50 protein-coding genes (1 of these 50 running past the window's edge) are annotated in these 57485 nt (G+C 59.5%); 28 read left to right on the forward strand and 22 right to left on the reverse strand.

The genetic code is table 11. The features are described 5' to 3' along the window. Positions 1-2205: aconitate hydratase AcnA (gene acnA / locus B3Y70_RS10300; RefSeq protein ID WP_288589744.1), on the forward strand; the 2205-nt coding region annotated here is incomplete at its 5' end. Between the two features lie 105 nt (positions 2206-2310). Here acnA and B3Y70_RS10305 read toward each other — a convergent pair. Further along, positions 2311-3501 (reverse strand): GAF domain-containing protein, encoded by a 1191-nt coding sequence (locus B3Y70_RS10305; protein ID WP_273031677.1) that lies wholly within the window; start codon positions 3499-3501, stop codon positions 2311-2313. A 362-nt stretch (positions 3502-3863) separates the two neighbouring features. Between B3Y70_RS10305 and B3Y70_RS10310 the strand changes: the two genes are divergently transcribed. From B3Y70_RS10310 to B3Y70_RS10325, 4 genes are all read left to right on the forward strand, one after another. Continuing rightward, positions 3864-4184 carry a DUF2288 domain-containing protein gene (locus B3Y70_RS10310; protein WP_011787074.1) on the forward strand — a complete coding sequence of 107 codons (321 nt, stop codon included), beginning with the start codon at positions 3864-3866 and terminating at the stop codon, positions 4182-4184. A gap of 61 nt (positions 4185-4245) precedes the next feature. Then, complete coding sequence (locus B3Y70_RS10315; protein WP_014422918.1) at positions 4246-5154, forward strand: lysine exporter LysO family protein; 909 nt, start codon at positions 4246-4248, stop codon at positions 5152-5154. A gap of 108 nt (positions 5155-5262) precedes the next feature. Further along, positions 5263-6219 (forward strand): ABC transporter substrate-binding protein, encoded by a 957-nt coding sequence (locus tag B3Y70_RS10320; RefSeq protein ID WP_286894631.1) that lies wholly within the window; start codon positions 5263-5265, stop codon positions 6217-6219. Further along, on the forward strand, positions 6216-8495 hold the full coding sequence (locus B3Y70_RS10325; RefSeq protein ID WP_288589745.1) for a diguanylate cyclase domain-containing protein: 2280 nt from the start codon (positions 6216-6218) through the stop codon (positions 8493-8495). The genes B3Y70_RS10320 and B3Y70_RS10325 overlap by 4 nt, the downstream gene beginning before the upstream one ends. Here the strand turns inward: B3Y70_RS10325 and B3Y70_RS10330 are convergent. From B3Y70_RS10330 to B3Y70_RS10340, 3 genes are all read right to left on the reverse strand, one after another. Next, positions 8477-10084 carry a Na/Pi cotransporter family protein gene (locus B3Y70_RS10330; protein WP_288589747.1) on the reverse strand — a complete coding sequence of 536 codons (1608 nt, stop codon included), beginning with the start codon at positions 10082-10084 and terminating at the stop codon, positions 8477-8479. The two genes, B3Y70_RS10325 and B3Y70_RS10330, sit on opposite strands and share 19 nt — an antisense overlap. 69 nt (positions 10085-10153) lie before the next feature. Continuing rightward, entirely contained in the window at positions 10154-11362 is a 1209-nt protein-coding gene (locus tag B3Y70_RS10335) for an HD-GYP domain-containing protein (RefSeq protein ID WP_273031685.1), read from the reverse strand. Then, positions 11359-12168 carry a TatD family hydrolase gene (locus tag B3Y70_RS10340; protein WP_222562211.1) on the reverse strand — a complete coding sequence of 270 codons (810 nt, stop codon included), beginning with the start codon at positions 12166-12168 and terminating at the stop codon, positions 11359-11361. The genes B3Y70_RS10335 and B3Y70_RS10340 overlap by 4 nt, the downstream gene beginning before the upstream one ends. Positions 12169-12287: 119 nt before the next feature. Here B3Y70_RS10340 and B3Y70_RS10345 point away from each other — a divergent pair, with 119 nt between their 5' ends. Both B3Y70_RS10345 and B3Y70_RS10350 read left to right on the forward strand, forming a co-directional pair. Next, complete coding sequence (locus B3Y70_RS10345) at positions 12288-13118, forward strand: polyphosphate kinase 2 family protein (RefSeq protein ID WP_288589750.1); 831 nt, start codon at positions 12288-12290, stop codon at positions 13116-13118. A gap of 10 nt (positions 13119-13128) precedes the next feature. Next, entirely contained in the window at positions 13129-14400 is a 1272-nt protein-coding gene (locus B3Y70_RS10350; protein ID WP_278350990.1) for a D-amino acid dehydrogenase, read from the forward strand. A gap of 2 nt (positions 14401-14402) precedes the next feature. Here the strand turns inward: B3Y70_RS10350 and B3Y70_RS10355 are convergent, their stop codons facing one another. Continuing rightward, positions 14403-15083 (reverse strand): tRNA/rRNA methyltransferase, encoded by a 681-nt coding sequence (locus tag B3Y70_RS10355; protein WP_288589752.1) that lies wholly within the window; start codon positions 15081-15083, stop codon positions 14403-14405. On the opposite strand from B3Y70_RS10355, the gene B3Y70_RS10360 reads away from it, so the two are divergent. Next, positions 15082-16326: a methyltransferase gene (locus B3Y70_RS10360; protein WP_288589754.1), complete on the forward strand. Its 1245-nt coding sequence runs from the start codon at positions 15082-15084 to the stop codon at positions 16324-16326. The two genes, B3Y70_RS10355 and B3Y70_RS10360, sit on opposite strands and share 2 nt — an antisense overlap. A 76-nt stretch (positions 16327-16402) precedes the next feature. On the opposite strand, the gene B3Y70_RS10365 is transcribed toward B3Y70_RS10360, so the two are convergent. Further along, positions 16403-17608, reverse strand: a complete 1206-nt coding sequence (locus tag B3Y70_RS10365; RefSeq protein ID WP_288589756.1) for an OmpA family protein — start codon at positions 17606-17608, stop codon at positions 16403-16405. A 168-nt stretch (positions 17609-17776) separates the two neighbouring features. Next, entirely contained in the window at positions 17777-20101 is a 2325-nt protein-coding gene (locus B3Y70_RS10370; RefSeq protein WP_286894638.1) for an ATP-dependent helicase, read from the reverse strand. Positions 20102-20158: 57 nt separating this feature from the next. Between B3Y70_RS10370 and B3Y70_RS10375 the strand changes: the two genes are divergently transcribed. Both B3Y70_RS10375 and B3Y70_RS10380 read left to right on the forward strand, forming a co-directional pair. Then, complete coding sequence (locus B3Y70_RS10375; protein ID WP_288589757.1) at positions 20159-22300, forward strand: tRNA(Met) cytidine acetyltransferase TmcA; 2142 nt, start codon at positions 20159-20161, stop codon at positions 22298-22300. A 69-nt stretch (positions 22301-22369) separates the two neighbouring features. Further along, on the forward strand, positions 22370-22957 hold the full coding sequence (locus B3Y70_RS10380; protein WP_113879103.1) for an ankyrin repeat domain-containing protein: 588 nt from the start codon (positions 22370-22372) through the stop codon (positions 22955-22957). Position 22958: 1 nt separating this feature from the next. Here B3Y70_RS10380 and B3Y70_RS10385 read toward each other — a convergent pair whose 3' ends face one another. Continuing rightward, the gene (locus B3Y70_RS10385; RefSeq protein WP_288589758.1) at positions 22959-24068 is read right to left on the reverse strand and encodes an enoyl-CoA hydratase/isomerase family protein; all 1110 of its coding nucleotides are present in this window, start codon (positions 24066-24068) and stop codon (positions 22959-22961) included. A 214-nt stretch (positions 24069-24282) separates the two neighbouring features. Here B3Y70_RS10385 and B3Y70_RS10390 point away from each other — a divergent pair, with 214 nt between their 5' ends. Next, entirely contained in the window at positions 24283-24621 is a 339-nt protein-coding gene (locus B3Y70_RS10390; protein WP_206853750.1) for a c-type cytochrome, read from the forward strand. Positions 24622-24647: 26 nt separating this feature from the next. Here the strand turns inward: B3Y70_RS10390 and ppnN are convergent, their stop codons facing one another. Next, complete coding sequence (gene ppnN / locus B3Y70_RS10395; protein WP_011787057.1) at positions 24648-26030, reverse strand: nucleotide 5'-monophosphate nucleosidase PpnN; 1383 nt, start codon at positions 26028-26030, stop codon at positions 24648-24650. A gap of 121 nt (positions 26031-26151) precedes the next feature. Between ppnN and thiI the strand changes: the two genes are divergently transcribed. Next, positions 26152-27606, forward strand: a complete 1455-nt coding sequence (thiI, locus tag B3Y70_RS10400; protein ID WP_023012098.1) for a tRNA uracil 4-sulfurtransferase ThiI — start codon at positions 26152-26154, stop codon at positions 27604-27606. On the opposite strand, the gene B3Y70_RS10405 is transcribed toward thiI, so the two are convergent. Then, complete coding sequence (locus tag B3Y70_RS10405) at positions 27607-28620, reverse strand: histone deacetylase family protein (protein ID WP_199452845.1); 1014 nt, start codon at positions 28618-28620, stop codon at positions 27607-27609. A 205-nt stretch (positions 28621-28825) separates the two neighbouring features. Between B3Y70_RS10405 and B3Y70_RS10410 the strand changes: the two genes are divergently transcribed. Next, positions 28826-30274 carry an NAD-dependent succinate-semialdehyde dehydrogenase gene (locus tag B3Y70_RS10410; protein ID WP_199452847.1) on the forward strand — a complete coding sequence of 483 codons (1449 nt, stop codon included), beginning with the start codon at positions 28826-28828 and terminating at the stop codon, positions 30272-30274. 68 nt (positions 30275-30342) lie between these two features. Here the strand turns inward: B3Y70_RS10410 and B3Y70_RS10415 are convergent, their stop codons facing one another. The 3 genes from B3Y70_RS10415 to B3Y70_RS10425 are packed head-to-tail and all read right to left on the reverse strand — an operon-like array spanning position 30343 to position 33583. Continuing rightward, the gene (locus tag B3Y70_RS10415) at positions 30343-30756 is read right to left on the reverse strand and encodes a substrate-binding domain-containing protein (protein ID WP_011787053.1); all 414 of its coding nucleotides are present in this window, start codon (positions 30754-30756) and stop codon (positions 30343-30345) included. Positions 30757-30765: 9 nt separating this feature from the next. Further along, positions 30766-31977 (reverse strand): hypothetical protein, encoded by a 1212-nt coding sequence (locus B3Y70_RS10420; protein ID WP_273031709.1) that lies wholly within the window; start codon positions 31975-31977, stop codon positions 30766-30768. A 28-nt stretch (positions 31978-32005) separates the two neighbouring features. Next, positions 32006-33583, reverse strand: a complete 1578-nt coding sequence (locus tag B3Y70_RS10425; protein WP_273031711.1) for a methyl-accepting chemotaxis protein — start codon at positions 33581-33583, stop codon at positions 32006-32008. Between the two features lie 286 nt (positions 33584-33869). On the opposite strand from B3Y70_RS10425, the gene uvrD reads away from it, so the two are divergent. Further along, positions 33870-36035, forward strand: coding sequence for a DNA helicase II (uvrD, locus tag B3Y70_RS10430; RefSeq protein WP_022993223.1), 2166 nt, complete (start codon positions 33870-33872; stop codon positions 36033-36035). 184 nt (positions 36036-36219) lie between these two features. Here uvrD and B3Y70_RS10435 read toward each other — a convergent pair whose 3' ends face one another. The 3 genes from B3Y70_RS10435 to arsH all read right to left on the reverse strand — a co-directional run bounded on the left by B3Y70_RS10435 (position 36220) and on the right by arsH (position 38938). After that, complete coding sequence (locus B3Y70_RS10435) at positions 36220-37017, reverse strand: undecaprenyl-diphosphate phosphatase (protein WP_023012092.1); 798 nt, start codon at positions 37015-37017, stop codon at positions 36220-36222. A gap of 124 nt (positions 37018-37141) precedes the next feature. After that, entirely contained in the window at positions 37142-38212 is a 1071-nt protein-coding gene (arsB, locus tag B3Y70_RS10440; RefSeq protein ID WP_228224180.1) for an ACR3 family arsenite efflux transporter, read from the reverse strand. A 9-nt stretch (positions 38213-38221) separates the two neighbouring features. Beyond that, positions 38222-38938 carry an arsenical resistance protein ArsH gene (gene arsH / locus B3Y70_RS10445; RefSeq protein WP_022993221.1) on the reverse strand — a complete coding sequence of 239 codons (717 nt, stop codon included), beginning with the start codon at positions 38936-38938 and terminating at the stop codon, positions 38222-38224. Positions 38939-39028: 90 nt separating this feature from the next. On the opposite strand from arsH, the gene B3Y70_RS10450 reads away from it, so the two are divergent. The 8 genes from B3Y70_RS10450 to B3Y70_RS10485 all read left to right on the forward strand — a co-directional run bounded on the left by B3Y70_RS10450 (position 39029) and on the right by B3Y70_RS10485 (position 46098). After that, positions 39029-39385, forward strand: coding sequence for a metalloregulator ArsR/SmtB family transcription factor (locus B3Y70_RS10450; protein WP_022993220.1), 357 nt, complete (start codon positions 39029-39031; stop codon positions 39383-39385). A 45-nt stretch (positions 39386-39430) separates the two neighbouring features. Next, complete coding sequence (locus B3Y70_RS10455; protein ID WP_278351003.1) at positions 39431-40435, forward strand: ArsJ-associated glyceraldehyde-3-phosphate dehydrogenase; 1005 nt, start codon at positions 39431-39433, stop codon at positions 40433-40435. Position 40436: 1 nt separating this feature from the next. Beyond that, positions 40437-41648 (forward strand): organoarsenical effux MFS transporter ArsJ, encoded by a 1212-nt coding sequence (gene arsJ / locus B3Y70_RS10460; protein WP_288589762.1) that lies wholly within the window; start codon positions 40437-40439, stop codon positions 41646-41648. Next, complete coding sequence (locus tag B3Y70_RS10465) at positions 41641-42312, forward strand: SDR family oxidoreductase (RefSeq protein ID WP_278351005.1); 672 nt, start codon at positions 41641-41643, stop codon at positions 42310-42312. Before arsJ ends, B3Y70_RS10465 begins: the two co-directional genes overlap by 8 nt. A gap of 7 nt (positions 42313-42319) precedes the next feature. Beyond that, entirely contained in the window at positions 42320-42928 is a 609-nt protein-coding gene (locus B3Y70_RS10470; RefSeq protein WP_286896573.1) for an ABC transporter ATP-binding protein, read from the forward strand. Then, a complete protein-coding gene (locus tag B3Y70_RS10475; RefSeq protein WP_286896575.1) occupies positions 42915-43712 on the forward strand; it encodes an ABC transporter permease in 798 nt (265 codons plus the stop codon). Before B3Y70_RS10470 ends, B3Y70_RS10475 begins: the two co-directional genes overlap by 14 nt. A 78-nt stretch (positions 43713-43790) precedes the next feature. Then, complete coding sequence (locus B3Y70_RS10480) at positions 43791-44966, forward strand: MFS transporter (RefSeq protein WP_272999112.1); 1176 nt, start codon at positions 43791-43793, stop codon at positions 44964-44966. A gap of 40 nt (positions 44967-45006) precedes the next feature. Then, positions 45007-46098 carry a tRNA-queuosine alpha-mannosyltransferase domain-containing protein gene (locus B3Y70_RS10485; RefSeq protein WP_272999113.1) on the forward strand — a complete coding sequence of 364 codons (1092 nt, stop codon included), beginning with the start codon at positions 45007-45009 and terminating at the stop codon, positions 46096-46098. On the opposite strand, the gene B3Y70_RS10490 is transcribed toward B3Y70_RS10485, so the two are convergent. Continuing rightward, positions 46095-46499 carry an acyl-CoA thioesterase gene (locus B3Y70_RS10490; protein ID WP_011787037.1) on the reverse strand — a complete coding sequence of 135 codons (405 nt, stop codon included), beginning with the start codon at positions 46497-46499 and terminating at the stop codon, positions 46095-46097. The two genes, B3Y70_RS10485 and B3Y70_RS10490, sit on opposite strands and share 4 nt — an antisense overlap. A gap of 192 nt (positions 46500-46691) precedes the next feature. Here B3Y70_RS10490 and B3Y70_RS10495 point away from each other — a divergent pair, with 192 nt between their 5' ends. The 6 genes from B3Y70_RS10495 (at position 46692) to B3Y70_RS10520 (ending at position 53310) form a co-directional block, all read left to right on the forward strand. Next, positions 46692-47744 carry a substrate-binding domain-containing protein gene (locus tag B3Y70_RS10495; RefSeq protein ID WP_153740276.1) on the forward strand — a complete coding sequence of 351 codons (1053 nt, stop codon included), beginning with the start codon at positions 46692-46694 and terminating at the stop codon, positions 47742-47744. A 141-nt stretch (positions 47745-47885) separates the two neighbouring features. Continuing rightward, positions 47886-49274, forward strand: coding sequence for a phosphate ABC transporter permease subunit PstC (gene pstC / locus B3Y70_RS10500; protein ID WP_011787035.1), 1389 nt, complete (start codon positions 47886-47888; stop codon positions 49272-49274). Next, on the forward strand, positions 49267-50541 hold the full coding sequence (gene pstA / locus B3Y70_RS10505) for a phosphate ABC transporter permease PstA (RefSeq protein WP_113879120.1): 1275 nt from the start codon (positions 49267-49269) through the stop codon (positions 50539-50541). The genes pstC and pstA overlap by 8 nt, the downstream gene beginning before the upstream one ends. A gap of 11 nt (positions 50542-50552) precedes the next feature. Continuing rightward, positions 50553-51440, forward strand: a complete 888-nt coding sequence (pstB, locus tag B3Y70_RS10510) for a phosphate ABC transporter ATP-binding protein PstB (protein ID WP_023009471.1) — start codon at positions 50553-50555, stop codon at positions 51438-51440. 31 nt (positions 51441-51471) lie between these two features. Then, entirely contained in the window at positions 51472-52194 is a 723-nt protein-coding gene (gene phoU, locus B3Y70_RS10515; protein WP_011787032.1) for a phosphate signaling complex protein PhoU, read from the forward strand. A 93-nt stretch (positions 52195-52287) separates the two neighbouring features. Beyond that, positions 52288-53310: a CNNM domain-containing protein gene (locus B3Y70_RS10520; RefSeq protein WP_011787031.1), complete on the forward strand. Its 1023-nt coding sequence runs from the start codon at positions 52288-52290 to the stop codon at positions 53308-53310. 64 nt (positions 53311-53374) lie between these two features. Here B3Y70_RS10520 and B3Y70_RS10525 read toward each other — a convergent pair whose 3' ends face one another. From B3Y70_RS10525 to mnmH, 5 genes are all read right to left on the reverse strand, one after another. Beyond that, positions 53375-53740 carry a histidine triad nucleotide-binding protein gene (locus B3Y70_RS10525; protein ID WP_011787030.1) on the reverse strand — a complete coding sequence of 122 codons (366 nt, stop codon included), beginning with the start codon at positions 53738-53740 and terminating at the stop codon, positions 53375-53377. A gap of 36 nt (positions 53741-53776) precedes the next feature. After that, complete coding sequence (locus tag B3Y70_RS10530; RefSeq protein ID WP_273031736.1) at positions 53777-55072, reverse strand: FAD-dependent monooxygenase; 1296 nt, start codon at positions 55070-55072, stop codon at positions 53777-53779. Positions 55073-55149: 77 nt separating this feature from the next. After that, a complete protein-coding gene (locus B3Y70_RS10535; protein ID WP_113879125.1) occupies positions 55150-55707 on the reverse strand; it encodes an aminoacyl-tRNA deacylase in 558 nt (185 codons plus the stop codon). A gap of 161 nt (positions 55708-55868) precedes the next feature. Then, entirely contained in the window at positions 55869-56702 is an 834-nt protein-coding gene (locus B3Y70_RS10540; protein WP_011787027.1) for a mechanosensitive ion channel family protein, read from the reverse strand. 133 nt (positions 56703-56835) lie between these two features. Then, a protein-coding gene (mnmH, locus tag B3Y70_RS10545) for a tRNA 2-selenouridine(34) synthase MnmH (protein ID WP_273031742.1) crosses the window boundary here: on the reverse strand, positions 56836-57485 show its 3' portion. 454 nt of this gene lie beyond the right edge of the window; only the last 650 of its 1104 coding nucleotides appear in the window; its start codon lies beyond the right edge, outside the window; the stop codon is at positions 56836-56838.

Below are 57485 nucleotides of genomic sequence, written 5' to 3' on the forward strand. Positions count from 1 at the left end.
CAGGTGAATCTGGAATATCTGGGCAAAACGGTGTGGCAGAAGGAGGTGGACGGTAAAACCATCGCCTACCCGGACACGCTGGTGGGCACAGATTCCCACACCACCATGATCAACGGCCTGGGCATACTCGGCTGGGGTGTGGGCGGCATCGAAGCGGAAGCCGCCATGCTCGGCCAGCCGGTCTCCATGCTGATTCCGGAGGTGATCGGTTTCAAGATCACCGGCAAGCTGCGGGAAGGTATCACAGCCACCGATCTGGTGCTGACCGTCACCGAAATGCTGCGCAAGAAGGGCGTGGTGGGCAAGTTTGTGGAATTTTACGGTGATGGCCTGAAAGACATGCCGGTGGCTGACCGTGCCACCATCGCCAATATGGCGCCGGAGTACGGGGCGACCTGTGGTTTCTTCCCGGTGGACGAACAGACCATCAACTACATGCGCCTGACCGGGCGGGATGAAGCGCTGCTGGAGCTGGTTGAAAACTACGCCAAAGCCCAGGGATTGTGGCGGGAACCGGGTCACGAGCCGGTGTACACCGACACCCTGGAACTGGACATGGGCGATGTCGAGGCCAGCCTGGCCGGCCCGAAGCGGCCCCAGGACCGGGTAGCCCTGAAGAACATGAAGGCTTCCTTCGAGTTGCTGATGGAGACTGCTGAAGGCCCGGCGAAAACCCAGGAAGGCAAGCTGGAATCAGAAGGCGGCCAGACCGCAGTGGGGGTGGATAACAGCTACGAACACCCGGCCAGTCAGCCGCTGGAAATGAACGGCGAAAAGTGCCGGCTGGATCCGGGTGCCGTGGTGATTGCTGCCATTACCTCCTGCACCAATACCTCCAACCCGAGCGTGATGATGGCCGCCGGCCTGATCGCCCGGAAGGCGGTGGAGAAGGGCCTGAGCACCAAGCCCTGGGTGAAAACTTCTCTGGCGCCGGGCTCAAAGGTGGTCACCGACTACCTGAAAGTGGCCGGCTTGCAGGACGACCTGGACAAGCTCGGTTTCAACCTGGTGGGTTACGGCTGCACCACCTGCATCGGTAACTCCGGCCCATTGCCGGATGCCGTGGAAAAGGCCATTACCGATGGTGACATTACTGTAGCCTCGGTGCTGTCCGGCAACCGTAACTTTGAAGGCCGGGTGCATCCGCTGGTGAAAACCAACTGGCTGGCTTCGCCGCCCCTGGTGGTGGCCTATGCCCTGGCGGGCAACGTAAGGCTGGATCTGACCAAAGACCCGCTGGGTACCGACAAAGACGGCAACCCGGTGTACCTGAACGACCTCTGGCCCAGCCAGGCCGAAATTGCCGAAGCGGTCGAGAAGGTGAAAACCGACATGTTCCGCAAGGAATACGGTGAGGTGTTCGAGGGCGACGACATCTGGAAGTCCATCAAGGTGCCGGAGAGCAAGGTGTACGAGTGGAGCGATAAATCCACCTACATCCAGCATCCGCCCTTCTTCGAAGGCATGGGCGAGCAGCCCGAGTCTATCGAGAACATCAGGGATGCCAACATCCTGGCCCTGCTGGGGGATTCGGTGACCACCGACCATATCTCCCCGGCCGGTTCCTTCAAGCCCGATACCCCTGCCGGAAGATACCTGCAGGAGCATGGTGTGGAGCCGAAAGACTTCAACTCCTACGGCTCCCGCCGGGGCAACCACGAGGTGATGATGCGCGGCACCTTTGCCAACGTGCGCATCCGCAACGAGATGCTCGACGGCGTGGAAGGTGGCTTCACCAAATTCGTGCCCACCGGGGAGCAAATGGCCATCTACGATGCCGCCATGAAGTACCAGGAGCAGGGCACGCCATTGGTGGTGATTGCCGGTAAGGAGTACGGCACCGGCTCCAGCCGGGACTGGGCCGCCAAGGGTACCCGCCTGCTGGGCGTGAAAGCCGTGGTGGCGGAATCCTACGAGCGGATCCACCGTTCCAACCTGATCGGCATGGGCGTGATGCCCCTGCAGTTCCCGGAGGGCGTGGATCGCAAGAGCCTGAAACTCACCGGTGAGGAAACCATCAGCATCGAAGGCCTGTCCGGCGAGATCAAGCCGGGCCAGACCCTGAAGATGACGGTGAAGTACAAGGACGGCTCCACCGAGAGCTGTGAACTCAAATCACGGATTGATACCGCCAACGAGGCGGTGTACTTCCAGCATGGCGGTATCCTGCACTATGTGGTGCGGGAGATGTTGAAGAGCGCCTGAAAAAACACACCGGGCCGGTGCGTTCAGTGCCGGCCCTTTCCGTTTCTACTCTTAACAAACCTGAAATTGCTCTGCTCATATACCCTGATCAAAGGTTGCCGCGTTTCAGCTTTCCTTATCCAGTAACTCATTGACTAATTTTCGTATCTGATTGGTGTCTCGCCTGGCACTCTTAAGCAAGTTGTAGGTCTTGTCAGGTAAACCGTTGATTGCGCCCCCGAGGATCTGGTCCAGAGAGCGGGAAATGGAGTCCAGCGGGGCTTGAAGTTCATTACTGACTGTTGAGATGAACCGGCTTTTCATCTGTTCGGATTGATGGCGCTCAAGAATGGTTGCCACCCATCGAGCCAGCAGGGTCACAAACATTTTTTCACTTTCGGTAAACGCCGGCCTGTGCGGCTGTTCGGAAGAAAAGTTCAGGGTGCCAACAATCCTGTCGTCCAGCCAGATGGGTGCCGCTAGGTAGCTCTCCAGGCCGAAGGCCTGATAACAGGGATGGTTGCGATAGCGGGAGCGGGCTGTGTGGCTGATGGCCAGTACTTCACCTTGTTCCAGCGCCATGGAACAGTAGGTGTGGTCAAGTGGCAGCGACAGACCATCATGCAGAGTACTCGGCCTGCGTTCATGGTGCCAGCGGATGGTATAGGTCTGGTCGGTGATGTCGCTGACAATGGCGGTATCCGTACCGAGAAATCGATTGGCGGTTTCCAGTGCCCGTTGCACGCGCCTGGATTCATCATCGTCGTTGTCCAGGGCGATCTCGTTAAGGATGTTGAGTGCCCGGGCACGTTCGCCGTAATAGCTGCCGAGTTCCTGATACTGAAACTCCCGCTCCACCATGTCGGCTAGATCCCGCAGGTTGTGCCGGTCCTGATCGGAGAACGTTCGGGGCTTGCGATCAATCAGGCACAGGGTGCCCAGCCGGTTGCCGAAACGGTCTTCCAGTGGTGCACCGGCATAGAAACGGATGCTGGGCTCGCCGGTGACTAATGGATTATCCGAAAAACGTTCGTCGTTCTGGGCGTTTTCCACTACAAATGCGTCTGGCCCCAGAATGGCATGGCCGCAAAAAGAGATGTTGCGGGCGGTTTCCCTCACTCCCAGACCATAGCAGGATTTGAACCATTGCCGATCCTTATCCACCAGCGAAACCAGCGCAACAGGCACCTCAAACAGGTGTGACGCTATGCGGGTTATCCGGTCGAAACGTTCTTCGGGGGGCGTATCCAGCAATTGGGTGGCTTCCAGCGCTGACAGTCTACGGTCTTCATACGGTGGTAGTTCAGGGATTTTCATGGCGTTGCTTGCTCCGATGAATCTGGGTTGCAAACAGGCAGCTCGACCCAGAAATGAGCACCGTCTCTGTAACAGTAGCCGGCCACATCATTCATAAGGGTGGTCGGTTCAGCACTGAGTACTGCAATTGCAGCGAAGTGACCACCAAAAGACAGAGTGTTCAAGCCTGATTCCGTGGATTATGGAAGCGATGGCACAAACATGCTGTGCTATCAACGAGCATAGTGGAATTGATACCAGCGTGAAAATGATATAACGCAGTGCATTGCTGAGAAACCTGGAGGGTTAACTGAAGCGGGTGCGGATATTCCGGATTTAGGGTAGGCTGGCGCCCCGAAAATGAACTGATCACCGAGGTTGTCATGTCATCTCCCCAGTCGCCGGAAGAAATCAAGGCCAAACTCAACCTGGAGACCTCCCGCATTCACTGGCATGAGCTGCAAACCTATTATGCCCGGGGCCAGGTGGTGCGAGTGGCGCCAGAGCTGGACCTCCTGAATGTGGCGGCCCAGTTGGCGGCGGACAACAAGGCGCAGTTTGAGCACTGGATGTCCGGTGGGCAGGTGGGCGAGGTGGCGCCTGACCTCGCGCGCGCCTGGTACGACCGCAATGCGGAACTCTGGGCAGTCGTCATTGCCCCTTGGGTGCTGGTACAGGACCGTTCTGGTGAGCGTCTTCACTGAACGCCCCCGGTTTTCTCCCTAGCTGTCCTGCTCTTTATCCCTGTATTCGTTCGAGGTTTTCATGCTGACCGGTGCGCTCCTGATCCTGGCCCCGTTATTTCTGGGCTTTGCCATTGCCCTCTCCAATCGTCAGTTGATGACCGTGATTCACTATTCGGTGGAGGGCCTGGTGTATTTCATCCTGGCCCTGCTGGGATTGGGGCTGGGACAGATGGAAGGGTTGCTGGGCCAACTGGGTACCATGGCTGCCCAGGTAGCGGGGCTTGTGCTGGTCTTGCTGGTGGCGAACATGGCGGGCCTGTGGCTGTTTCACCGTTGGCAGCCAATGCACACGGAGGCGGCTGAAACCGGTTCCAGGCCCGGTTATGGCCGCCTGTTTCTGGCAGGCCTCAAACCGCTTTTGTCCGTGCTTATCGGTGCTCTGCTCGGGTATTTCCTGTTCCCGGATTTGCCGATGGTGGACGACGTGGCCACCTGGGCGCTGATGTTGTTGCTGTTCCTTATAGGGCTTCAGTTACGCAATGCCGGCCTGTCATTGCGCAAACTGCTGATGAACCGCCAGGGGCTGGGGATTGCACTGGCCCTGGTGGTTAGCTCCCTGGTGGCGGGGCTGGCTCTGGTGCCGGTACTGGATATTCCCTGGCATCAGTCTTTGGCCCTGGCCTCCGGGTTTGGCTGGTATTCACTCTCAGGCATTGTCATTGGTGATGCCCTGGGACCCGCCTGGGGCGGTGTCGCTTTCCTGAACGATGTGCTGCGGGAAATTATTGCTCTGGCCCTGATACCGTTGGTGATCCATGCCCGGCCAGCCATGGCCATCGGCTACGGCGGAGCCACCGCCATGGATTTCACACTGCCGGTCATCCGTAGTAGTGGTGGTCTGGCCTGTGTGCCGGTGGCCATTGCCTCCGGCTTTCTGCTGTCCTTCCTTTCGCCGGTGCTGATGGGGGTTTTTCTGTCGCTGGGATAGGTTGATTTTGCTCAATTTGACCCGGTGCAATGCTTTGGTCAGATTTACGGTTATAGTGGCTACGGATTAGTATGCAAAGACTACCCACCTCTGTCCCGGAGCTTCTGGATGCACCGCCGTCACTTTCTGCACCTGACGATAGCTGCCGCTGTTGCTGCGGGAATGAGTGGTTGCTCCCGGTCTGACCCCCTGAGAACCGGTATCCACCCCTGGATTGGTTACGAACCCCTGTACCTCGCAGAAGAATTTGGTTGGCTGCCGGCAACGGTGCAACTGGTAAAAGGCCAGGCAGCCAGTGATTCCATTAGTGGACTGATTTCTGGCAACCTGGACGCCGCGGCCCTGACCCTGGATGAAACCCTGAGAGTTCTTGCCGCAGGTGTACCGGTGAAGGCTGTGGCCGTTACCAATGTCTCCGTGGGCGCGGACGTGCTGCTGGTTCGGCCCGAAATCACCGGTCTTTCGGGGTTGAGGGGCCGGCGGGTGGCCGTGGAACTCGGTGGCGTGTCCGGCATCCTGCTGTTCTCGGTGCTGGAACGCGCGGGCCTGACCAGCAACGACATATCGGTGGTGGATTTACCGGTCAACGAACATATCCGGGCCTGGCAGCGTGGTGATATCGATGCTTCCATCAGCTACGAACCGGAGGCCTCCCGGCTGGTGGCCGAAGGTGCGGTACGTCTGTTTGACAGCAGCCAACTGCCGGAAACCATCTTCGATCTGCTGGTGGTCACTGATGCTGCGGCCAGTCGGCAGCCGGCTGCGGTACGGGATCTGGTGAAAGGACATTTTCTTGGCCTGCAGCATCTGGTTCGCAACATGCACGATGCGGTCTATCGGGTAGCCACACGCCAGGAGGTGTCACCGGATATGGTGCGCCAGTCCCTGGCAAACGTGATGTTGCCGGAACTCTCGGCCAATCACCGGTACCTCACGCACAACGGTCGGCTGGAAGTGGTGGCGAAGACTCTGGAAAATATCATGGTTCGTGAGGGGCTGATGGATAAGCCTCTGCGCTATGAGCACCTGACCGATCCGGCTTTCCTGCCACGGAGCCTGCCATGATAAAGGCTTTGCTTTCCCACTGCCTGGTTTGGCTGTTGCTGGTTGCTGCCAGCGTGCCTGCACCGGTGGCAGCCGGGGACTCGGTAACGCTCGGCGTTTTTGCCTACCGGCCAGATAATGTGATCAATGAACGTTATCAGCCCCTGGCCGACTACCTGACCCTGGAAACCGGCATGCCGGTGAACCTGAGGGTATTCAATCAGGATGATATGAACCGGGCGCTGGCGGCCAACCAGATCGATTTCTTCCTCACCAATCCCAGTCATTTTCTGGTGATTCGCAGCGAACGCAGCCTGACCGGTGCGCTAGCAACCCTGCGCCGGGCCTGGCACGGCGAAACCACGGGCAGTATTGGGGGTGTGATCATTACCCGTGCCGAACGGGAGGATATCAACCGCCTGCAAGACCTTGAGAAAAAAAGTATTGCCACGCCAGGGCTGACGTATCTGGGAGGCTATCAGGCCCAGGCGCTGGAGCTGGTCAATGCGGGTGTGGATGTCCGGCGCCACAACCGGATGGTGTTTCTGGGCAATCACGACCGGGTAATCCGCTCGGTGCTGTCGGGCGATACCGATGTCGGATTCATCCGTACCGGTATCTATGAAGAACTGCTGAGCGAGAACCCCAACCTTGCCGGCGAGCTGAAAATCATCAATCCGCAGCAGCTTCGAGGCTATCCGTTTGTGCTGTCCACCCGGCTGTACCCGGAGTGGCCTCTGGTTTCTCTGCCCCATGTTGATAGCCGGACGGTGCGCCGGGTAGCGTCGGCTCTGTTTGCTCTGGAGCCAGAGCATGCCGCGGCGCAGGCGGCTGGTCTGGCGGGGTTTTCACCGCCAGCGGACTATCAGTCGGTCGAGATGCTGACTCGAACCCTGCGTATGCCGCCCTACGATCAGGTGCCGAGGGTAACCTGGGTCGACATACTCCACCAATACCGCAACTGGGTGATTACCGTTGCTGTATTGTTCGTACTGCTGGTGATCACCAGTCTCTGGCTTGGCCGCAAGAAGAAACAACTGGCTTCTGAAGAGCGTCGGCTGCGTTCACTGATTGCCAGCTGGCCCCAGCCGATGCTGATGATCCGCAATGGCGAGCTGGTGGATTGCAATCGGGCCGCAGTGGATCTGGTGGGCTACACGTCAGAAGCGTCGCTGCTGGGCAAATCCCTGGCGGCCTTCTCGCCCCATAGCCAGCCGGATGGAACTCCGTCGTCACAGAAGTCCGAGGCGCTTTTTGCCCGGGTGACGGCCGGAGAGGTGTCCCAGACAGAATGGTTGTTTGTACGCTCGGACGGGGCCCGGGTGTGGGTGGCCATGACCCTGGCTCCGGTTTATGAACACGACAGTGACATCCCTTCGGTACTTTGTTCCTGGCACGACATCACCCGCCGAAAGCAGGCCGAGGAACAGCAACGGTTGGCGCTGAGGGTGTTCAAGAATGCCCGCGAAGCCATATTCATTACGGATGCCCACGGCGTGGTGATGGATATCAACGAAGCCTATACCCAGATTACCGGGCGGGATCACAAGTCTGCCATTGGCAGTTTGCCGCCCATGCCGGTGGATGAGGGCAGTGCCATACTGGTGGCCGCCAGCAGGCATGGAGTGTGGAGCGGAGAGTTTGCAGCCCGGCACCAGGACGGCCAGGCCATTGTCTTGAACCTGAGTCTGAGCAGTGTGCTGGACGAGCAGGGCGAACTGTCTCACTTTGTGGGTGTCTTCAGTGACATCACAAGGCAGAAAGAGATCGAGAAGCAGCTCAGGATCATGGCGCACTACGACGCCCTGACCAATCTGCCGAACCGGGTACTGTTCTCGGATCGTCTGCACCAGTCCATGGCCCAGGCCCGCCGGCAGAATTACCGGTTGGCGGTGATCTACATCGATCTGGATCAGTTCAAGCCGGTAAACGATGCCTTTGGCCACGATGCCGGAGATGGCTTGCTGGTGGAGGTGGCCCGGCGCATGCGCTCGACTCTCCGGGAGGAGGACAGTCTGGCACGATTGGGCGGCGACGAGTTTGCCGCCATCATCGTCAATGTGCCGGACGCGGCGACCCTGAATGTTCTGCTTTCACGGTTGCTAACGGTGATTGCCGAACCGGTGTGGGTGGCCAATCACAATGTCGAAGTGTCCGCGAGCATGGGTTACACCCTGTACCCGCAAGGTGAGGAGATTGACGGTGATCAGCTGCTTCGCCAGGCAGACCAGGCCATGTATCGGGCCAAGCGCGAAGGCAAGAACCGCTACTGCTGTTTTCAGGATACCGATGCCTGATCATGGCTGTGGTTGAGTAACCCCACACCATCCTGCCAATACAGTGCCTTGCTCCACTGATCGGTGAGCCGGCGCACAGCGCTGAGTTCGTCCAGAACCTGGTCACCCAGGCTGGAACTGAACTCCCGCCGGATCATCTTCTGCAGGGTGGCGGCTTTAAGCTGATGGTAGACTGTTTCGGCTTCCTGGAACTGCTCCGGCGCTGGCGCTTCTGACGCCACCAACACCCGAATAACCTCGAAATAACGGTTGAAAACCGGCTCCAGTGTTTCGAAATCCGTGCGGCGTGCCAGCGCCCGGAGCCTGACCAGATGCAGGGTCAGCTCAGTGGCTTCCGCCAGGTAACGGCAGGTGCGAATGCTCAGCGTCAGCGCATCCACCACCGACGGGTGCATTTTCTCGGCTCTCAGGCGCCCGATATAGTCGTTAATGGCTAGGTTCAGATTACGCACGGCATCGGCCTTCGGGCGGACATCGGATTCCTCCAGGCTTTCCCGATCCAGGCATACCCGCAGCAAACCCCGGCTGTGACCAATCAACCGCTTCATTTCCTGATCCACGGCGCCGATGGCCAGTTCCGGTGTCGTCACCAGAGTGTCATCGAGATATCGGGGTTCGGCGTTGTCCTCTTCCTTGCTGCGAAACAGCCGGCCGAGAAAACGGGCGAACGGTTGGGTGAAGGGCAGCATGATGGCGGCACCCAGAACGTTGAACAGCGTATGGAATAAGGCCAGCGAAACCGCCGGGTTGGCTTCCAGGTCCAACAGGTTGGTCAGGGTATTCACCAGCCAGAGCATGGCCGGCAGCACCAGCAGGGCGATGACGCCGGTGACCAGGTTGAACAGGATATGCCCGGTGGCCAGCCGGCGGGCGTTTGCCGTGGCTTTCAGGGCCGACAGCGCGGCGGTCGACGTTGAGCCCAGATTGGCCCCAATCACGGCCGCGGCGGCATTGTCGAGCGGGATCAGGCCGCCAGCTGCAGCGGTGAGTACGATGGCCAGGGCGGCGCTGGAGGACTGGGTAAGAACCGTGGCCAGCAGGCCAATCAGCATGAAGGCCGGCAGGCCATAATCGGCGTTGATCAGGTGGCCGTTCTGGAAGCCGAGAGCCGAGGATTCGAGCGCGGTTTTGAGAATCGACAACCCCAGGAAAAACAAGGCAAAGCCTGCCAGAGCTTCCCCCAGAAACTGGTTTCTCGGGTTGCGGCTGACCAGTTTGAAGCCCACCCCGGTGGCCAGCAGTGGCAGCGCCATGGCTTCGATCTTGAAGCCGAAGCCAATCAGGCTGACCAGCCAGCCGGTCATGGTGGTGCCGATGTTGGAGCCGAAAACGACGCCCAGGGACTGGGCCAGGGTCATCAGGCCAGCATTCACAAAGCCAATCGTTGCAACGGTAACCGCGCCGGAATGCTGCACGATACCGGTAATGACAAAGCCGGCAAACAGACCGCGTAGCGGAGTTCTGGTCCAGTGTCCCAGCATATGGCGAAGATGATGGCCGGCGGCGTTTTTCAGACCATTGGTCATCATCTCCATAGCCAGGAGAAACAGGGCGAGACCGCCCAGAACCTGGAAAACCGATGACAGCATGATGGAGTATCTTTGTTATGGATGGGGCTTTACCACTAGCCTAGCAGAGCCCGGGCGGGTTTCAGAGCTTCAGATCAGAAACTTCCGGATATCGAGCTTGTAGTCTTCCGGGTCGACTGCCCTGACAATCCGGTCCTGATTGCCAGGCCGTGACAGATCAATGGTTTCCACGGTAATCGGCAGCCGGAAGCGGGTGTGGTACATCACCCGCACTACGGGCAACCGCTGGTCGGCGTCGTTGGTTTCCACCACCACGCCCAGCCGCCCGCTCTCCAGCAGTACCAGTGAACCGACCGGGTACAGGCCAATGCAGCGGATAAACTGTTTCACCAGCGTCGGATCCAGGTGATCCCCGGACCATTCCAGCAGTTTTTTCAGGCCCTGGGTCGGCGTCATGCCTTTATGGTAGACGCGGTCAGAGGTGATGGCGTCGTAGACATCGGTTATGGCCACCATGCGCCCGTATTCGGTAATTTCTTCCCCTTTGAGGCCTTCTGGATAGCCGCTGCCATCGAGTTTTTCGTGGTGCTGGGCTGCCGTGATGACCGCGATTTCGCCAATGCCCTCGGTGCTGGCAAGAATATCCCGGGAGTGGCGGGCATGCAGTTTCATCACCTCGAATTCTTCCGCTGTCAGCCGGCCGGGTTTATGCAGAATCTCATCGGGGGTGAGGATTTTGCCCAGATCATGCAGCAGCGCACCGACAATGGTCTGGTGCAGGATGTCGGCTGCCAGTTTCCGATAACTGCCGAACAGCGACATCAGTACGCTCAGGTTGACCGAATGCTCCAGCAGGTAGTTGTCCTTCTCCCGGATCCGGCCAAGGCAGCTCAGCGCATTGGCATTTCGCAGCACTGAATTCTGTAATTCGTCAGCTAACTGATGGATGGGGGCCACATCGATTGCGCCACCGATCTTGACGTTATTCATGAAATTGCCCACCAGGTTCTGGGCCTGGCTGTGCACCCGCTGGGCAATGACAATTTCTTCTGCCAACGGTGCCTTGGGGGCATACCCCGGTTTCAGGGCTCCGGCATTCTGCAGGGCCGTTTCATTGCGCCGGTCCACCGCCGCCGCCGGCTCGGAATCCTGACAGTCGGCGCCCCGGCTGACATCAATGTAGACATACTGCACACCCATCCTGCGGATTTTCTCAATGGTCTCTTCCCGCTTGATCACCCCTTTCTTGCGCTGGGTGTTATGGGGGATCCAGTCGTTGTTGAGGTCGGTAATGTACATACCGACCTTCAGGGCAGAGATGGGAATGCGTTTGATCATTGGTGGGGGAAAAACGTCCGCAGGCTGTTTTGATAGGTCTGGCTCAATACCTGGTCCAGGGGTAAATCCTTTACTTCGGCAATTTTTTCGGCCACGAACGGCAGGTAAAACGGTGCGTTTTCACGGCCGCGATAGGGCACAGGCGTCAGGAACGGGGCATCAGTTTCCAGCAGGATCTGCTCGATGGGCGTCATGCGCACAATGTCCCGCACGTTCTCTGCCTTGTTGAAGGTGGTGATGCCGTTGAAGCCCAGGCACCAGCCCTGGTCGATGGCGTATTGTGCCAGCCCGGGTCCGGAGGTGAAGCTGTGAATAACACCCCGGCGCTCCAGCGAATGCTCGAACTCTTTGAGAATCGCGATGGTGTCGTCATCGGCGTCGCGGCTGTGAATTACCACCGGGCGGTCGCTGTCGCAGGCAATCTGCAGTTGCCGGCGAAACACGTCCCGCTGCACGGCGCGATCGGCATTGTCGTAGAAATAGTCCAACCCGATCTCGCCCACGGCCACGATCTTGTCGTCGGTGGCATGCTGGCGAATTTCCGCCTCCACCTCATCGGTATAGGTTTCCGCTTCATGGGGATGAATGCCCTGGGTACCAAACACCCAGTCAGCCGAACCAGCCAGCTCGCGCACTGCCGCCAGGTTCTCTGGTGACACCGCAATGGTGATCACCTTTTCGATGTTGACCCGCTGGCTTTGCTCCAGAGTATCGGACAACGGCCGGTCTTTCAGGTAGTCCAGATGGCAGTGGGTTTCGATGATCGGATGATCAAATACGGGAATCTCACGACGTTTCTTGCTCATGCCGGGGTACTAGACTCCATCAGGGTCGGTGTATGGATGCTATTCTGAGAAGCGAATCACACAAGTTTATCACTTTGTACGATTACTGACCTGCATCGTGGCGATAGGGAGTTTCCTTGATGAAGTATACGGCGTTTGCCCGTTCCTGGTTCCTGAATCCCGACAAGCCGGCTCTCGAAGGCTATCCCTCCCTGTACGAGGGCGAAGACAAGCTGCCTGCGCTTGAAGCCAGTCTGGAGGACATCGGAGAGTACCAGAGGCGGTTGTGGGCGAATCGTAAGCGGGCATTGCTGGTGGTCATCCATGGCCCGGACACCAGCGGCAAGGACAGCCTGATCCGGACGCTGGCCACCTATGCTGACCCTGCCGGCTTTCATGCCTGGTCATTCGGGCGACCCAATGAAACGGAAGCAGCGCATGATTTTCTCTGGCGGGTGACGCCCTATCTCCCCGCCTACGGCCAGATGGTGGCCTTCAACCGTAGTCATCATGAGGCCGTGATCGGGGAGCGGGTATGGCCCGTGCGTGATGCCGACACCTATCACTGGCCGGCCCGGTTCGAGGCGATACGACATTTTGAGCGTCACCTGGTCAGCGAAGGCACCTGTGTCGTAAAAATCTGGCTCAATCTCTCCGAGGATGAGCATAAACAGCGATTGCTCAAACGTCTGGACAAGCCCAGGAAGCGCTGGAAGTTTGACCGCTCGGACATCGAGGGCTGGAAACAGCGCACCCGTTATCAGGCCTTCGCCGAGGAAGCCCTGGCTCAGACCCACACCGAGGAAGCCCCCTGGTTCATTGTGCCCGGCGACCGCAAGCCCGAGGCCCGGGCTATCGTGGCGTCACTGCTGGCCGGGGTGCTGAAACAGCTTGCGCCGGACTACCCGGCCGAACATCCGGATGTACTGGAAGACTATCGTCAGCTGCTGGCAGCGAATGGTGTCAGCTAATGGAGGAATTATGCACATCGCAGTGGTAGGGGGTGGCGTGGTGGGTGTTACCACCGCCAGGGAACTGATTCGCCGGGGGCACCAGGTGACCCTGCTGGAGCGACACGACCTTGCGGGTAATGAGACCAGTAAAGGCAACGCCGCCCAGCGGTCTTACGGTGTGGTTTACCCCTGGGCTGATCCCTCCATGGTCTTCAAGGCACTGCCCTGGCTGTTCAAAACCGACGGCCCGCTCAAGCTGCGGGTGCCGCCTTCGGTAGAAGCCATCAAATTTATGTTTGCCACCCTGCGCTACGCCTGGAGCCCGGGCCTGTTTGGCCTGAATAAGCGGGCGATGCTGCGCCTGGGTATCCACAGTCGGGAGCGCTTTTTGGCTCTGGAACAGGAGCATGACCTGAGCTTTGATGGCGACCACAAGGGCCTGCTGCACCTGGCCAGCAGCCCTGAGGCCATGGATGATTATCGTAAGATTCACGACCTGTTGAATGAGCTGGGCATCGCCTCGCAGCTGCTCACGCCCGAGCAGGTGCGCGCCGCGGAGCCAGGTATGACCGGAGACGGGCCTCTCTATGGTGCTATCAGCTATGACACAGACGGCACCGGCGATTGCCACCTGTTTTCCCGGGCACTGGCGCAGGTGTGTGAACAGCAAGGTGCAAGTTTTCACTATGGTGTCGAGGTTGAGCGGCTGTTGTTTGATGACGAGAAGGTGAACGGGATCGAGTATCGAACCCGCGGCGGCGAGTTAGCCACTCTGGAAGCGGATGCGGTGGTGGTTTGTGCCGGATGCTGGTCACCGCAGCTGGTTCGGCCCCTGGGGCTGGAGCTACCGATCTATCCGATCAAGGGTTACAGCCTGACAGTGCCCCTCAGCGACCCGGACAAGGCCCCGGCCAGCACGATCCACGACGATAACCTGAAAGTAGTGTCGACCCGACTGGGCAACCGGCTCCGGGCCACGGGCTTTGTTGAGCTGGCGGACTTCAATCGCGACATTCCGGAGGCGCGCATCGCCACTATCAAGAAATCCGTGCGTTCACGCTTTCCCGGCTGTGCGGATCTTGAGGCTGCCGAAACCTGGACCGGTTTCCGCCCCATGACCCCGGATGGCCCGGCCATCATTGGCCGCGGGCCACGCCGGAATCTGTTCCTGAATACTGGCCACGGCACCTTCGGCTGGACCCTGTCGGCGGGCAGCGCCTCGGTGATTGCCCAGGTCATCGACGGTGAGGAGCCGGCGGTGCCGCTGGATGCGTTCCGGCCCGGAAGGTTCCAGGAGTAAGCTCAGAGTTTGCGTTCGAGGTTGCCGCACAGAGTGTGCACAAAGCCGACGTCCCGTTCGGAGAGCATGGGCAGGCGCTGGAACACCCATTGCGACAGCTTGCTGTCGGCCGGTGCCTCCAGCGCCGGTAACAGTGTTTCCAGGCGTTGCCGCAAGGCGCCCAGGCGGGCGTCTGAGGCGACCTCCGGCGTGTTGTCACTCTGGCGCGCCAGTCCGGACAGCTCCCAGGCATACAGCATGACCGCCTGCGACAGGTTCAGGGACGGATAGCTGACCGCCATCGGAAAGCCGGTGAGTAGATCGCACAGGGCCAATTCTTCATTGGCCAGGCCCCGGTCCTCGCGACCAAACACCAGTGCCGCCGTCGCCACTGAGCCACCTTTGTTGGCCAGTACCGAGCGCAGTGCGCCGGGTTCGTGCCAGTCCTGTCGGTGATGGCGGGGCTTGGCCGAAGTGCCCATCAGCAAATCCGCGGAGTTTCTAACTCCAGCCAGATCGGGGAAAATGCGCGCATTATCCAGAATGTGGTCGCTGCCATGGGCCAGCCAGTGGGCTTCGGGCCGGGTGTGCAGGTCGGAATTGACCAGCCACAGCTCAGAAAAACCCATGGTGCACAGGGCCCGCGCAGCCGCGCCGACATTTTCCGGGACTTTCGGTTCAACCAGTACAAAGGCCAGTTTCATGACATTACCTCCGGCGGCGAGTTTACACCAAGCCTCGGGTTGTTTTTACCAGCGCTGGCAGTCTTTGAATGACTGGCTGCGGGAACTGGAGCCATTCTGGCGCCCCATCCCGTTCATGGACCCTGCACCCGCCTGGCGCGACGCGCATCCGGAACTGGCGCGCTGGCTGGAGGCGCTTCCGGAGGTTGAGTGTCAGGACTGGGAGGAGCGGCTTCCGGAACTGTCCTCTGTGTTAGCCGGGTATGTCCCGGCGCTGGCCCGGTACCAGAATTTGCTTGATCTACCTCGTCTGGCGACCGAGGCCGAGAGCCGGCAGGCGGAATTGGCGGAGGTGGCCGCCGTTGATATGCCTGGCCGAAAACGACAGCAGGCCGGCGCATTCGCCGCTGCAATTTCACCCCTGGGCTATCCGGTACTGGACTGGTGTTGTGGCAAGGGCCACCTGGGCCGGACCCTGGCCCGGCGGGGTGCGGTGCAGGTAACCGGATTTGAGTGGAATCCGGACCTGGTGACCGATGGCAACCGCCTGGCCGAACACTATGGCGACCCGGTTCGTCTGGCTCATCAGGATGTGATGGCCGATGATCTCAAACTGCCTGAGCGCCACCATGGGGTGGCGCTGCACGCCTGTGGCGATCTGCACCGCCGACTGATGCAATCTGGTGCCCAGGCCGGTTTGCCCCGGCTCAGTCTGTCACCCTGCTGCTATCATCTGACCGAGGGTGAACGGTATCAGCTCCAGGCCCGGCAAACCCGGGAATACGGCCAGTGCTTGTCGGTGGATCGTAACGATCTGAGACTGGCAGTCCAGGAAACCGTCACCGCACCGGAGCGGGTGCGCGAGCAAACCATGCGCATCAGTACCTGGCGCCTGGGTTTCGATGCGTTGCAACGGGAACTGACCGGCAACAGGCACTACCTGCCGGTGCCGTCGCACCCGGCCTGGCTCAATAATGGCCGTTTCGAGGACTTCTGTCGCTGGGCGGCGGCAAAGAAACAACTGGCTCTGCCCGCCGATGTTGACTGGGCAGAATGGCTGGCGCGCGGTGAGGAACGATATCGTCAGGTGCGCCGGCATGAACTGCTGCGGCACCTGTTCCGGCGGCCCCTGGAACTCTGGCTGGTCCTGGACTACGCCGTGTTTCTGGAAGAGCAGGGTTACCGGGTTCGGCTGGGCACTTTCTGTGATCGTCAGCTGACGCCGAGAAACCTGATGCTGGACGCGGTACGCGAGGGCGATTGAAAGCCTGAACGGATTTCTGAATACGGGTCAAAAGAAAGGCGCCCGAAGGCGCCTTACCGAGGTTGCCCTGGTTGCCTTAACGGCGAACCTGGATGCGCGCCTCAACACGACGGTTCTGGGCACGGCCAGCCGGCGTGTCGTTGGTGGCAACAGGCTCGGCTTCACCATAGCCCACAGCACTGACACGGTCCGGATCGACACCCAGAGGCCCGGTCAGTCGACCAGCAACCGCTTCCGCCCGACGCTGGGACAGGAACTGGTTATAGCCGGCTTCACCGGCGCTGTCGGTATGGCCGGCGATCTCAACGGTGGTCTCCGGGTATTCCGCCATGAAATCGGCGACGCGACGGATTTCGTTGTCGTAGGCGTTGTCGATGACAGAGCTGTTGGTGGGGAACTGAACCCGCAGTTCAATGGTTTCCACCGTTTCAGTAATACCTTCGCAACCGGTTTCATCCACAGTGGCGCCGGCAGTAGTGTCCGGGCATTGATCCTGGCTGTTCACCACGCCATCGTTGTCGCTGTCGAGCTCACAGCCTCGGCTGTTTACTTCTGCGCCGGCTGGGGTGTTGGGGCACTGGTCGCGGCTGTCGGCCACACCGTCGTTATCGCTGTCCAGCTCGCAGCCACGGCTGTCGACACTGGCACCGGCCGGAGTGCCCGGGCACTGGTCGCGAGTATCGGGCACGCCGTCGCTGTCGGCATCGACCGGTGCTTTCGGGGCCGGGGCAGAAACTGTGCGGGTAAAGGCCCAGCTCAAGCCAAGCGAGACCATGGTGTCGAAGGTGCTTTCATCAATGCCGTGGAATTCCCGCAGATCGCCACGAATGGAAATGCCATCACTGACGTTGTAGCGGAAGCCCGTACCCACGTTTACACGGGTTTCATCGTGATCGGTGCCTGCCGTACGGTAGGAAATGGTATCTCCCAGCCCGAAGTCGGCATGGCCTGCACCCAGAGAAACGTAGGGATTCCAGGCAGCTTCCGGGCCGGCGAAGTAGTAGGTGCCGTCAACCCGGATTTCGTCAAAATCGGATTCGCCAGACACATACTTGCGGTCGGCATCGGCCCGTGAGTACACGGCTTCAACTGACCAGTGGGGGCGGAACCGGTATTCGACACCAACACCGAACGTGCCGGTTTCACTCAGATCCCGTTTATCGTCAAACAGCTGGAAGCCGGCAAACGGATTCAGGTAGATGGTTTCCTGGCGTTCCGCCAGGGCTGGTGTGGCAAGGGATGTTGCAAGGGCGGCCAGAGCCACCGGGCGCATGAGTTTCATGCAGAACCTCCTGTCTGATTATTATGTCTTGAAGCTGTCTCCGATGAAAACGGATAAACTCCGGTAAAACACTACGTTACTGAAAATCTAGGCCAGTAAGCCATAAAACACAAAATTTGGCATCTTTCGGCGTCTTCGCAATTGTACGCAGCCTTCACACACGACAGATCAATCACCTGCGGGTGTGAAATACAGATGCGCGCTTTTTTTACTGAAATTCAGCGTGTCGCCATTGCCAAACCGGACCTCGAACGAGCTTTCATCTTCCGAGATAACCTCGCCCGTGCCAAAGATGGCATGGGTCAGACGCTGCTGATGCCAGACCGGTTCCGCAGTGCTTTCGGTCACCGTCGCCTCGCTTTCCAGCGGTATGCCCTCGCGCTCGGCGTAGCGCAGGCTCACGGGGGTTAACGGGTGATCCAGCCTCAGGGGCTGGTCTGTCGGGGCAGTACCGGTATCCAGCGCGGAGCCGAGTTCCTGGGCTAATCCAAAGCACAGTTCGGAAACAAATCGACTGGGACCTTGGTCGCCCGCCAGATGCGGGCTGGCCGGGGTGGGCCGGGTGATCAGGTGCAGACGGTGGCGGGAGCGGGTCATGCCCACGTATAGCAGCCTACGCTCGCTTTCCAGCAGGGCACGGGCATCGTCCTGGGGGCGCGGGCTGTAGGGCAGATACTTCTCCTGCAGCCCAGGAATGATCACCACGGGCCATTCCAGTCCCTTGGTCCGGTGAATGGTGGACAGCAGTACGCCGTCGTCCCGATGTTCGCTGGCCTGCTGTTTCAACAGGTTGAGGTGGTCCAGGGCCCCGTCGGCATTGACCTCCAGGCTTTTCAGATAGTCCCGGAAGCCCTGAATAGTATCAATCCGCTCCTCGGCACTGTCATGGGTCAGTGCGAGACTGCGAATACCCTCATAGAGATCCATGTGCTCGGCATAGACGGTGATCAGGCCAGCTACCGGCCCCTGATAGCGGTCGAGTTGCTGCAGGACTTCACCGAGTTTTTTCAGCTTTCTGGCCGCCATGGGCGCCAGGGCGTCGAAATCCAGACTGAGCAGCCGTTCGTGCCAGCCGGTGTCGAACGCCGCCAGGAACCGGGCCAGGTTTTCCAGTTCCGGTTCTTTCAGGCCCACATGGGGGAACCTCAGAATCTGGCGGGCAATGTCCAGTCGGTCGTTTTCTGCCAGCTTGTCGAGCCGACGGGTAACCACCAGCAACAGGGCCTGCACCGCCTGAACCTCGCGGCTGAACAGCGCGCCCTTACCGGCGTCGATCCGGTAGGGAATCTGGCGTGCCAGTAGTTTCAGTTCAATCGGCACGCTCTGGCTCCAGACCCGGAACAGGATGGCGCTCTGGCTCTGTTGTTCCGGCGCGAGTCCCTGCAGGATAGAAAGCACCTGGTTGCCATCGTTTTCGGCCTGATGCAGATGGATTTCGGTGTCGGGGGTACCCGGGTGGGAATGGCACATCACATCCCGGCGGCCGGTGTTGTGGCAGATCAGATGGTTGGCCAGCAGTGCCACCCGGTGGCCGTAACGGAAGGTGTAGCTGAGGGTCTGCTCCAGCGGGCTTTCAAACTCATCACTGAACTTGCGCAGAATGAACTCGGGCCGGGCACCACGGAATTCGTAGATGGTCTGGTCCGGGTCGCCGACCACGGTTACCCGGGCGCGGTCACCCGCCACATAACGCAGAAGCAGGTGCTGGATCTCGTTGGTGTCCTGGTATTCGTCCACCAGGATCAGATCCATTTTGTTACCCACCAGGCGCTGCAATGGCGGGTTCTGATGGATGGCCATCACCGGCTCATACAGCATGTCGGCGTAGCTGATGCGGCTTTCGCTTTTGCGCCACTGCTCGAAGGAATGGAACAGGTCGATCAGGTAGCGGTGTTTGTCGGAGTAGCCCAGCTCCTCGAACACCACCTCCGCGGGTGCCAGCCCGGTTTTGACCCGGTCGATAAAGCCGGTGGCGGTTTCGACAAAATCCTTCTTGTTGCGGCGGATTTCATCGGCCAGTTCCTCCGGTGCCAGCCGCCGGGTCAGCAACCAGGCCTGGAAGCCGATCTCCTGTTCGGTCAGGATCTTTTCCGAAAAGCCCGGCAGATAGCCTTCGCGGACGAACCGACGATACAGCCGCAGGCCCATGGCGTGGTAGGTGCGGATTTCCGGCAGGGCCAGCCCGCTCTGATCGCAGACGGACTGTAACTTGCGCTCAAAGTCCACCTTGGCGCTGCGGTTGAACATCAGCACCAGCATCCGGTCCGGATCGTGGCCCTGGGCCAGCAGGTAGCGGATGCGCCAGGCCAGCGTGGAGGTTTTGCCACTGCCCGCGACGGCAGTTATCACCGCGTGCTCGTAGCCGGAGGTGATGATGGCGCGCTGCTCGTCGGTCAGGTAATCCGGTAGGGACAGGTGGTCGGGGGCTTGGGTTTGGCTCGGCATAGTCGCTATTGTACTGGCCAACTGGTAGTGCGGATAGCGCTGCCGCATAATCCCGGCATAGCTCAGGCGCAAATACCTTCTTATGGCCAGCAGGTCCGAATTGACGTGAATGATAAAACCGAGACAATCGCCTCAGGCTGGCGCGGGTTCCAGCAAATCCTGGCAGCTCGCGGCCATCGCCGGCTGGTATTGGTTGAGGGTGATCGGCAGGCTGCGATAGCCCAGGTCGCCGGGCTCTTGCCGGAATTGTCGGCCGCGCAGGGGCTATGGGTCGGTCGTGAACAGGATGCGATCATGGCCGGGCTTGGCCATATCCGTGCCAAAGATTACCGGCGCGTACTGGGGCAGGAGTTGCCAGTTCTGGTCTGGGATGGCTGGGAGGGAACGTCTCCGGACGCGTTTGCGGCACTGTCCGGCACATTACGGGCCGGTGGATTGCTGTTCTGGTTGATGCCCCCGCTGGCGCAGTGGTCGGACTTTGACGATCCGGACTATGGCCGAACCGGGCTGGATCGGACGAGTGCTCATCCCTTTGCTGCCCGGTTGGCGGCGATACTGGCCGAAGATCCCGATGTCATTAGGCTTGTGGCGGAAGATGCCAGCGTGCCTGATCTTAACCGGCCGGAACCGGGCAGGGCGGGCTTTCAACCCGGGCAGACGGCCGAGCAGCAGGCTCTGGTTGCCGACATTGTGCGCACTGGCCAGGGCCGCCGCCGACGGCCGCTGGTGATTACTGCCGATCGTGGGCGCGGCAAATCTGCGGCACTTGGCATCGCTGCTGCTCGCTTGCTCGAATCAGGCCGGAAACGGGTGCTGGTGACGGCGCCTTCGGCGGATAACGTGGCTACCCTGTTCGCTCACGCCCGGCAGGAACTGGGTGATGCTCTGGCAATGGATACGCCGACTCAACTGACCACCCGGTCCGGTCATGAGTTGTGCTTTCTGCCGCCACAGGAGTTGCTGTCGCAGCGGCCGGAGGCGGAAGTGGTCTTGGTTGATGAAGCGGCGGGTTTGCCGGCCCAGTGGTTGAAAGCCGTATTGCTGGGCTGGCCGAGGGTGGTGTTTGCCAGTACGGTGCATGGCTATGAAGGTACCGGCCGGGGCTTTGCCTTGCGTTTCCGACAGATTCTGGAGCAGGAAACCCCGCACTGGCGCGCAGTCAGCGTTCGTGAGCCCATTCGCTGGGCAGAAGGCGACCCGTTGGAGCGGCTGATCTTCCAGCTGTATCTGTTGTCGGCGGATGCGCCGGAGCCGGAATCGGTTGTCACCGGCGACGTGCGCATTGAACGCTGGCAACCTGCCGCGGCCAGCGAACAGACCCTGGCGGAGGCCTTTGGTCTGCTGGTCAATGCTCATTACCGGACCACGCCCGGCGATCTACGGCAGTGGCTTGATGACCCCGTCGCGCTGACCTGGCGCGCCAGTGTGAAGGGGCAGACCATCGGCGTGCTCTGGGCGTCCACAGAGGGAGGCCTGGCTCCGGAGCTGGCGGATGAGATTGTCGCCGGAAAACGGCGGCTCAGGGGCCATCTGCTGGCCCAGTCACTGGCCAATCATGGGGGGATGCCCACTGCCGCTACCCTGAAAACCCTTCGAGTGGTCCGCGTAGCGGTGGCGGAATCGGCACGCAGGCTTGGGGTCGGCCAACGGCTGGTGGCGGCTGCCCGTGAGGCCTGTGTTCAGGATGGAATGGATGCATTGGGTACCAGCTTTGGCGGCGAACCGGGTTTGTTGGCGTTCTGGCACCGATGTGGCCTGCGCATCGTGCGTATGGGTCTGAGCCAGGAGGCGTCCACCGGAGAGTTTTCCCTGCAAATGCTGATGGGCACCTCTGAGCCGGGGCAGCAACTTCAGCAACAGCTGAGCACCCGTTTCGCCAGACACTGGCTAGCTCTGGTGCCCCGCCATTGGCCTCAGCTGGACCATGAGCTGTTGCTGGCCGTCTCCGAAGCTTTGCCCTCACAGGTATGGCTAGATGACGATGATCGGCGGGATCTGACCCACTTTGCGTATGGCTTTCGCGGATTTGAACTCACTTTGCCGGTCTTGCAGGGGCTTTCTGTCTGCAAGGGTATGCCTCAACGAATTCAAAGCCATCCGGAGGCAATGCTCTGGTGTCGTGCCGTATTGCAGGGCTGGTCCTGGGCACAGTTGCAGGATGCCGGGCTTTGCCGGGGCCAGCGAGACGCAGAAACGCAACTGCGATTGCTGGCTCGAGAACTTCTGCAAAACGAGGCGGAGTTGTGACCGGTTCGATTTAATTCCGGTGACTGGCTGAGCAGAATAGCTGCAAAACGCAAACAAGAGACTTCCGACATGGGCAGGGACGCGAGCAGCTATTTCCACCTGGTATTTTTCCTGGCACTGACGCTGCTGGCCGGATGCAGTACAACCGGGTCAGCACCTGAAACCGGAGAGGCCGGTGCCGGCCCGGAGGAACTGATGGCTGCGGTGCGCGCCAATGAGGATCGGGCGGTACTTGAGCTGCTGTCCAGGGGGGTAAGGCCGGATGCCCAGGCCGGAGCGGAGCAAACCCCGCTTATGGTGGCGGCCACCAACGGTAACCGCCGCATTGTCCGGTTGTTACTGGCTGCGGGCGCAGAGGTGAATGCACGCAGTGCCGACGGCAATACCGCGGTTATCCAGGCTGCTGAAAATGGTCATCTTGCGGTGGTCCGGGCCTTGCTGGCGGCGGGCGCCAACGTGAACGTCAGCCAGGGTGGCGAATCCCTGTTGATGAAAGTGGTGGCCAGTGGTGACCTTCTGACCGCCGAGATGCTTCTGGCGGCCGGTGCCGATGTGCACTATCGCCGGGCGGATGGCACCACCGCTCTCGATCTTGCCCGCGCCAGCAACAATCAGGATCTTGAAATGCTGCTGGTGCAGGCGGGCGCCGCCCGCTGAGTCAGAGGCTGTCCAGCATCATTGGGTCGGTCGTGTCATCCCACGCCGGCTGAAAATGCCGTTCAACCACCTCTTGCGGCACTTCGGCAACCGAGGGATAAGACCACTCTGGGGCGCGGTCCTTGTCGACCAGCAGGGCGCGAATGCCCTCGGCCAGATCGGGTCTCCGGGTGCACTCTTCGGCCATGGCCAGCTCCATACGGAACACATCTTTCAACGACATCTGCTGGCCTTTCTGTATCTGGTGCCAGATCAGCCAGGCGGTGACCGGGCAGCCGGTCTTCAGGGTATGGATGCACGCCTGCCACCAGGGGTCGGTACTCTCCGAATTCCCCAGTTTTTCAACGATGGCCGGTAGCTCATCGCCTGCACTCAGGCGTGCGATGGTCTGTTCGTGCTGTTCCAGGTGCCCCGGAGCCAGCGTGCGGTAATCCAGCGCTTCCAGCTGGTTCAGCAGGCGGAACAGGCGGTTGTCGTCGGCGGCGGTTTCACCGCTCCAGCGTTCCTCCTGCAGCCGTTCAAGCAGAGCGCTGCTCTGGTCTGCTTCGATCACCATATCAGCCAGGCCCACTCGCAAGGCGTCGGCGACATTCAGTCGAGCGCCAGTCAGACCCATAAACAATCCGAGCCGGCCCGGGAGACGGTTCAGGAACCAGCTCGCGCCCACATCGGGGAACAGACCGATGCTGATCTCGGGCATTGCCATGGTGACATTCGGGTAGATTAACCGGTAACGGCAGGCCGCCAGCAAGCCCAGGCCCCCGCCCATGACAATGCCGCCGGCCATGCCCACCACCGGCTTGGGGAACCGGTGCAGGGTAAAGTCGAGACGGTATTCCGCCGCAAAGAACCGCGCGGGTGCGGCTTTATCGCCATCGCCGGTCAGTGCCGGGTACAGGGCCCGGATGTTGCCTCCGGCACAGAACGCCCGGTCTCCCGCCCCCTGCAGAACCACCAGGCAGATACGGGAATCCTCCGCCCATTGCGCCAGCGCCTGCTGTGCCTGGTTGACCATCTCCTCGGTCAGGGCATTGAGTGTGCCCGGCTCGTTCAGGGTGAGCAGGCCGATGTGTCCTTCCCGGCAGGGGAGCTCCTGTACCTCAACTGGCATGGCTTGGTTCTCCGGTGGTATCTCTGATTGGGTATTTGTGGTTTGTTCGTACTGTCGTTCACAATGCTCAGGCGTAAAAGAGGACTATGGTCGCACGAAAGTCCTTGATCTATCACATTTGAGCTCACGGGCGGGTGTGCTATAAGTGAAACCTGAGTTACTGACCGGTTTTATGCCGGAATGTGAACGTTAAAACGATGAGAGGGTTAACACAATGAATCTGAAGCATCTTGCAGTAGCGGGCCTGTTCGCAGCTGGCGCGATGGTACCGGTCGCTTCCATGGCCGCCGGTGACATCGAAGCTGGTAAGGCCAAGGCCGCCGTTTGTGCCGCGTGCCATGGCCAGAACGGTATCTCTCAGGTGCCCATCTATCCGAACCTGGCTGGCCAGAAAGAGCAGTACCTGGTTGCAGCTCTGAAGGCTTACAAGGCAGGCCAGCGTCAGGGCGGACAGGCTCCGGTGATGCAGGGTCAGGCCACAGCCCTGAGCGATGCTGACATTGCCAACCTGGCAGCTTTCTACGCCAGCCTGCCGGCCGACGGCGGCAAGTAAGGCGTTGTGTTTGTCAGTGCTGCGGCTCAGGCCGCACCACTGACAATGCGATAGCTCGGACGGTAGGCTGAGGACCCGGGTAGTTTCATCCGGTTCTGCGCCACAAACTGCTCCAGCATGGCCTCCAGAGGCTTGATCAGCGTCGGGTCACCGGCGATTTCAAACGGCCCTTTCTCCTGCACCTGCCGGATTCCGCTTTCCTTCACGTTACCCGCCACAATCCCGCTGAACGCTTTGCGCAGATTCGCCGCAATCAGGTGAACCGGTTGATCGCGATGCAGTTCCAGAGCCCGCATGTTGTCATGGTTCGGCTCGAACGGTAGCTGGAATACCGGATCTATCTTCAGCATCCAGTTGAAGTAGTAGGCATCCTGCATGGCGCGGCGGAAGGTCTCCACGTCTTTCATGCCCTGCTTCATGGTCTGGGCGACCCGTATCGGATCATCGATGATGATCTCGTATTTGCTGGCAGCCTCATCGCCCAGGGCGTTGCGGATAAACTTGTCGATCATTTCGAAGTATTCGGCATTTTCCTGGCGGCCGGTAAACACCACCGGGAAAGGCAGGTCAACGTTGTCCGGGTGCAGCAGAATGCCGAGCAGGTACAGAATCTCCTCTGCGGTGCCTACGCCGCCCGGGAATACAATCACACCATGGCCACAGCGAACAAAGGCCTCGAGACGCTTCTCGATATCCGGCATGATCACCAGCTCGTTTACAATCGGGTTGGGCGCCTCGGCACCGATAATGCCCGGCTCAGTAATGCCGATGTAACGGCCATTCTTCACCCGTTGCTTGGCGTGGCCGATGGTGGCGCCTTTCATCGGGCCTTTCATGGCGCCCGGGCCGCAACCGGTGCAGATACTCAGGCCGCGCAGCCCCAACTGGTGCCCGACATCCTTGCTGTACTGGTATTCGTCGTGGCTGATGGAATGGCCGCCCCAGCACACCACCAGGTCTGGCTGACGCCCCGCCTCCAGTACCCTGGCGTTGCGCAGAATGTGGAACACCAGATTCGTTAGGTCTTCGGGGTTGTCTTTGCGGAAGCCCGCCACGCTGTTGGGCAGGGAGTGGCTGTAAACGATATCGCGCAGCACAGAAAACAGGTGTTCCCGGATGGCGCGTAGCATTTCGCCGTCCACAAAGGCGTGGCCGGGCGCATTGATCAGTTCCAGTTTCAGCCCCCGGGGCTGGGGCACCAGCCGTACATCGAAATCGGCGTGGGCTTCCATCAATTCCTTACAGTCGTCGGTTTCGACGCCGGTATTGAGCACGGCCAGTGCACACTGACGGAACAGGCGATACAGACCACCCTCGCTCTTGTCCTTGAGCCGGTTTACCTCGTAGTTGGAAAGGATCTCGAGGCTGCCCTCGGGGGAGACCAGGGCATTCATGGTGGTTTCAGTCATCGTTGGTGAAGCTCCTGATGGTTTCGGCAATGACGGATTTTGAGCCAGTCTGGCGAAAGGGTACACTAAGGCCTTTCTGGCTTTTACGCCACCCGACGTTATTCCGATCAAAGTCTTTTTTATGAAATTGCTGATTCGTCCCGCCCCGGAAGTGGCTATCAAGAGTAAACCCGTTCGCCAGCAGCAGATGCGCCAGTTGCGGCAGAATATCCGTAAATTACTGGCCCGGCTGGATCCGGAGATCCGTGTGGATGGCAGCTGGGACCGGGTGGACGTGGATGTGCCCGATGGCCGCAGCCTTGCCGGCCCGGTGATTGATGAGTTGGTGCGCATTCCCGGCATCTCGACCATCCAGGAGATCGGGGTGTTTCCGTTTGTCGATCTTGACGATGTGGGCGAAAAGGCGGTGCAGGCCTATGCCGAACGCCTGAAAGGCAAGACGTTTGCCGTTCGCGCCCGCCGCCATGGCGATCATGATTTCCGTTCCATTGACCTGGAGCGTTCGGTGGGTGCGGCGTTGTTGCAGGGCTCCGGCGCCAAAGGCGTAGATCTGAAATCACCGGATTTGGAAGTTCGTATTGAGGTAAAGGACGACAGCTACCACATTGCCCATCGTCGCCACGAGGGTCTTGGCGGTTATCCGCTGGGGACGGTAGAAACGGTGATGACGCTGATTTCCGGCGGCTACGACTCGTCGGTGGCTGCCTACCTGATGATGCGCCGTGGTATTCGCAGTCATTATCTGTTCTTTAACCTGGGCGGTGCGGCCCATGAAGTGGGCGTGCGCCAGGTGGCTCACTACCTGTGGGAGCGTTATGGTTCGTCCCACAACGTCAAGTTTATTTCTGTGCCGTTTGAGGGTGTGGTCGCCGAGATCATGCGCTCGGTCAACCATCGCCACTGGGGCGTGGTGCTCAAACGGATGATGCTCAAGGCCGCTGCCGAGATCGCCCGGGATTACAACGCCTCTGGGCTGGTCATGGGCGATGCGGTGGCCCAGGTCTCCAGCCAGACCCTGACCAACCTGAATGTGGTGGACCGTGCCAGTGACGAGGTGGTGCTGCGCCCGCTGATCGCGATGGACAAGCAGGAAATCATTCGAATTGCCAAGGACATCGGTACCGAGCCGTTTGCCCGCAACATGCCGGAGTATTGCGGCGTGATTTCCAGCAAGCCGGTCACCCGTGCCAGGCTGCATCGCGTGGAGGAAGAAGAGGCGAACATGGACCCGGCCGCCCTGGCCGATGCCATCGCTAACCGTACCGACACCATGGTCAGCCAGCTCCTGGACAGCACCCAGACGCCGGAAGAGGTGGAGTTGATCCAGACGCCGTCGGTAGATGACGTGATTATCGACGTTCGCCACCCGTCTGAAGAAGAACGCTCGCCACTGACCCTGACCAACAACGACGTGCTCAAGATTCCTTTCTACGAGCTGAATCAGCAGGTGGCGGAACTGCCGGGCAACCGCCAGTACCTGCTGTACTGTGACCGGGGCACCATGAGCCGCATGCACGCCGGCCACCTGAAGGCAGAGGGGCATGGCAATATCAAGGTGTATGCCCCGGCGGTCTGATCAGCCCTCCAACCCCTTGAAAAACTGCTGGACGTTCTCGCTGAGAGCGTCCAGGTCATACCCGCCTTCCTGCACCACCAGCGTGGGTAAACCCAGCTGACGAAGGTGCGTGCTCAGCCGGCAGAAGCCTTCGGAAGTCACCGATACTTTCGCCTGCGGGTCGTTCTTGTAGATATCGAAACCCAGGGTCAGGATCAGCACATCCGGCTGGTACAGGCGAATGGCGGCCACGGCTTCATCCAGTTTGGCGAAGAAATCCTCCTCGCTGGAGCCGTGGGGCATGGGCAGGTTGATGTTGTAGCCATAGCCTTCGCCTTCCCCACGTTCGTCCTCGAAGCCGCTGACCACCGGATAAAAGTTGGTGGGGTCGCCGTGGATGGAGATGTACAGCACGTCGCTGCGGTCGTAGAAGATCTCCTGAATGCCCTGGCCATGATGCATGTCGGTGTCCAGGATGACCGTTCGCGGGAACCGGCTCTTCAAGTGCTCGGCCGCGATGGCGGCGTTGTTCAGGTAGCAGAATCCACCGGCGGCATCCTTGCGGGCGTGATGCCCTGGTGGCCTGCACACAGCGTAGGCGTTGCGCTCTCCGGCGATCAGCGCGTCGGCGGCACCCAAGGCGGTCTGGGCCGACCAGTAGGCCGCCTTCCAGGTATTTTCGCCAATGGGGCAGCTGCCGTCTGCCAGGTAACAGGCGGCTTCGGCCAGGACGCCCCGCATGGCGTTGGGGGAACGTACGAAAATATTCGACATTACCTCGTCGCCCCAGTCTTCCATTTCCATCCAGCGCCGGTGGGCGGATTCGAGGAATCGCAGGTAACCCAGGTCGTGCACCTTGGAGATCGGGCCGGCGCCCTGGTCGGCCGGCTGCAGTACCGGGATGCCCATGGCTTTCAGGCCTTCGAGCATCTGGCCGGTGCGATCAGGCACCTCCTGAGGCTGGCGCATCTGGCCACGGGTGAAATAGGTTTTCGGGATGTGCAGGTCCTGCGTCGGATGAAAAAATGCTTTCATGAATCCGTCTCCTTGGGGTGTCAGGGAGAGCCTGTAAAAACTCTCCTTCGAGTATAGGCAGTCACCCGCCCGGGTCAAAAATGACGGCCAGGAAATCTCCCCCTGACTTTACAGGCCGCCACTCAGGATCCACTATGAAAGGCACGCGTTGCTTTTGAACTCCGCCCCGGTCCGGGGCGTCACCAGTCATGCAAGAGGAGCCGAGATGATCGAGTCACCACTACTGGAAAACCTCACAGGCTACATTGGCGGGCGCTGGAAAGACTCTGCCGGCGGTGCCACGTTCGACGTTTACAACCCGGCCACCGGCTCGGTGATTGCCAAGGTTCCGTCGATGCCGGAGGAAGATGTTGTGGCAGCGGTGGAGGCTGGACAATCAGCGCTCCGGCTCACCAATCCCTGGCCGATTGAAACCCGCCGCAAGTGGCTGGAGGATATTCGTGACGGCCTGAAAGAAAACCGCGAAGAGATTGGCCGCATCCTGTGTATGGAGCATGGCAAGCCCTGGAAGGAAGCCCAGGGCGAGGTGGATTACGCCGCCGGTTTCTTCGATTACTGTGCCAAGCACATCAGCGCTCTTGATTCCCACACGATTCCGGAGAAGCCCAAGGACTGCACCTGGACGGTTCACTACCGGCCCGTGGGCGTGACTGGCCTGATCGTGCCCTGGAATTTCCCCATTGGTATGATCGCCAAGAAGCTTTCGGCGGCCCTGGCAGCGGGTTGTCCTTCTGTCATCAAGCCAGCCAGCGAAACCCCGCTGACCATGATCGCGTTCTTCAGCGTGATGGATAAACTCGACCTGCCGGATGGCATGGTCAACCTGGTAATGGGTAAGGCCAGCGTGATCGGCAAGGTGCTGTGTGAGCACAAAGACGTACCCATGCTCAGCTTCACCGGCTCCACAGAAGTGGGCCGCAAACTGATTGTCGACACCGCCGAGCAGGTGAAGAAGCTGGCACTGGAGTTGGGGGGCAATGCCCCGTTCATCGTCTTTGACGATGCCGACCTGGAGGCCGCCGCCGATAACCTGATTGCCAACAAGTTCCGCGGTGGCGGCCAGACCTGTGTCTGCGCGAACCGTATCTTTGTGCATGAGAAGGTGGCGGATGCCTTTGGTCAGAAGCTGGCGGAACGTGTGAACAAGATGACCGTGGGCGATGGTATGAACGATGGCATCGACATTGGCCCGCTGATCAACAAGCAAGGCTTTGATAAGGTCAAACGACACCTGCAGGACGCCCTGGATAAGGGCGCCAGCCTGGTGGCCGGCAAACAGCCAGCGGAACTGGGTGATGGCCTGTTCTTCCCGCCCACGGTGGTGCAGGGCGTGGACCGGGAGATGCGCTGTTACCAGGAAGAAACCTTCGGCCCGCTGGTGCCCATGGCGCTGTTCCGGACCGAGGAAGAAGTCATCGAAGCCGGTAACGATACCGAGTTTGGTCTGGCCTCGTACGTGTTCACCGCCGATGCCGAGCGTGCCCAGCGGGTAGCCGCCGGTTTGAGGTTTGGCCATGTGGGCTGGAATACCGGTACCGGACCAACGCCGGAGGCGCCATTTGGCGGTATGAAAGCCTCGGGTATTGGCCGGGAAGGTGGTCTGGAAGGGCTGTTTGAATTTGTGGAGGCCCAGACTGTGCCGAGAGGCTTCTAGGCGACTGTTTCCCCAAGCAGCAAAAAGGCGAGCCGGGGCTCGCCGTTTTGCGCTCTGCACGGCTGAGATCAGGGCGTCAGGATAACCTTGACACTGTCGTCCACATCCGCGGAATCGATGTAGCCGATGGCGCCTGGTGTGGAGGCGACCTGGGCCTTCATGCCCGAAGCACTGCCGGCTTCCGCCGGAGGCTGACCACGACCAGTGAACACCTGCTGGGACCAGAAGGCCTTCAGTTGGGCGTCGTTACGGCCGGTCACCTTGTCGTGGAACTCGGCACGGGTGGCATTGCCTTCCGGGAGTTCAAACGGCTTCGCGCTCTGGCCATTCGGCAGGGCTTTGCTGCGGTTCAGATACAGATCCCGTACTTCGTTGGCGCTGATGCTGTCCGGGCCGGATGGGTTGCCGATCACCACGACTTCGGCCAGGGCCAGAGGGCTTGCCAGCAAGCTGGCCGCAAACAACAGGCTAAGCTTTTTCATGGGGCCTCCTTAGAATGCCGAGTCGATTTTGAGGGTGTAGACGTTGGTGCTGTCTGTGTCACTGGTCAGCATGTGTTGGGTGTTCAGGTTGCCGAACCCTTTTTGTAACCCGGTAACGTGGGTAACGTCAGCCTTGATAGCAACGCCCGGCGTGATGTCCCAACGCGTACCGATACTGTATTCGTTGCGTTGATAGTTCAGGATGGACTCGGGAACAACCACGCGTCGGGCTGGTTCGTTGATGAACAGCCCAGTGCGCTCATTGTCGTCTTTACTCTCAGTCCAGCCAGTAGCGATGTAAGGCGTCCAAGCACCAAATCGATGGCCCACAGACAGGTAGGCTGAGTCTGTGTCCGCAAATTGACCGTCAACTTCGACTCGGGTCACTTCGCCGATGATCTGCCAGCTACCATCGTCGTAGCTCGCTCCCAGACCAAAGAAATTACCTCTGTCTCCGTCTGCGAGTGTGGTGTCGACCACTACTCCAGCGGCTGCTGCCTGTGCCGCAAGGCGAGTCGCATCAATATCCGCCTCAGCGGTCGCTGCCACACCACGAACCGTCCACACATAGTCGGTCCAGGTCAGGTTCACACCAGCGACATTACGCAACTGCACATCGCCTGAGTTTCCATCTTCATCGGTAAAGCCGGTGAAGCCGGTTGCGGTCAGCGAGGAGTTGTCGAAGTTCAGGTTGTAGCTGGCATCCGCACCGACATAGCTGGTCACGGCAATCGGGCCATACACACTCTGGGGCGGGCGGGCCCACGGCTGGGCGTAGCCGACTTCCAGGGAGTCGGAGTACATGAAGAACGGAATCCGCATCTTGCCGGCCCGAATCTGCAGGTTGTTGGTGGGGCGGTGGCTCAGATAGGCCCACTCCACCTGGGGTTCCCAGTCATCTTCGCCCCGGCCGACCAGTTGCATCACAATCTGGCTCTTCTGTGTGACGTCAAAGGTGCCCTGCAGGGCGAACAGGCTCAGATCCGCCACTTCGGATTCGTCGGTGATTCCGGCGTAACCGGCATCGTTGCTGGCCCGGGCAAAACCGGTGCTGAAAAAGCCGTTAAAGCGAACACCAGTATCTTTCGCGGAATTCAGTTGTTGTTGCATGGCATTGAGCTGCTGCTGCATGCGCTCAAGGGTTTCCTCGGTGCTCTGGGCCAGTGCCGGGGTGGCGGCAATGGCGAGCGCCAGGGGCGCTGCAGAGAATAGTCTCTTCATCAGGAGTATCCTTTTTCTGGGGTTTTACTTAAACGCGGAACTGCCCGGCCACGCTCTGCAAGCCATTACTGACGTCCTGGATCTTGCGACTGACCGTATCCAGCTCATCGGTGCTTTCCATCACGGCCTCGGCGTTGCGATGCATGTCGCCCATATGGCCAGTGACTTCGCTGAAGGTGGTGCTTTGTTCATAGGTGGCCGCGGCAATCTGCTCGTTCAGTTCGCTGATCTGCTGAACATTCTCGAGAATCTTGCGCAGGACCTCGCCAGACTCGGTGGTGGCATCCACGCCCTGCCTGGCCATGTCTACGCTGCCTTGCATGGAATGCACGGCGGCGCCGGAGGCTTTGGAGAGTTCTGAAATCACCTGCTGGATTTCTTCCGTGGCCTTGTGGGTGCGCACCGCCAGGCCACGTACTTCATCTGCGACCACGGCAAAGCCACGGCCGTGTTCACCGGCGCGGGCGGCTTCAATGGCGGCATTCAGGGCCAGCAGGTTGGTCTGCTCGGCCACGGTCTGAATGGTTTCCAGCAGACCGCCCACCTTCACGGAGAACTCGTCGAACTGGTTGACCAGGCTGGCAGTGTTCTCGATTTCTGCCATCAGTCGCTGGATGGTCTGTATGTTGCCCTCGACCTTCTGCTGCCCGGTGGTCGCAAACTTGGATGCGTCCTGGGTCTGGTCGGAGGCGCTGGAGGCAAAGCCCGCCACTTCCTCAACGCTTTTTACCAGCTCTTCCACGGAATTGCGGGTGGAGGAGATGGCCTGGGCCTGCTGGCTGATGCGTTCAAGATTGGTACGGCTGGTGCTGCCCAGATGCGTGGCGACGCCGTTAAGCTCACCGATGTCCTGCTGGATGGTGGCAAAGGATTTATGCAGTTTTTCAACAAAGCGGTTGAACTGGTCCACCAGATCCCGGAGTTCATCCTTGCCGGTGTACTCGATGCGGGAGGTCAAATCGCCTTCGCCAGAAGCCATGTTCCGCAGGGAACTGATGATTTGCTGCAGGCTGCCGGAGACCGATCGACCGATAATCAGGCTCAGTGCAATCAGGACAACCAGGGCGACCACCACGATCGTCACGGAGACGGTGGCGGCTTCGCTGCTGGCCGCCGTGGTGTCGTCAATGGCCTGGGTCAGGCGGCTTTCCATGGCGTTGCGCATCTCGTCCAGATCAGAGCGCAGTCCGGCCAACCGCTCGGCGTTGGCGGAGGCTTCCTGGCCAATGCGATTGAAATCCGCCGTACCTTCTATGATTGCGGTGGCGATGCGGGTGGCGGTGTTGTAGTAACCGTTCAGCTCGGATTTCAGGGCCTTCACCTGATCACGCAGAGCCGGGTTCAGCGTGGCGATGCGGTCCAGATTGGCGGATATTTCTGCCAGTTGTTCCCTGGTGGCGGCAATCTGTTGATCATCACCGGTGGTGACGGCAGTGTTGATCTGGTTTTCAATCAGTTGCAGCAAACCTCGGTTGATCGTGGACAGTTCCAGGGAGGGGTAGAGCTGGTCGCGAACTTCGCTGAGGCGTTCGGAGTTATTGCGCTCGGTGACAATGGAAAAGGCCTGGCTGACCACAAAGGCAACAATGGCAACGGTGACCAGCAATGCCAGTTTGTGAGAAATCTTCAGTGATGAAAGTATGTTGTAGTCCTTGTCCGCCCGGCCTAAGACTTTAGTCGGGGGCGATTCTAGGTCGTTTTTTGAACGTATGACACAGAATTCATGTGTCAGTGTGTTAAGGCATGTATCGGCTGGCGGCAGGAGATCTGAACCAAGGTGGATGTTAAATGCCTCAAATTTTTCCGGTGGTCGGGCGGCTGGCAGAAAGGAAGTCTTTGCGTTGTGCTGATATAATGTCCTGTAAATTTAACCAGTAGTGAAGCCTTGCTCCATGGATGTCTCTCATATTATCGATTCCCTGAACGACGCCCAGCGTGAAGCGGTTACCGCCCAGAACGACCATCTGCTGGTGCTGGCCGGTGCCGGCAGTGGCAAAACCCGGGTGCTGGTGCACCGGATGGCATGGTTGATGTCGGTTGACCGGGTGCCGCCCACGTCCATTCTCGCGGTGACCTTCACCAACAAGGCCGCCAAGGAAATGCGTTATCGCGTGGAGCAGATGATGCAGATTCCCACCCGCGGCCTATGGATCGGTACCTTCCACGGAATTGCCCATCGTTTACTTCGTTCCCACTGGAAAGACGCCGGCTTGCCGGAAAACTTCCAGGTGTTGGACAGCGACGACCAGTTGCGGCTGATCAAGCGGGTGATGCGGGAAAATCGCATTGATGAGAGCCAGTGGCCGCCGAAACAGGCCCAGTGGTTCATCAACAGCCAGAAAGATGAGGGCTTGCGGGCGGATCATATCCAGGAGAATCCGGGCGATCACTTCACCAATACCATGCTGAAGATCTACCGCCAGTACGAGAAGCTCTGCCAGCAGGGCGGCCTGGTGGATTTTGGTGAACTGCTGCTGCGATCCCACGAGCTCTGGCTGCACCGGCCGGAATTGTTGAGCCACTACCAGCAGCGCTTCCAGCACATACTGGTGGACGAGTTCCAGGACACCAATACCATTCAATACGCCTGGCTTCAGGTGCTGGCCAGCAACCGGGTGCCGCTGACGGTGGTGGGCGATGACGACCAGTCCATCTACGGCTGGCGGGGCGCGAAGATCGAGAATATCCAGCAGTACCAGCGGGATTTCCCCAATTCCCGGCTGGTCCGGCTGGAGCAGAACTACCGCTCCACCAAGACCATTCTGAAAGCCGCCAACTCGGTGATTGCCAACAACCAGGGGCGTTTGGGCAAGGAACTCTGGACTGACGGGGTGGAAGGTGAGCCGATCAGCCTGTACGCCGCGTTCAACGAGCAGGATGAAGCCAATTATATTGCCGATTCCATCTCGGCCTGGGTCAGCGAGGGCAATCTGCGCAGCGAGTGCGCCATTCTCTATCGTTCCAATGCCCAGTCCCGGGTGCTCGAAGAAGCCCTGATGCGCCAGGGTATTCCTTATCGAGTTTACGGCGGGTTGCGGTTCTACGACCGTCAGGAAATCCGAAACGCGCTGGCTTACCTGCGCCTGGTACATTACCACCGGGACGATGCCGCCTTTGAGCGGGTGGTGAATATTCCCACCCGCGGCATTGGTGCCAAGAGCCTGCAGGAAATTCGTGAATACGCCACCGGCCAGGGTATTTCCCTGTGGGAATCGTCCGAGCGGTTACTGGCCGCGGGCCAGGTAAAGGGCCGGGCGAAAACCGGCCTGCAGCAGTTTATGGAGATCATCAACACGCTGTCTGAAATGGCGGGGCACGCTTCCCTGCAGGGGCTGATGAAGCAGGCCATAGAGTCCAGTGGCCTGAAGGATTACCACGCCAGTGAGAAGGGCGAGAAGGGTCAGGCCCGGGTGGAGAACCTGGAGGAACTGGTCAGCGCGCTGGCGGATTATGATGTAGAAGAAGGCGTAGATCCGCTGGCGGAGTTTATTGCCCAGGCGGCGCTGGATGCCGGCGAATCACAGGCCGATGCCCATGAGGACAGTGTGCAGTTGATGACGCTGCATTCGGCCAAGGGGTTGGAGTTTCCGATGGTGTTCCTGGCAGGTGTTGAGGAAGGTTTGTTCCCGCACAGTATGTCACTGGAGGAGCCCGGGCGCATGGAGGAAGAGCGCCGCCTGGCTTATGTGGGCATTACCCGGGCCATGAAGAAGCTGGTACTTACTTACGCGGAATCCCGTCGGTTGTATGGTCAGGAGAAGTTTCACGCACTGTCCCGGTTTGTGCGGGAGATCCCGGGGGACTGCCTGCAGGAGGTGCGGTTGCGTAATACGGTGACGCGGCCGGCGATGGTGGAGCGACCGAATGAGAGTCTGTTTGCCCAGGATTCGGCCCAGCAGTCCGGTTTCAGCTTGGGCCAGCGAGTGCGTCATCCGAAGTTCGGCGAGGGTATCGTGATGAACTCAGAGGGCACCGGGCATCACACCCGCGTGCAGGTGAACTTCGATGAGGGCGCCAAGTGGCTTGTTTTGGCTTATGCGCCTTTGGAGGCCTGCTGATATAGAAGCCCGCCAAGTGTGGAGGCGGTGCCGGGTTGGGGTTGGCTTTCCAAAAAGCGCTCCTTCGGCACGTCCCTGTGGCGCTTGTGTTCCGCCATCCCTGGCTCCACAAATTTTTGGAAAGCCAACCCCAACCCGGCACTCTTGGTGCTGTGCAGGCCGCCAAGAATTTAAAGAAAACGGTTTACATCAGAACCGCGTAAATTACACCTGCCAGAATGATCCGGTAGATCACATACGGCCACATGCCCACCTTGTTCAGCCACTTCAGGAAGAAGTGGATGGCGGTAATGGCCATCAGGAACGAGGTGACGCCGCCGATCAGAAAGCCATTCCAGTCCACGATCACGTCGGATGTTGCCACTTCCAGCAGTTTTACCGCCGACGCCAGCACGATAATCGGAATCGCCAGCAGGAAGGAAAACCGCGAGGCGGTTTCCCGGGTCATGCCAAGGAACAGGCCGGCGGTGATGGTGACGCCCGAGCGGGAGGTGCCGGGGACCAGAGCCATGGCCTGGGCGACGCCAACGATAACGGCGTCTTTCCAGTTCAGGGAATCCATGGTGCGCTGGCGTTTGGGCAGCCAGTCGGCGATGCCCAGCAGGATGCCGAACACCAGGGTGGTGAAGAAGATCACCGACGCGCCGCGCAGTTCGTTGTCGATCATGTCGAGCAGGGCCAGGCCGGCGAGGCCGGCGGGGATGGTGCCGATCACCAGGTACCAGGCCAGGGCGCCCTGGCCGACGATTTTGCGCTGGCCCATGGAAATCAGGCCGTCCCGGGCGATGCCGAAGACATCCCGGCGGAAGTAGAGCACCACCGCCAGCAGTGTGCCCACGTGCACCGACAGGTCAAAGCCGACGCCCTGGTCTTCCCAGCCAAAGAAGGCCGGTGTCAGGATCAGGTGGGCGGAGCTGGATATGGGCAGGAATTCGGTCAGTCCCTGGAGGAGGCCAAGGAAAAGGGCCTGGAAAATATCCATTCTTTTAATTCCGGTCGGTGGTGCTGATTAACGGGTTCGACGCTCAAAAAACGAGCGCGATATTAGCAGGGTGGTTGTCGGCTGAACAGGCGCGGATAGCGACGCGCCTGTTCAGCTTAATCGTTCAGGCCGGGAACTTGTCCCGGGTGTTATTGGCGATGCGCACCAGGGCGAGCATCAAGGGCACTTCCACCAGTACGCCCACCACCGTGGCCAGGGCTGCGCCGGATTTCAGGCCGAACAGGGCGATGGCCGCCGCCACTGCCAGCTCAAAGAAGTTACTGGCACCGATCATGGCCCCTGGGGCGGCGATGCAGTGGCGCACGTTCCACAGCCGGGCCCAGCCATAGGCCAGCAGAAAGATAAACACGGTCTGGATAACCAGTGGCACCGCAATCAGCAGTATGTGCAACGGATTTTGCAGAATGACTTCACCCTGGAAGGCGAACAGCAAGACCAGGGTGACGATCAGCGCGGCAGGCGTCACGGGGCTGAGGCGTTTCATAAATACGTTGTCGTACCACTGTTCGCCGTGGCGGGCGATCAGGGTCCGGCGGGTCAGGTAGCCGGCGGTGAGGGGAATCACGATGTATAAGACCACCGACAGAATCACCGTATCCCAGGGCACCTGGATGTCGGAAATCCCCAGCAGGAAGACCACAATGGGCGCAAAGGCGAACAGCATGATGATGTCGTTCAGGGATACCTGCACCAGGGTGTAGGCGGCATCTCCTTTGGTCAGGTAACTCCAGACAAATACCATGGCGGTGCAGGGCGCAGCCCCCAGTAGAATGGCGCCGGCCAGGTATTCGCTGGCCAGTTGTGGGGCGATCCAGGGTTTAAACACCACCATCAGGAAAAACCAGGCAATGGCGAACATGGTGAAGGGTTTGATCAGCCAGTTCACGATAGTGGTGATGGCGAGGCCCTTCGGCTCTTTTCGCACCCCGACCACGGCGCTGAAATCGATCTGCGCCATCATCGGGAAAATCATCGCCCAGATCAGGATGGCGATAGGGATGGACACCTGGGCGTATTCAAAGCGGGACAGGGTCTCGGGAATCGAGGGGGCAAGCTGCCCGAGGGCTACACCGGCCACAATGGCCAGTGCCACCCACACGGACAGGTAACGCCCGAACAGGTCCAGGCCGCCGTCAGTGGTTTCAACCGTGTTCACATCGCTTTTGCTGCTCATGGCATATCCTTAAATGGAACGTTGGTTCACACGCTTCGACAGTTCTTCGGCGCTTTCCTTGCGTTCGGAGTAGCGGTCGGTGAGGTAATCACTGCGGTCCCGTACCAGCAGGGTGAACTTTACCAGCTCTTCCATGACATCCACGATGCGATCATAGTAAGGCGAGGGCTTCATGCGATCATTGCCATCAAATTCCATGAAGGCTTTGGGCACCGAGGACTGGTTCGGAATGGTGACCATGCGCATCCACCGGCCCAGCACCCGCAGCTGATTAACGGCGTTGAATGACTGGGAGCCACCACATACCTGCATCACTGCCAGGGTTTTGCCCTGTGTCGGCCGAACCGCACCCAGGGACAGCGGTATCCAGTCGATCTGGGTTTTCATGATGCCGGTCATGGCGCCGTGGCGTTCCGGGGAGCACCACACCATGCCCTCACTCCACTGCACCAGTTCCCGCAGTTCCTGAACCTTGGGATGGCTGGCGTCTTCGGCATCGGCCAGGGGCAGGCCGCGGGGGTTAAAGATACGGGTTTCTGCGCCCATGGCTTCCAGCAGGCGGGCGGATTCTTCCACCGCCAGGCGGCTGAACGAGCGTTCGCGCAGGGAGCCGTATAGCAAGAGAATCCGGGCTGGATGCTCGGAGGCCGGGGCCTCGAATACCTTCGATGCCGTGGGAGCATTGAACAGCTCAGATTTAATATTGGGAAGATCCGCGGTTGGCATGTTGATCGTCGATCCTTTACGTCATCACTGTGTCACACTAATATGCGAAAAACTGCATATTCGAATAAGCGTATATATTGGTCGGTAAATATGAAAGGTCAAGCCCATTACAATCCGATGACCCTGTTCAAGGCCCTGGGAGATGAACTCCGGCTTGCGGCCACGCTGTTGATCCACCGTCAGGGTGAGTTGTGCGTGTGCGAATTGATGGCGGCGTTTGAGGCGCCTCAGCCAAAAGTCAGCCGCCACCTGGCATCGCTGCGTGAAGCTGGCTTGCTGGAAACAGAGCGCCGGGGCCAATGGGTCTATTATTACCTTAGTCCGCACCTGCCAGACTGGATGGTGCGGGTGCTGGAGGAAACTGCCGTTAACAACCCGGCACTGATTAAGCAGCCGCTGGCCAGATTACAGGCCATGGCGGATCGCCCGGCGGTGCAGTGCCCCTGATCCTTTATCGCACATGCGGATCGCGAAGGTCGCAAGGAGAACATCATGAGCAAGATCAAAGTAGGCATTAACGGGTTTGGTCGCATTGGCCGGCTGGCGCTGCGGGCGGCCTGGGGCTGGCCAGAGTTCGAATTCGTCGCCATCAACGATCCCGGCGCGGACACCCACACGCTGGCGCACCTGTTGAACTTTGACAGCGTACACGGCACCTGGAGTCGTGAAGCGATGGCCGATGATGACGATATGTTGATTGACGGCCAGCGCATCCGGGTAACCCATAACAAGGCCATCGCCGAGACCGACTGGTCCGGCTGCGACCTGGTGATCGAAGCCAGCGGTGTGAACAGGAAGGTGGCTGTGCTGCAGGGTTACCTGGACCAGGGTGTCAAACGGGTGGTGGTCACCGCCCCGGTGAAAGAGCCGGGTGCTAAGAACATTGTCATGGGTGTGAACGAAGACATCTTCGACCCCGCCAACGACCGCATCATCACCGCGGCCTCCTGCACCACCAACTGTCTGGCGCCGGTGGTGAAGGTGATCCACGAGAAACTGGGTATCAAGCACGGCTCGCTGACTACGATTCACAGCCTGACCAACACCCAGACCATCATCGATGCGCCCCACAAGGATCTGCGCCGGGCCCGGGCCTGTGGTAGCTCGCTGATCCCCACCAGCACGGGTTCCGCCACGGCGATTATCGAGATCTTCCCGGAGCTGAAAGGCAAGCTGGATGGCCACGCGGTGCGGATTCCGCTGATCAATGCGTCACTGACCGATTGCGTGTTTGAAGTGGAAACGCCGACGGACCGGGATACCGTCAACCAACTGTTGAAAGAGGCGGCTGAGGGCGAATTGAAAGACATTCTGGGCTACGAAGAGCGCCCGTTGGTGTCCATCGACTACAAGACCGACCCCCGCTCTTCCATCGTCGATGCCCTGTCCACCCTGGTGGTCAACGGCACCCATGTGAAAATCTACGCCTGGTATGACAACGAATGGGGCTACGCCAACCGCACCGTCGAACTGGCACGCAAGGTAGGCCAGGCCTGATATGAATGCCTCCATTCGCCAGTACCTGGTGATCACCGGCAACTACTGGGCCTTCACATTGACCGATGGCGCCCTGCGAATGCTGGTGGTGTTGCACTTTCACCAGCTGGGCTATTCGCCCCTGGAAATCGCCCTGTTGTTCATCTTCTACGAGTTCTTCGGGGTGGTGACCAACCTGGTGGGCGGCTATCTCGGCGCCCGGATGGGCCTGAACCGCACTATGAATATCGGGCTGTTCCTGCAGATTGTTGCATTGGCCATGCTGGCCGTGCCGGCGGCCATGCTCACGGTGCCCTGGGTGATGGCGGCACAGGCGTTGTCGGGTATTGCCAAAGACCTCAACAAGATGTCCGCCAAGAGCGGTATCAAGCTGCTGGTACCGGACGAGCAGCAGGGCACCCTTTACAAATGGGTGGCGATTCTCACCGGCTCCAAGAACACCCTGAAAGGGGTGGGATTCTTTCTGGGCGGCGTGTTGCTGATGGCCGCCGGGTTTACCGGTGCGGTAATCCTCATGGCGGTAGCGCTGGGGCTGGTGTGGCTGGCCAGTCTGTTCCTGCTGGGTCAGGACCTGGGCAAGAGCAAGGCCAAACCCAAGTTCAGCGAGATCCTGTCCAAAAGCCGGGCCATCAACGTGTTGTCGGCCGCCCGGATGTTTCTGTTTGGTGCCCGGGACGTGTGGTTTGTGGTGGCGTTGCCGGTGTATATGGCCACGGTGTTCGGCTGGGACCACTGGCAGGTGGGCGGCTTTATGGCCAGCTGGATTATCGGCTATGGCTTTGTCCAGACTCTTGCGCCCAGAATCACCGGCCACGCCAACGGTAAGTCCGGTGCCGTGCTTTGGGCGGCAGTGCTGGCGTTGGTTCCTGCCGCCATTGCCGGTGGTCTGATGGCCGGCTGGCCGGCACAGATGGTGGTGGTTGGTGGTTTGCTGTTGTTCGGGGTACTGTTTGCCATCAACTCTTCGCTGCACAGCTACCTGATTGTCAGCTACGCCCGGGGCGACGGTGTATCGCTGGATGTGGGGTTCTACTACATGTCTAACGCCGCCGGCCGGCTGCTGGGCACCATTCTCTCTGGCTGGGTGTATCAGGCCTACGGGCTGGAAGCCTGTTTGTGGATTTCCGCTGCCCTGGTAGCCACAGCGGCAGCGTTGTCAGTATGGTTGCCGGAACGAGCGGAGAAACCAATAGGAGAAAAAGGCTATGTCTGATTCCAATGTGGTGGTCATTACCGGTGCCAATCGGGGTGTTGGTCTGGAACTGGCCCGGCATTATGCCGCCGAAGGCTGCGAGGTCATTGGCGTATGCCGACAGTCCTCGGAAGAGCTTGCCGGTGTGGCGGGTCAGGTGATCGACGGCGTGGATGTCACCACCGATGCCGGCATCGATAAGCTGAAATCCGGTCTGGCCGGCAAGTCCATCAGCCTGCTGATCAATAACGCCGGACTGCTGCAGGACGAGCAGCTGGGTAGTATCGACTTCGATTCCATTCGCACCCAGATGGAAATCAACGCCTACGCCCCGCTGCGCGTGGCCGAAGCCCTGGTGCCTCTGATGGGGCAGGGCAGCAAGATCGCCAATATCACCAGCCGGATGGGCTCCATTGCCGATAATGACTCCGGCGGCCGCTACGGCTATCGCGCCTCCAAGGCGGCCCTGAATGCCTTTGGTAAATCACTGGCCGTGGATCTAAAACCACGGGGCATTGCCGTGGCTCAGTTGCATCCCGGTTATGTGAAAACGCGAATGGTGAACTTTGGCGGGCTGATCACGCCGGAGGAGTCTGCCAGGGGGCTGGCCGAACGCATTGCCAATCTGACCCTGGAGAATACCGGGTCGTTCTGGCACAGCAATGGTGAGGAACTGCCCTGGTGACTTGGCTTTGACCGGGCTGTTGTTGCAAGGGGTCAGCGTTGGCGCGCTGCGTGAAGTAACGCTGACCGTTCCCGGCGGACAGGTAGCGTGCCTGTCCGGTGCCTCTGGCAGTGGCAAGAGCCGGTTATTGCGCGCGGTGGCCGATCTGGAGCCCCACGGCGGTCAGATTTCTCTGGATAACCTCGATCAACAGAGTGTGCCGGCACACCAGTGGCGACGGCAGGTGGTAATGGTGCCGGCGGAAAGCCAGTGGTGGTTTGATGAGGTAAGCGCACACTTTCCTGAGGGGGCTTGTGAGCGTTTGCCTGCCGCTCTGGGTTTCACTGCCGAGGTTATGGACTGGTCGGTCAGCCGCTTGTCCTCCGGTGAGCGGCAAAGACTCGCGTTGTGGCGGGCCTTGATTCAGGAACCAGACGCGCTGCTGCTGGATGAACCGACCGCCAATCTGGATAACGAATCGACAGAGGCGATCGAACGCTGGCTGTTGCAGGAGATTGAACAGCGGCAGATCGCCACTCTGTGGGTCGCCCATGATTCCGCCCAGATTCATCGGGTAGCCAACGCTCACTATCGGATTCGAGGATCCGCACTGGAGCCTGTCCATGGAAGTGATTGACCTGGCCTGGTGGAAGCTGGGCCTGGCGGCCTTGCTGGTACTGGCGTTGGCAGCGACAGCCTACCTGGGGCGGCTGGGGATCACCCGCAGCCTGTTGGTGGCGGCCATACGAACGGTTATTCAGCTGGCTTTGATTGGCCTGGTACTGGAAGCCCTGTTTGCCTCTTCCGCCTTCTACTGGATTGCGCTGCTGGCGGCGGTCATGCTGCTGGTGGCAGGCCGGGAAGTGGTGGCGCGCCAGAGCCGACGCCTGAAAGGCGGGTGGGCGTTTGGTATTGGCACCGGCGCGATGTTCGTGTCGTCGTTTACCGTGACCGTGCTGGCACTGGCGGTGGTGATTGGTCCGGAGCCCTGGTATACCCCTCAGTATGCGATTCCTTTGCTGGGCATGATGCTGGGCAACACCATGACCGGGGTCAGCCTGGCCCTGGATCGCCTGAATGACTCGGTCTGGCGCCAGCGGGCGGTGATCGAGAACCGGCTGATGCTGGGCCAGACCTGGCAGCAGGCACTGGAAGATATTCGCCGGGAAGCCATGCGCAGTGGCATGATGCCCTCCATCAACGCCATGGCGGCGGCCGGAATTGTCAGCCTGCCGGGCATGATGACCGGCCAGATACTGGCGGGCAGCCCGCCCGCGGTCGCCGTTAAGTACCAGATATTGGTTATGCTGTTTATTACCGTCGGCACGGGGTTTGGTGCAGTGATGGCGGTCAGTTGGGGAGGCCGGCGGCTGTTTGATGACCGGGAGCGCCTGCGGCTGGATCGTTTAACCAAACCGTGATCGGGCACCAAAGTCGCATGGGGTCTCAGTCGGGTTTCGAGCTAGGCTTGGCTTTCCGGTAACCACAAAGACAATAATATGACTAGCCTACTGCAACGTTATCCTTTGCCAGTCATTGTGCTCGCACAATTGTTCGGCACCTCCCTCTGGTTCAGCATCAACGGGGTCTGGCTATCCCTGTCCGCCGAACTCGGGTTAGCGGAATCGGATCTGGGCCGGCTTACGCTCTCTGTTCAGGCGGGTTTTATTGCCGGTACGCTTGCTCTGGCGGTGACCGGCCTGGCGGATCGCTTCGGCGCCAGCCGCATCTTCCTTATTTCGAGCCTGATGGGCGCACTGGCGAACGCCGGCTTTGTAGTGGTGGCCGGGGTGTTTCCGCTGGACAGCCTGTTCCGGTTCGCTACCGGCCTGTGTCTGGCCGGAATCTACCCCCTGGGTATGAAACTGGTGATTGCCTGGACACCTAAATACGCCGGCGCCGCCCTGGCCTGGCTGGTGGGTATGCTGACTCTGGGTACCGCTCTGCCACATCTGATGCGAGGGGTAACATCAGGTATGCCCTGGGAGTGGCCACTGTTTGCATCGTCCTGTCTGGCGCTACTGGGCGGGCTGTTGGTGTTTCTGTTGGGTGACGGGCCGCACCTGCCCAAAGCCAGTGGGCGGCTTCCCCTTAGACAGGGACTGTCTGCTTTGCGCCTGCCCCGGTTCCGGGCCGTGGCGGGTGGTTATTTTGGCCACATGTGGGAGCTATACGCCTTCTGGACGCTGGTGCCGCTGTTGATCGGGCGAGAACTGCAGCGGCTGGGACAGGGTGATGCCTTGATCCCCTGGTTGTCGTTTGCGGTGATCGGTATGGGTGCGGCTGGATGTATTGGCGGCGGCCGGATCAGTCGGACTCTGGGTAGTGAGTGGGTTGCCCGGCGGGCGTTGATGGTGTCCGGGGTATTGTGCCTGCTCTATCCCTGGATGAACGGGCTGCCCCCGGAGTTGTTGATGGCGGCGCTACTGGTTTGGGGCGTCGCTGTGGTGGCCGATTCCCCGCAATTCTCCGCGCTGGCTGCAGTCACGGCCCCGAAAGAAACCGTTGGCTCATCTCTGGCGGTCATGAACGCGGTCGGCTTTGGCCTGACCCTGCCGGCCATCTGGCTCACCAGTGGGCTCTGGAATGCCTGGGGTGTCTGGGTAGCGTTGCTGCTTTTGCCGGGACCGGTGTTCGGCCTGTGGTCTCTGAGCCGGGGAAAGCCCGAGGCCTGATATACTTGCCGATTACGTCGACCTCCTGCTTTGGACCGTCATGACCCAACGCATTCTGTTATTGTCCGCTTATGATGCTGCCAGTCATCAGCGCTGGCGCGAGCAACTGGTCACCATGCTGCCCGATTATCATTGGCAGACGCTGGCGCTTCCGCCCAGATTCTTTCAGTGGCGGATTCGAGGTAATCCGGTGAGCTGGCTGCATCAGCCCGGCCTGGACGAATCCTGGGACCTGGTCATTGCCACTTCCATGGTTGATCTGGCCACCTTGCGCGGGCTGCACCCTCGAATCGCGAACACCCCCTGCCTGCTTTATATGCATGAGAACCAGTTTGCCTTTCCGGTCAGCGATCAGCAGCGAGGCCGGGTAGAGCCGCAGATGGTCAATCTTTACAGCGCTCTGGCCGCCGATGCGGTGGTCTTTAACAGTGCCTGGAACCGGGACAGCTTTCTGCAGGGCGTCGAGGGCTTTCTCAACAAAATGCCGGATGCGGTGCCCGGCGGGGTGATAGAAATGCTCAGGGAAAGGTCTTCGGTGCTGCCGGTGCCGATTGAAGACCGGTTGTTTATCGAGCAGCCACGGTCCGTGAACCGGGAACGGCCGCATCTGTTATGGAATCATCGCTGGGAATACGACAAGGGGCCCGACCGGTTGTTCGGCCTGCTGGAACAGCTGGAGCAGCGCAAGCTGGACTATCGCATCAGTGTGGTGGGTGAAGGTTTTCGCAGCCGCCCGCAAGCCTTTGACCGGATTTACCAGCAATTTGCCCGCCGAATTGAACACTGGGGCTTTCTGGAGCACCGGCAAGATTACGACCAGCTGTTGCGCAGTGCCGATATCGTGGTGTCGACCGCCCTGCACGATTTTCAGGGTCTGGCGATGCTGGAGGCGATGGCATCCGGGTGCTTGCCGCTGGCACCGGACCGGCTGGCCTACCGGGAATATGTGCCGGCAGACTGCCGATACCGGAGCCTGGAATCCGATCCCGGCGGTGAATCTCTGGTGGCCGCTGAACGGCTGGTACGTCTGCTAAAGAAACCTCCCGAGCTTAACCCGCCACAAGGCTGGCGGGCGTCGGAACTGGCCCCTAAGTACCAGGCGCTGGTTCAGCAGTTAATGGCGAGGGCTTAGTGATTCTGCTCCGGAACTTCCCGGATGCGGCCATGCTCATCAATCGCCACGTACACAAACAGACCTTCAGTCACCTTGCGGGGTGTCTTGGAGGCGCGGTCCAGTGTCCAGACTTCCACGTTGATTTTCATGGAGCTGCGGCCGATGTCCACCAATTCACAGTAGCAGCCCACCTGGGAGCCCACACGCAAGGGTGACAGAAACTCCATTCTGTCCATCGCGACGGTGGCATTACGGCCCTGGGAAATGCGACCGGCCATGGTCGCTGCCGCAATATCCATCTGTTTGACCAGCCAGCCGGCGAAGACGTCGCCGTTGGCATTGGTGTCTGACGGCAGTGGCACCACCTGCAGCATCATCTCGCCCCGGGGGGCCGGTTTGTCATCATCGTACGCAGTCATCAGGATCGCCTGTACAGCTTGTGAGTTGTTTTCTGTGCATGGTAACGGGCTGGCGCGGGGCTGCAAGAAAATTTGAACAATGACAGCTATATTTCAAAAGCTGTAACAAAGTTGTCACAGAGTGCCCCTAGGATGCAGTCATCGGTAAAGCAGATCCGACACAACGTCCAAAGTAAATAATGGAGACTCGACGTGATGAAACTGAACAAAGCACTTGCAACCGTTGCGCTGGCCGGCTCTGTTGCCGCCCTGTCTGCACCGGCCATGGCCCGTGACACCATCAGCATCGTGGGCTCTTCCACCGTGTATCCGTTCGCTACTGTGGTAGCCGAGCGTTTTGGTGCCAACACCGATTTCCCGACACCCAAGCTGGAATCCACCGGCTCCGGTGGCGGCCTGAAGCTGTTCTGTCAGGGCGTAGGCACCCAGCACCCGGACATCACCAACGCTTCCCGTCGTATGAAGCCGTCCGAGTTTGATCTGTGCCAGAGCAACGGCGTGAAGGACATCACCGAGTTCCGCATTGGTTCTGACGGCATCGTGATCGCCAGCTCCAAAGAAGCCGAAAATCTTGAAGTAACCCTGGAGCAGCTGTTCCTGGCGCTGGGTAAAGAAGTACCCAACCCGAAAAACGAGAGTGAGCTTATCGCCAACCCGTACAAGAACTGGAGCGACATCGATTCCAGTCTGCCGAACAAGCCGATCCGTGTGATGGGGCCGCCTCCGACTTCCGGTACCCGTGACTCCTTCAACGAGCTGGCTCTGCAGGGCGGCTGTGAAGACCTGCCTGCGGTTGCCAACATGAGTGAAGATGACATGGAAGGTGTGTGTCAGAGCATTCGCGAAGACGGCGCTTTCATCGAAGCGGGTGAGAATGACAACCTGATCGTCCAGAAACTGATTGGTGATACCGGCATGTACGGCGTCTTCGGTTACAGCTTCCTGGAAGAGAATGCTGATCGTCTGCAGGCCGCTACTCTGAACGGCAAGGTTCCGACTGCCGAAGCGATCGCTGCCGATGACTACCCGGTTGCCCGTTCACTGTTCTTCTACGTGAAGAAAGCCCACGTGGGCGTGGTTCCCGGTATCCAGGAATACGCTCAGGAGTTCACCGGCATGGGCGCCATGGGCCCGAATGGCTACCTGAAAAGCGTTGGTCTGATCGTTCCGCCGCGCGATGCGCTGATGGATCTGCAGGAGAAGGCTGAAAAGATGCCTAACCTGACCAAAGACGAGCTGATGTAAGCGCGGACTACCGCGAGTAGTGAGCGAAAGGGTGCGTCTCTGAAGGGCCGCACCCTTTCGCACGTAAGATAGTTGAAAGTGCGAATTGGTTTTTTACGCTTTACACTTGTGACCTGCTAAACGTGTCAAACAGGAATTTTCATGCAACCGGCTAACCTCATGCTATTGGTCATTGCCTTCGTGGTGGTGGCTTATGGTCTTGGATATGCCCGCTCCCGCTCATTGGCCATGCCGATGGGTGGTATCCGGCATCTCAAATCCCTGCCGTTCTATTACGGTGCCCGTGCTGCGCTCTGGTGCGGCATTCCGGCATTGATTGTGCTGGCACTGTGGGCGGCATTTCAGGGTAAAGTCATTCAGTTGCTGGTGATCGGCTCCCTGCCACCAGACCTGGTGCCGGAAGGGGCAGGGCAAGCCAGTCTGCTGCTCAGCAAAATCAGCAATGTGGCCAGTGGCGCCCTGCCTCCGGGCTTTGTCGAGGCTCCGATTGCCGAGGCAGCCGAGCGGTTGCAGGCGTTGCGTGCTCAAAGTCGGCTCTACATGTCGGTTCTGGTTGTGGCCGTTGCAGTGCTGGCCGGCTTTCTGGGCTGGATCCGGATCAGCCCGAAGCTGAATGCCCGGAGCCAGGTTGAAACCACCCTGAAGTGGATCTTTTTCGCCTGTGCTGCGCTGGCGATCCTCACCACGGTTGGCATTGTCTTTTCGGTTGCCTTTGAGACCTTCCGTTTCTTCCAGAAGATTTCCTTCTTTGAGTTTTTCTTCGGCACCCAATGGAGCCCCCAGACGGCGTTGCGCGCCGATCAGGTGGCAGCCGAGGGCGCCTTCGGGATGGTGCCCCTGTTTACAGGCACGCTGCTGATCTCTGCCATTGCCATGGTGGTTGCGGTCCCGGTAGGGCTTTTATCGGCTATCTATCTGTCTGAGTATGCCAACAAGCGGGTACGGGGTATTTTCAAGCCGCTGCTGGAAATGCTGGCGGGTATTCCGACTGTGGTTTACGGCTTCTTTGCCGCCCTGACGGTGGCGCCGTTTATCAGTGATTTTGCCGCTTCCCTGGGTATCAATGCGTCTTCCCAAAGTGCCTTGGCAGCCGGTGGGGTGATGGGCATCATGATTATTCCTTTCGTTTCTTCTCTTTCCGACGACGTTATCAACGCCGTGCCGCAAACGCTCCGGGATGGTTCGCTGGCACTCGGCGCCACCCAGTCCGAGACCATGAAAAAGGTTATCTTTCCTGCGGCGTTGCCCGGGATCATGGGCGGGATACTGCTGGCGGTATCCCGGGCCATTGGTGAAACGATGATCGTGGTGATGGCTGCAGGCCTGGCGGCGAATCTGACTGCCAACCCGCTGGAATCGGTGACCACCGTAACCGTGCAGATTGTCACCCTGCTGACCGGTGACCAGGAGTTCGACAGCGCCAAAACTCTGGCCGCCTTCGCCCTGGGTGCGATGCTGTTCCTGGCCACGCTCCTGCTTAACGTTATTGCTCTGAAAATTGTCCGCAAATATCGGGAACAGTATGACTGATCAACGTTCACAGGCGGAACTTGTCCGCCAGTCACTCAAGCGCCGTTACCGCAAGGAGCGCCGCTTCCGTGCCTATGGTATCGCTGCCATCGCCATTGCCCTGTCGGCTCTGGTGATCCTGTTTGCCGATATTATTGGCAAGGGCCATACCGCCTTTATCAAAACCACCGTTACCCTGGAGGTGGATATCGACGGTGAGGCCATGTATCTGGACGACGCGTCCGACGAACGCCAGATGAAAATGGCCGACTTTGTCGAGCCCTTGATCCGCGCCTTGATGAAAGAAATCCCGGAAGCCGGGGAGTCGGACAGGGACGATGTCCGAGATCTGATCAATCCCTATGCCTCCAATCAGCTGCGGGATGCGCTTCGGGAAAACCCAGAGTTACTTAATACCACCCAGACCATGACCTTCCTGTCCCATACCGATGTGGATGTGTACGTCAAACATGCCGGAGATGAGAACTACTCCATCAAGCTGAATGAGAAGCAGCAGGCGTGGGTAGATGCATTGTACGAGCGCGGCGTGGTGGATACCGGATTCAATGACGTGTTTTTCAGCCGGGGCGATTCCCGGGATCCGTCCCGTGCCGGCATTCTCGGGGCGATTGTTGGCTCTTTGCTGACCATGGTTGTGACTCTGGCGCTGTCGTTCCCGATCGGGGTGGCTGCGGCCATCTATCTGGAGGAGTTCGCGCCCCAGAACAAACTGACGGACTTCATTGAGGTCAACATCAACAACCTGGCGGCGGTACCCTCGATCATCTTCGGTCTGCTGGGTCTGGCGGTGTTCATCAACCTGTTCGGCATGCCGCGTTCGGTGCCGGTGGTGGGTGGTCTGGTACTGACCCTGATGACCCTGCCCACTATCATTATTTCCAGCCGTGCGGCGATCAAGAGTGTGCCGCCTTCCATCCGTGAGGCGGCCGAGGGCATCGGTGCCTCCAAGATGCAGGTGGTGTTGCACCATGTGCTGCCGCTGGCCATGCCGGGCATGCTGACCGGGTCCATCATCGGCATGGCCCAGGCGCTGGGGGAAACCGCACCGTTGCTGCTGATCGGTATGGTGGCCTTTATCGTGGATGTGCCGGACGGCTTCTTCGATTCCGCCACGGTATTGCCTGTACAGGTGTTCCTGTGGGCCGGCAGCCCGGAACTTGCCTTTATCGAACGAGCGTCAGCAGCCATCATGGTGCTGCTGACTTTCCTGATTGGAATGAATGCATTGGCCATCTGGCTTCGTAAGCGTCTTGAGCGCCGATGGTGAGGAGGAGTTTTATGAATACCCTGAATACAACGGTAACCAGTGAGGCTGATGTGCCCGAAGAGAAGGCGATTCCGGTGCAGGACGAACGACCGGCAGAGACAGTGATTGAAGAGGGTAAAACGGTCGGAACGCCGTTTGCCGACGATCCCAAGTTCAAGTTGCGCAACGTCGAGGTTTTCTACGGTGAAGACCGGGCCATCAAGAACATCAGCCTGGATATTGCCCGTAACGAGGTGATTGCGTTTATCGGGCCGTCGGGCTGTGGCAAGTCCACCTTCCTGCGTTGCCTGAACCGCATGAACGACAGCATCGACATCTGTCGGGTCAGGGGCTCGCTGCAGCTGGACGAGCAGGACATCTACGATTCCAAGCGGGATGTGGTGGAGTTGCGTGCCCGAGTGGGTATGGTGTTCCAGAAGCCGAACCCGTTTCCCAAGTCGATCTACGATAACGTGGCGTATGGCCCACGCATCCATGGCCTGGCCAATCGCAAGTCCGATCTGGATGACATTGTAGAGAACAGCCTGCGCAAGGCGGGGCTCTGGAACGAAGTAAAAGACCGTCTGGATGCCACCGCCACCGGGATGTCCGGTGGCCAGCAGCAGCGGCTGTGTATTGCCCGCGCGATTGCCGTGAGCCCGGAGGTGGTGTTGATGGACGAACCCTGTTCCGCACTCGACCCGATTGCCACGGCCAAGGTTGAGGAGCTGATTGCGGAGCTGTCCGAGAGCTATACCATTGTCATTGTGACCCACTCCATGCAGCAGGCGGCCCGGGTTTCCCATCGCACCGCCTACTTCCACCTTGGCCACCTGGTGGAAGTGAACGAAACCGACAAAGTATTCACCTCTCCGGAACATGAGCTGACGGAGTCATACATTACCGGCCGTTTCGGCTGATGCATGTTCGGGGATAACGGAGACAGACACTATGCCTAATAAAAAGGACGACGTTTACGGGGATCACATTTCCCACAAGTTCAATGATGAACTGATGGAGCTGAAGACCCAGTTCCTCAAGATGGGTGGAATGGTGGAAACCCAGGTTGAAAGGGCAGTGCAGGCCCTGGTCGATGGCGATAGCCACCTGGCGGAGGAGGTGCGCGCCAACGACAAGAAAGTCGATAAAATGGAAGTGGACCTGGACGAAGAGGCTACCCTGATCATCGCCCGTCGTCAGCCCACTGCCCGGGACCTGCGCCTGGTGATTTCTGTGATCAAGATGGTGGCGGATCTGGAGCGGGTTGGAGACGAAGCCAAGAAGATTGCCAAAATGGCCATCAAGCTGGTGGAGGAAGGTCAGGCACCCCGCGGTTACGTCGAAATCCGTCACATTGGCAACCACGTGCTGACCATGCTGCATGATGCACTGGATGCCTTTGCCCGGCTGGATTCCGAGCAGGCACTGCGGATCATGAAAGAGGACAAGCGGGTGGATGAAGAGTACCAGGCTGCCGCCCGTACCCTGCTGACCTTCATGATGGAAGATACCCGCAATATTTCCCGCTGCATGTCAGTGATGTGGGTGCTTCGTGCCCTGGAAAGGGTGGGGGATCATGCCTGCAACATTGCTGAGAACGTGATCTTCATGGTCAAGGGCGAAGACGTTCGCCATACCCCGATGGAGGAAGCGGAACGGGTGGTTGGCCGCTAGGCTGGGAGCGGCTGCTTTCGGTGGCCGTTTCCGCTCTTGTCCCTGCCCGCAGTTGCGCTATCATGGCGGGGACAAATTCATTTCTGAGGCCCTATGATTCTCCTTGTCGCATTCGCGATTATCTCCATCGGCTTTTCATTTCTCTGTTCTATTCTCGAAGCAGCCCTGCTGTCTATCACGCCCAGTTACATTGCGTCCCTGAAAAATGATCGGCCGCAACTGTTTGCACGCTTGCGCCGGCTCAAGGATGAAATCGACGATCCGCTTTCCGCGATCCTGACCCTCAATACCATTGCCCATACGGCCGGCGCTACCGGCGTTGGAGCCCAGGTGGCGGTTGTCTTCGGTGAGGTCTGGCTGGGTGCGGCATCAGCGGCGATGACCCTGGCGATCCTGATCTTTTCGGAAATTATCCCGAAAACCATCGGCGCCAAGTACTGGCGTGTGATCGCCCCTTCGCTGCCGGCGGTGCTGGGATTCATGATGAAAGCCCTGCTACCTTTTGTCTGGCTGTCGAAGCAGGTTACGCGCAGGATTGCCCCGGGTGACGGCGATACCGATATTCGCGCCGAAATCAGTGCGCTGGTAGAGATCGGCCGTGATCAGCAGGCTCTGGATGAGGAAGAGCGCCGGATTATCCACAACGTACTTCGTTTCCACGAGATCAAGGTCAGTTCCGTCATGACCCCCCGTACGGTGTGCAAATTTATCGATCCGGACACCACCGTGCCGGAATTCCGGGAAAAGGTGATGAAGTCGCCGTTTTCACGCTACCCGATGATTGATGAAGACGGGGAGACCCTGGGGTACGTGCATCGGGCAGACCTGATCAGCATGAGCGACGATGACGACCTGCAAAGCCGGCTGCGCCAGATCAAACAGGTAAAGGCCAACACCAACATCGAGTTCCTGTTTTCGGAAATGCTGCGGGAGCGCCAGCACATTGCGGTGGTGTACGACGAGCTGGGAACCTGGCTCGGGGTGGTGACTCTGGAGGATATTCTGGAAACCCTGCTGGGTACGGAGATCATGGATGAGACCGATAATGTCTCCAACCTGCGCCGCTATGCTAAACAGCGTTGGAGCCGACGATTGAAGCGGTCGGCCGTGCAGTAATCAAAAAGGGCAGCCTCGGTGCTGCCCTTTGTCATTCTGTGCGACAAGTCTGTGAGAAGGATGCTTAGGCCTGTTTCATCTTGTCGGTGTACGGCGGCCAGCCCAGGGGTTTGCCGGCGAGCAGATGCAGGTGAATGTGGAACACGGTCTGGCCGGAATTCTCACCGCAGTTCATCACTACCCGGTAGCCATCGTCGGCAAAGCCCATGTCTTTGGCCAGCTTTGCCGCCACCCAGTAAAGATGGCCGACCAGCTCACGGTCGTCTTCCCCAATGTCATTGATGGTGGCAATGGCTTTCTTCGGAATGATCAGCAGATGCACCGGGGCCTGTGGATTGATGTCCTTGAAGGCCAGGCTGATGTCGTCTTCGTACACGATGTCGGCGGGAATTTCCCGGTTGATGATCTTGGTGAAGATGGTTTCAGACATAACGGCTCCTTGTGTCGAGTAAATGCGCGTACGCCACTATAGGCCACCCAGGCCGGGCAGGCGATTAACGATTTGTTGAATCGGCGCGGGCAACTGTTCATCCAGGCCCATGGCGTAGCGAGCGACGCGATTGCGTGCGAACGGCAGTACCCGGGCAGCGCCAAGCCCGAGATTGCGGGCCAGGTGCACTGGCGGAATGGCATTGCTGAACAGGTGGTAGAACAGATCCATGGTCAGCATCATCCGCTGGTTGGCGGGCCGGCGGCGATGTTCATAGAGTTTGAGCCAGTGCGCACTGGCCAGGTCTTCGCCCCCGCGCCGGGCTTCTTTCAGCACGCCCTGCAGGCATTGGGCGTCCTGGAAGCCCAGATTGACGCCCTGGCCCGCCAGCGGATTGATGGTGTGGGCGGCGTCGCCTGCCAGCACCACCCGGTTCTGGTAATAGTGCTTGGCATGCTGGCGGGCGATGGGAAAGCTGGCCCTGGCGTCAATGTAGGTCAGTTCCGGTAGTCGTTCGGGGAAATGCTGCTGGATCTCAGCCATCAGTTGCTGTTCGTCCATGGCCTTGAGTTCGTCCAGTCGGGCCGGGTGGTCGTACCACACGAGGGAGGCCCAGCTCTCTCCAGGGTGCTGCTCGCCAGCGCTGTGCAGGGGCAGGAAGGCCCTGGGGCCGCTGGGGTAAAAGCCCTGCCAGGTAATGTCTTCCACATTGCCCCGATAGCGCACCGAGATCACCAGGGCCTGCTGTTCGTACTGATCCCGGGTAACACCGATACCCGCTAACTCCCGCACCCGGGACATAGCGCCATCGGCGCCGACCACCAGCTGGGCCTGCAACTGGCTGCCATCATCCAGGGTCACCGTGGCGTACTCTGCGCTCTGGACCAGGTCCCGAACGCTGTGGCCTGTGATCAGGGTGACGTCAGTTTCCGTTTCGGCGGTTTGCCACAGAGCCAGTTGGGTAATGCTGTTCTCAACGATATGGCCAAGATGCGGCGCTCCCAGGCTGTTGGCGTCGAATTCCACCTCGGTCAGGCTTCGGGGCACCAGTCGTTTGAGCGGATTTGGTGTCTCGTCCCAGACCGCCAGGCGGCAATATGGGGTAGCGCGCATGGTCAGTATTCGTGGCCAGGCACCCAGGCTGGCCAGATAGCGTTCGCTGCCGGCGCTGAGGGCGGATACCCGGATATCCGGGTGGCTGTCTGGCTGATAGGGGGCGGGGGAAGCCTGGTCGATCAGGGCCACGCGGATGCCCTGCTGGCCCAGCCCGGTGGCAAGTGCGGCGCCGACCATGCCGGCGCCTACGATGATGGTGTCAAAGGTCTGTGTCATATCCGGTTCCTGTCTGCTGGCCTCAGTTTACGCGATGCCGTGCTGCAGACAAGCGACCGGGGTCAATCCCGGGTGGATCAGTAGCCGGCTATGGAGGTAGCGGTTGCTTCCTCACGGTTGCTGGAGCGGCGGGGGTTGCGGACCAGCCAGGCCGGTTTGCGGGCGCCCGGACGGGTGAAGCCCTGGTTGATAACCATGGGTTGTACCAGGCTCAGGAAGTCCCGGGTGTTCATGTGAATGGATTCGCTGTGGCTGCCGGCGGCAAAGGCCAGTTCCGGTTGTTCGGTCAGAGCCTCGGCGCAGTAAACGCTCATGCCAAAGAGATTGCCAAACGGCGGCATGGCGCCCACTTCGCAATCGGGGAAGCGATCCTGAAAGGCCTGTTCGTCGGCCAGGTCGACAAAATCGGTGTCCAGAATCTTGCTCAGTCTGTCCCAGCGAATACGCCAGGTGGCCGGCATCACCAGCATGGCCATTTTGCCATCGAGTTCGATAATGACGGTTTTGACTACCCGATCCCCGGCGATCTTGACGTGATGGGCCAGTTCCTGGGCGGTGAAGGCTGGGGGGTGAGAGAGGCACATGTAGTCAACACCTGCCTCATCCAGAAATGTTTTCAGCTGCTTTGCCGGCATGTTCACAACCTCCTGACAGCATCGACAGTGTTGTGGAGCCATCCGCCTTTCCCGGGCCGGGCCCCGATGGCAGGCGGGGTTTTTACCCCGCCTTGTCGTCAGCTTAGTTCAGGATACGCACTTTGCGAGTTACCGGATGTTTCCATGTGAAATGGTTCCGTTTAATCAGCCTTGTACATGTGCACGTCCCGTTGCGGGAAAGGAATCGAAATACCCTCGGCGTCGAAGGCTTTTTTCACCCGCTCCTGCATATCCCAGTAGAACGGCCACAGATCGGCGCCCTTGGTCCAGGCGCGCACCGTCAGATCTACCGAGCTCTCGCCGAGGGCGCCAACAACGATCAGCGGCGCCGGGTCTTTCAGGGCGCGCTCATCCTCTTCGATCAGGCGTTTGCAGATGGCCTTGGCCTTGTCGATGTCATCGCCATAGCCAATGCCGAAGCTCATGTCGCAGCGGCGGGTTTCGTAGGCGCTCAGGTTGGTCAGGCTGGCGTTGGAAAGCTGGCCGTTGGGGATCACGATCCGGCGATTGTCGAAGGTGTCGACAATGGTGTAGAGGATGGTGATTTCCCGCACCGAGCCCAGAAAGCCCTGGGCATCAATAACATCGCCGACCTTGAAGGGTTTAAAGATAAGGATCAGCACGCCACCGGCAAAGTTGGCCAGGCTGCCCTGCAGGGCCAGGCCCACCGCCAGGCCGGCGGCACCGATGATGGCGACAAACGAAGTGGTAGCGATGCCCACCATGGAGGCGACGGAGATCAGCAGCAGAATCTTCAGAATGGCGCTGATCAGGCCACAGAGAAACTTGTTCAGGGTCGGATCTTTTTTGCCAAGGCGGTTGTCCAGCACCCTGACGAACCGGTTGATCAGCCAGAGGCCGATAATCAGCGTAACAATCGCCAGCAGAACCTTTGGGGCATAAGCCATGATCAGGGCAATGGCCTGATCCGCCCATTCAGAGGCCTGCCCGTTAGCACCGAATAACTCTTCCATAGGGAAAAACTCCTTGATCGTTAATATTTTCTGAGTGAGTTCTTATCGACAAATGACGTGGTTCAGCGGGATTTGTCTGAACCAACTATATAGCAGAGAAAGTTGTACACGGCATTACTGCCAACGCCCAAGATTACGTGCTGGTGCGGGATCTGGCCCACTCGGTGATGACTTCGGGGCCGCCCCGTACCAGTATTTCGCCATGTTTCTGGGTAAGCTGGTAGTCGTACATGGGGTCGTAGTAGTCGGTCAGCAGGGCCTCAATCCAGCCATGATGCCCTTCCAGGGAGCCATTGGCTTCCTGTTGATCCAGAGCCTGCAGCATCAGGTTACGGAGTTTCTGGTAACGCTCGCCGCCCAGGCGTTTGCGAATGCGGTCGATGGCGCTCAACAGGTAGTCCCGGAAATTCAGCCAGCCGGCGTCTTCACCGTCCCTGGCCCGGTAACTGGCCAGCATGCCTTCAACGTAGTCGGCCCGGATGATGGCAATACGCTCTTCCATGGCCTGTTCCAGAATCAGCAGGGGTGATTCAGACATCCGGGCCCGAAGGGTTTCCGGCAGGGCGCAGCGGCCAATCAGGCGGCTTTCGTCTTCAAGGTAGATTGGCCCTCCCACCTGGTGGCTGGCCTTGAGCATGGCCACCGCCAGCCGGTTCTCGAAGTCGATCTGGGAGGGTTGGGGAGTTACCTGCCGGCCAAAGCTGGAGCCCCGGTGATTCGCCAGGCCCTCCAGATCGACCGGATTGGGCAGTTGCATCAGTACCCGGGTCTTGCCAGTACCGG

It is taken from the genome of Marinobacter sp. UBA5687 (assembly GCF_002420325.1).
Taxonomy (GTDB): domain Bacteria; phylum Pseudomonadota; class Gammaproteobacteria; order Pseudomonadales; family Oleiphilaceae; genus Marinobacter; species Marinobacter nauticus.

Coding starts and splice junctions, on each gene's coding strand:
- B3Y70_RS10305 (WP_273031677.1), bottom strand. CDS start 3,501: ATGAAAATCCCTGAACTACCACCGTATGAAGACCGTAGACTGTCAGCG.
- B3Y70_RS10310 (WP_011787074.1), top strand. CDS start 3,864: ATGTCATCTCCCCAGTCGCCGGAAGAAATCAAGGCCAAACTCAACCTG.
- B3Y70_RS10315 (WP_014422918.1), top strand. CDS start 4,246: ATGCTGACCGGTGCGCTCCTGATCCTGGCCCCGTTATTTCTGGGCTTT.
- B3Y70_RS10320 (WP_286894631.1), top strand. CDS start 5,263: ATGCACCGCCGTCACTTTCTGCACCTGACGATAGCTGCCGCTGTTGCT.
- B3Y70_RS10325 (WP_288589745.1), top strand. CDS start 6,216: ATGATAAAGGCTTTGCTTTCCCACTGCCTGGTTTGGCTGTTGCTGGTT.
- B3Y70_RS10330 (WP_288589747.1), bottom strand. CDS start 10,084: ATGCTGTCATCGGTTTTCCAGGTTCTGGGCGGTCTCGCCCTGTTTCTC.
- B3Y70_RS10335 (WP_273031685.1), bottom strand. CDS start 11,362: ATGATCAAACGCATTCCCATCTCTGCCCTGAAGGTCGGTATGTACATT.
- B3Y70_RS10340 (WP_222562211.1), bottom strand. CDS start 12,168: ATGAGCAAGAAACGTCGTGAGATTCCCGTATTTGATCATCCGATCATC.
- B3Y70_RS10345 (WP_288589750.1), top strand. CDS start 12,288: ATGAAGTATACGGCGTTTGCCCGTTCCTGGTTCCTGAATCCCGACAAG.
- B3Y70_RS10350 (WP_278350990.1), top strand. CDS start 13,129: ATGCACATCGCAGTGGTAGGGGGTGGCGTGGTGGGTGTTACCACCGCC.
- B3Y70_RS10360 (WP_288589754.1), top strand. CDS start 15,082: ATGACATTACCTCCGGCGGCGAGTTTACACCAAGCCTCGGGTTGTTTT.
- B3Y70_RS10355 (WP_288589752.1), bottom strand. CDS start 15,083: ATGAAACTGGCCTTTGTACTGGTTGAACCGAAAGTCCCGGAAAATGTC.
- B3Y70_RS10365 (WP_288589756.1), bottom strand. CDS start 17,608: ATGAAACTCATGCGCCCGGTGGCTCTGGCCGCCCTTGCAACATCCCTT.
- B3Y70_RS10370 (WP_286894638.1), bottom strand. CDS start 20,101: ATGCGGCAGCGCTATCCGCACTACCAGTTGGCCAGTACAATAGCGACT.
- B3Y70_RS10380 (WP_113879103.1), top strand. CDS start 22,370: ATGGGCAGGGACGCGAGCAGCTATTTCCACCTGGTATTTTTCCTGGCA.
- B3Y70_RS10385 (WP_288589758.1), bottom strand. CDS start 24,068: ATGCCAGTTGAGGTACAGGAGCTCCCCTGCCGGGAAGGACACATCGGC.
- B3Y70_RS10390 (WP_206853750.1), top strand. CDS start 24,283: ATGAATCTGAAGCATCTTGCAGTAGCGGGCCTGTTCGCAGCTGGCGCG.
- ppnN (WP_011787057.1), bottom strand. CDS start 26,030: ATGACTGAAACCACCATGAATGCCCTGGTCTCCCCCGAGGGCAGCCTC.
- thiI (WP_023012098.1), top strand. CDS start 26,152: ATGAAATTGCTGATTCGTCCCGCCCCGGAAGTGGCTATCAAGAGTAAA.
- B3Y70_RS10405 (WP_199452845.1), bottom strand. CDS start 28,620: ATGAAAGCATTTTTTCATCCGACGCAGGACCTGCACATCCCGAAAACC.
- B3Y70_RS10410 (WP_199452847.1), top strand. CDS start 28,826: ATGATCGAGTCACCACTACTGGAAAACCTCACAGGCTACATTGGCGGG.
- B3Y70_RS10415 (WP_011787053.1), bottom strand. CDS start 30,756: ATGAAAAAGCTTAGCCTGTTGTTTGCGGCCAGCTTGCTGGCAAGCCCT.
- B3Y70_RS10420 (WP_273031709.1), bottom strand. CDS start 31,977: ATGAAGAGACTATTCTCTGCAGCGCCCCTGGCGCTCGCCATTGCCGCC.
- uvrD (WP_022993223.1), top strand. CDS start 33,870: ATGGATGTCTCTCATATTATCGATTCCCTGAACGACGCCCAGCGTGAA.
- B3Y70_RS10435 (WP_023012092.1), bottom strand. CDS start 37,017: ATGGATATTTTCCAGGCCCTTTTCCTTGGCCTCCTCCAGGGACTGACC.
- arsB (WP_228224180.1), bottom strand. CDS start 38,212: ATGAGCAGCAAAAGCGATGTGAACACGGTTGAAACCACTGACGGCGGC.
- arsH (WP_022993221.1), bottom strand. CDS start 38,938: ATGCCAACCGCGGATCTTCCCAATATTAAATCTGAGCTGTTCAATGCT.
- B3Y70_RS10450 (WP_022993220.1), top strand. CDS start 39,029: ATGAAAGGTCAAGCCCATTACAATCCGATGACCCTGTTCAAGGCCCTG.
- B3Y70_RS10455 (WP_278351003.1), top strand. CDS start 39,431: ATGAGCAAGATCAAAGTAGGCATTAACGGGTTTGGTCGCATTGGCCGG.
- arsJ (WP_288589762.1), top strand. CDS start 40,437: ATGAATGCCTCCATTCGCCAGTACCTGGTGATCACCGGCAACTACTGG.
- B3Y70_RS10465 (WP_278351005.1), top strand. CDS start 41,641: ATGTCTGATTCCAATGTGGTGGTCATTACCGGTGCCAATCGGGGTGTT.
- B3Y70_RS10475 (WP_286896575.1), top strand. CDS start 42,915: ATGGAAGTGATTGACCTGGCCTGGTGGAAGCTGGGCCTGGCGGCCTTG.
- B3Y70_RS10480 (WP_272999112.1), top strand. CDS start 43,791: ATGACTAGCCTACTGCAACGTTATCCTTTGCCAGTCATTGTGCTCGCA.
- B3Y70_RS10485 (WP_272999113.1), top strand. CDS start 45,007: ATGACCCAACGCATTCTGTTATTGTCCGCTTATGATGCTGCCAGTCAT.
- B3Y70_RS10490 (WP_011787037.1), bottom strand. CDS start 46,499: ATGACTGCGTACGATGATGACAAACCGGCCCCCCGGGGCGAGATGATG.
- pstC (WP_011787035.1), top strand. CDS start 47,886: ATGCAACCGGCTAACCTCATGCTATTGGTCATTGCCTTCGTGGTGGTG.
- pstA (WP_113879120.1), top strand. CDS start 49,267: ATGACTGATCAACGTTCACAGGCGGAACTTGTCCGCCAGTCACTCAAG.
- pstB (WP_023009471.1), top strand. CDS start 50,553: ATGAATACCCTGAATACAACGGTAACCAGTGAGGCTGATGTGCCCGAA.
- phoU (WP_011787032.1), top strand. CDS start 51,472: ATGCCTAATAAAAAGGACGACGTTTACGGGGATCACATTTCCCACAAG.
- B3Y70_RS10520 (WP_011787031.1), top strand. CDS start 52,288: ATGATTCTCCTTGTCGCATTCGCGATTATCTCCATCGGCTTTTCATTT.
- B3Y70_RS10525 (WP_011787030.1), bottom strand. CDS start 53,740: ATGTCTGAAACCATCTTCACCAAGATCATCAACCGGGAAATTCCCGCC.
- B3Y70_RS10530 (WP_273031736.1), bottom strand. CDS start 55,072: ATGACACAGACCTTTGACACCATCATCGTAGGCGCCGGCATGGTCGGC.
- B3Y70_RS10535 (WP_113879125.1), bottom strand. CDS start 55,707: ATGCCGGCAAAGCAGCTGAAAACATTTCTGGATGAGGCAGGTGTTGAC.
- B3Y70_RS10540 (WP_011787027.1), bottom strand. CDS start 56,702: ATGGAAGAGTTATTCGGTGCTAACGGGCAGGCCTCTGAATGGGCGGAT.